Consider the following 49,524-nt stretch of genomic DNA (forward strand, 5'->3'; position numbering starts at 1 on the left):
CGCGCGCCCGCGCCCCCCCCCCCCCCCCCCCCCCCCCCCCCCCCGGGGAAGCAGGTCTGTCGAGCCGGCGGATAGGCAAGCTCAGTTGCCCGGTGCAGGCGCTGCCGGAGCGGGTGCATCGGCGGGCGGGGGCGGCGGCGGGCCCATGCGGTGGTGACCGGGGCCGCCCGGCCCCTCACGGCCGGGACCGAAGCCGGGGCCGCCATGCGGACCGCGCTCGGGGCCGCCGCGACCGCCGCGGTGGAAGCCATGGCCGCGGCCGTGCATGCGGTGCTGTTCGAAGCGGCCGAAGCGGATTTCCTCGCGGGAGAGCTTGCCGTCCTTGCTGACGTCGAACTTCTCGAAGCGGGCGGCGGCGGCCTTCATCCACTCGTCCTTGCTGACGAAGCCGTCCTTGTTGAGGTCCATCGGGTTGTGACGCGGGGCGCGCTGTTCCGCCTTGGGCGGGGTGCGGTCCTGCGGAGCCGCCATCGCGGCGCCGGTGCCGAAGGTGAGGGCGCTGGCTGCGAGCAGCGCGGCGAATTTCAGTTTCATCATGCCTTTTCTCCGCTCCAGTGATGTCTGGATGAGGAAGGATTAGGCCCAGGCTGTCGCGCGGGTTTCTCGGAACGGGGGCGAAATTGTCGCAACTTGTCGGGCGTGGCGCTGCGTTGCCAATAGCGATGATAGCGGTATCATCTGTGCAAAATCGAGCAGGAGAGGGCAATGCGGGACTGGGCGTTCGACAGGCGCGGGGCGATGGGGCTGTTCGCGGTCGCGGGGGCCGCGCTGGCCGCTCCGAGGGCCCGGGCGAAGCGTGCGGCCGCTGCTGCGAACCTGCTCTGGTACGAACAGCCGGCCAGGGAATGGACCGAGGCGCTGCCGATCGGCAATGGCCGGATCGGCGCAATGGTGTTCGGCGGGATCGGCGAGGAACGGCTGCAGCTCAACGAGGATACGCTCTGGGCTGGCGGCCCCTATGATCCGGTCAATCCGGCGGCGAAGGCGGCGCTGCCCGAGGTGCGACGGCTGATCTTCGAGGGCAGGTTCGCCGAGGCGGAGAAGCTTGCGAACGAGAAGCTGATGGCGACGCCGCTTCGGCAGGCGGCGTACCAGACGATCGGCAGCCTGGGGATAGCGATGCCCGGGCTCGATGCGGTACGGGCGACCGGGTATCGGCGCAGCCTCGACCTCGACGCGGCGCTGGCCGAGACGGAGTTCGCGATCGACGGCGTGGCCTATCGCCGCCGGGTGATCGCCTCGCCGGTCGACCAGGTGATCGCGGTGGAACTGGGTGCCAGCCGGCCGGGCGCGGTTTCCTGCCGGCTCTCCTTCACCTCGCCCGAGAAGAAATGGACGATGCGGGCCGACGGGAACGCGCTGGTATTGAGCGGGCAGAATGATCCGCATGGCGCGATCGCGGGCGCGCTGCGCTTCGAGGCGCGGGTGGAAGTCGAAGCCAGAGGCGGGCGGGTGCGTGCCGAGGGCGATGCGCTGGTGGTCGAGGGTGCCGATGGCGTGACGCTGCGGATCGCGATGGCGACCAGCTACAAGCGCTATGACGATGTCAGCGGCGATCCGACCGCGATCACCACGCGCCAGATCGCGGCGGCGCGGGGCAAGGGTTTTGCCGCGCTCGCCGCGGCGACGGCGGCCGAGCATCGCCGGCTGTTCCAGCGGGTGACGCTCGACCTGGGCAGTACCCCGGCAGCGGCGCTGCCGACCGACCGGCGCATCCGCGAGTCCGAGAGCAGCGACGATCCGGCGCTGGCGGCGCTCTACTTCCAGTATGCGCGCTATTTGCTGATCTGCTCGTCACGGCCGGGAACGCAGGCGGCGAACCTCCAGGGCATCTGGAACGACAAGCCGAGCCCGCCCTGGGGCAGCAAGTACACCATCAACATCAATACCGAGATGAACTACTGGCCGGCGCACACCACCAATCTGGCCGAGTGCGCGGAGCCGCTGGTCCAGCTGGTCCGCGAGATCGCCGAGACGGGGGCGAAGACGGCACGCGACATGTACGGCGCGCGGGGCTGGGTATGCCATCACAATACCGATCTATGGCGGGCGACCGCGCCGATCGACGGGGCAAAATACGGGCTGTGGCCGATGGGCGGGGCGTGGCTCTGCACGCACCTATGGGAGCGGTACGAGTACGCGCCGGACCGCGCGTATCTGGAGTCGATCTGGCCGATCCTGGCGGGGGCCTGCCGGTTCTTCCTCGATACGCTGCAGGTCGATGCCGAGACCGGGCACCTGGTCACCAACCCCTCGCTCTCGCCCGAGAACGGGCATGGCCATGGCTCGTCGCTGATCTTCGCGCCGACGATGGACAGCCAGATATTGCGGGACCTGTTCGACCAGACGGTTGCGGCTGCCGGCGTGCTCGGGCGCGATGCGGCGCTGGTGCGCGAGATCGGGGCGGCCCGGGCCAAGCTGCCGCCGATGCGGGTGGGCAGGCAGGGCCAGCTGCAGGAATGGCCGTTCGACTGGGACGACGATGCCGAGGATGTCCACCACCGGCATGTCTCGCACCTCTACGGGCTCTATCCGAGCCACCAGATCGATCCGGAGCGCACGACCGAACTCGCGGCGGCGGCGAAACGCAGCCTCGAGATCCGCGGCGACAAGGCGACCGGATGGGCGACGGCGTGGCGGATCAACCTGTGGGCGAGGCTGCGCGACGGCGACCACGCGCACGGGATCCTGAAGTTCCTGCTCGGGCCCGAGCGCACCTATCCCAACATGTTCGACGCGCATCCGCCCTTCCAGATCGACGGCAATTTCGGCGGCGCGGCGGGGATCGTCGAGATGCTGGTGCAGAACCGCGGTGCGCGGATCGACCTGCTGCCGGCGCTGCCGGGGGCATGGCGCGAGGGCAGGGCGAACGGCCTGCGTACGCGGGGTGGCTGCACGATCGACCTTTCCTGGCGGAATGGGAAGCTGGAGCAGGCGCGGCTGCGCGGCACCATTGCCGGAACGCGGGAGGTCCATCTGGGCGGCAAGGCGCGGACGGTGCGGATCGTGCCCGGGCGGGAAGTCCGCCTGTCGGCACGCGACTTCGCCTAGCCTTCGGGCGTGTCGCCGCCCTCGAGCGTCGGCAGGGTGAAGGTGAACACCGCGCCGCCCGCCGGATCATTGGCGGCGGCGAACACGCCGCCATGCAGCTCGACGATGCGCTTCGAGATCGACAGGCCGATGCCCATGCCCTCGCTCGCGCTGTTGGCCGAGAAGCGCTGGAAGAGCTGGTTCAGCGTCTCCGGCGGCAGCCCGGGGCCATTGTCGCGGCACTCGATCTCGATCATCTGGTCGTCCGCGGCATGGGCGGTGATCCGGATCTGCGGGTCCTCGGTGCCCGCCTTGCGCAACGCCTCCAGCGCATTGCGCAGCAGGTTGACCAGGACCTGCTGGACCTGGACGCGATCGACAAATGCGCTGAGATTGTCCGGGTCGACCTGATAGTCGATCTGGGCGGCGAGGCGGCCGGAGCCGACCAGCACCAGTCGCACCGCGTCCTCGATCAGCGGGCGCATCGGCTCGACGCTGCGCTCGGTATCGTTGCGCTCGGTGAAGCTGCGCAAGCGGCGGATGATCTCGCCGGCCTGCATCACCTGCTCGCGGGCGTTGCCGACCAGCTCGGTGCCCGGCCCCTCGGTACCGCTGACCTTGGCGACCATCGCGGCGGCGGAGAGATAGTTGGCGGCGGCGGTGAGCGGCTGGTTGAGCTCGTGCGCGAGATCGGCGGCGGCCTCGCCCATGGCGCTCTGGCGGGCGAGATGGGCGAGCTCGGCGTTGAGCTGGGCGACCTGGTCGTCGATGCCGAACTGGGTGGACATGTCGCGGATGAAGACCGTCAGGCACTCCTCGTCCCCGGTCTCGACGCGGCCGGCGCGGACTTCGACCGGAAAGGTCGATCCGTCGCGGCGCAGCCCGACCGCGCTGAGCGGCTCGGCATCGGCCGGGCGCAGCTCGCGCCCGCGCAGGCCGGCGAGCTCGCCTTCGTAGCGGATGCTGTTGGCGGCGGGGGCGAGCATGGTGACCGGCTGGCCGACGACTTCGTCCGCCGAATAGCCCCACAGCTTCTCGGCTGCCTTGCTGAAATCGAGGATCGTGCCGCTTTCGTTGATCAGCACCACCGCGTCGGGCACCATCGCCAGCACCGCGCTAAGCTTCGCCTCGCGGATCGCGAGCGCGCGGCTCTGCGCCTCGGAATGGCGGACCGCGCGGGCCAGCACCCAGGCGAGGATCACCACGTCGAGAGTGAGAACCAGGAACTGCGCCGCATTGAAGCCGAGCAGCCCGGACTGGACGGTGACGAACCCGAGCAGGGACGGGATGACCGGAAGGATGATGATCGCGGGCGCCAGCTGCGAAAGCAGCGACCAGCTTCGCTCGCCGGGCTGGCGGCGCATCGCGTAGAGGATCAGCGCGGTGGCGGGGGCGAGCGCCAGCATGGTCGAGATCGCCGAGCGCCCGAGAAACCCGGGCGTGGCGCCGCCCGCGGCGAGCAACGCGGCGGTCGCCAGCAGGGTAAGCGCGATCGTCGCACTGGCGAGGATGACGCCGATGATCTGGTGGATGCGCCGGTTCGAAGTGACGCCCAGTGCAGCCAGCGCACCAGCGGTCTGCATCGCGGCGGTTCCACCGGGAAGAACGCCGTGGTTGCGCACGCCCATCCGCAAGACGGTGTCGTAGAAGAACAGCCGCTCCAGGGCGAACGCGCCGGTCAGATACTGCACCACCGCAAGGCCGAGCAGCAGACCCGCGGGGATCAGGGCGATCCGCGCCAGCCTGGGTTGGCCGATCACCACCAGGAAGGTGGCAAGCGTCACGCTGCAGCCGATGAACGCAACGAGCGGCGCGACCGCATAGTTCGGATCGCCGAACCCGCGCAGCACCGGAATGCCGAGCAGCCAGCCGATCGTGGGCAGCGACAGGATCAGGCAGCTGATCCCGGCGAGCCAGGCGGGCAGGCGTGACGCGCCGAGAGCCGCCCAGCGGCCCCCGGATAACGTCTCAGCCTGTCTTTGTGCGGCCCTGCCTACCATGATCCTTCCGGATGCCGGGCCCATGCCCGTCCGGGCCCGTCATAGCAGGAAGCAGCCAAACTGGCGTAATCCGGAAAAACCGCAGGTCGCTGGAACGTTTCGCTCGCGCAACCCGTTGATGGGAAAACTCTAAATGGAGAGCGTGCCGATGCTTTGGACCGTCGTTGTCATCCTGCTGGTCTTGTGGCTGCTGGGCTTCACCTTCCACGTCGCCGGTGGGATCATCCATCTGCTGCTGGTGATCGCCATCGTGGTCGGCCTGATCCAGCTCTTCACGGGCCGCAGGGTCGTCTAGCCTTAGTCCCCGGGCGGCCCGAGATACGCTTCACCGTAGACTGCCTTGCGGAAGTCGCGGTGGAGCGAGACCTGGAAGGGCTTGGTCTGGACGAAGAACACGGCCGCCAGCTTGTTGGCGGGATCGACCCAGAACAGGGTGGAGGCCGCGCCGTCCCAGAAGAACTCGCCGACCGCACCGCGCTGTTCGTCAGGCGTCAGCGGCTGGCCCACGCGCACCGCGAAATCGAAGCCGAAGCCGACATTGCCCTTTCCGGGTAGCCAGCTCCGCTCCTTTATCCGGGGATCGAGCTGGTTGGTGGCCATCAGACGCACGGTGGCGGGCTTTAGGATGCGCACGCCGTCAAGGCTGCCCTGGCCGAGCAACATGCGGGCGAAGCGCATGTAATCGTCGATCGGCGCGACGATTCCGGCACCGCCCATGGTCATCGCCGGCTTGGGGAAATTGCGCTGGCGGGTGATGGCGTCGGGCTCGCGGCTGAGCTTCTTGTCGGCGCCGAGGATATAGGTCGCGGCAAAGCGATCGAGCCGCTCCATCGGCTGGGTCCAGGCCGCTTCCTTGATGCCGAGCGGCTGGAGAATGTGCTCGCGGACATAGTCCTCGAACTTCTGGCCGGAGAGCTTCTCGACGAGCAGCGCCTGCACATCGACCGCCGAGCTGTATCGCCATTCGCTGCCGGGTTCGAAGATCAGCGGCGTGTGCGCGAGGCGGTGCCCGAACTCGGCCAGATCATGATCGAGACCAAGCGGATCGGCGGCGGCAAAGGCCTTTTCCGCGTTGCTCGGGCCGTCGCCATAGGCGAAGCCAGCCGTATGGCGCAGCACGTCGCGGACGGTTACCGGACGCTTCGAGGGGCGCCAGACCGGCTGGCCCTGCGCATCGGTGCCGTCCTGCACGAGCATCGTCGCGAATTCGGGGAGATAGCGGGAAAGGGGATCGTCGAGCCCGAACCTGCCCTGTTCCCAGAGCTGCATCAGAGCGACGCCGGTGACCGGCTTGGTCATCGAATAGATCTGAACCAGCGTGTCGCGGCTGAACGGCCGGTTCGCCTCGCGATCGGCCAGACCGGTGGCGCCGAAATAGACTTCGCGCCCATCCTTCCAGACCAGCGCCTCGACGCCGGTGGCGCGGCCGCTGGCCACCATATCGGCGAGCGCGCGATCGATGCGCGCCTTGTCGATCCGGAACGTCGCCGTGGCGGCCGGTTTCTCCTGCGCCAGGGCGGGCAGGGGCTGCACGACCAGCAGCGCGGCGAGGATGGGCAGGACCTGTCGCATATGCTCTCCCACATTCTATTTTCCGTTGGTGGTAGCGTTACCCGGGTGGTGCGTACAGCTACGACCTTGGTCGCGTGTCAGGCACGCGCTTGCAGCATGGCGCGCCCTGCGCCAAAGAGGTTCGACCTTGCGGGGAGCCTTCATCTTGAACATCAGCCCGACCGACTTCGCCAGCCTGCTCTGCTCGCGGCTCTGCCACGATTTGCTGAGCCCGGTGGGGGCGCTCAACAATGGGCTGGAGCTGCTCGCCGACGAGCATGATCCCGAGATGCGCGCGCGCTGCCTGGAACTACTCAACGAGAGCGCCAAGGCGAGTGCCAACAAGCTGAAGTTCTTCCGCCTGGCCTTCGGCGCGGCCGGTGGTTTCGGCGAGACGGTGGATACGCGCGAGGCGCAGGCGGCGATCGAAGGGCTGTTCGGCGAGAACCACCGCGTCAATGTCGGCTGGATGGTCGAGGATCCTGTCCTCCCCAAGCAGGCGATCAAGGTGCTGATGAACCTGTCGCTGATCGGCGGCGACGCACTGATCCGCGGCGGTCAGCTCGATATCGGCGCCGAGATCGTCGATGGGAATATCGAGATCGTGGTGCGCGCCGACGGCCCGCGCATCGTGCTCGATCCCGAGCTGCGCAGCGCGCTGGCCGGCGGCAAGGACGATGTGCCGATCACCCCGCGCGCGGCGGCGGCCTATCTTGTCCATGCGCTGGTGACCCAGGGCGGCGGCGTGCTTCAGGTCAGCCCGCCGGATGCAGAGGTGCTGCTGTTCGGGGCGAGCTTCCGCGTCGCCTGAGATATTCGACTACAGTTGTAGTTGAACGATCAGCATCGCCATGACATGCTTGCGAGGTTCGCGGGCATGGGAGTGGCGTATGCGGGGCTTGAAGATCGCGGGGACGGTGCTGGCGCTTGGCGTGGCGACGCCCTGTACCGCGCAATCCTATCATGACCTGGTCGATGCCAGCGATGGCTTCAACGGCGTCGCGCTGGTCGGCACCGGCAAGCAGGTCCGCTTCGTCGAAGGGATCGGCCGGGCGGATGCCGCGAATGGTGTGCCGATGCTGGCGAATACGCGGTTCGAGACCGGATCGGTTTCCAAATGGGTCGCTTCGATCGTGATCCTCAAGCTGGTCGACCAGGGCAGGCTCGACCTCGATGCGCCGATAACCCGCTACCTGCCCGACTATCGCGCCGATACCGGTGCCCGGCTGACGCTCCGGCGGCTGATGAGCCATTCGAGCGGCGTGCCCAACGATATCCAGGCGGCGCGCAAGGATCCCGCCACGCGCGGCATCGAGATGGAGCAGATGGCGGCCGTACGGCGCTACGCAAGCGGCGACCTGGCCTTCGCGCCCGGCACCGAATGGGACTATTCGCACTCCAACTGGCTGATCGCAAAGGCCGTTGCCGAGCGCATCAGCGGCAAGCCCTATGCCGCCCTGGTCGAGCAGCTGCTGGTCCGGCCGCTGGGGCTGAAGGACAGTGGCGTCTATCGCGGCGACTCCGGCGCGGTGCGGGGCATGGCGCAGGGTTATGCGGCGCTTGTCCCCGAGCCGGTGCGCAAGCCCAACCCGGTGCCTGATTTCATGGCGATGGCTGGCGGTTTCTATACCAGCGCGCCGGATCTGCTGGTGCTGATGAACGCGGTGCTGGACGGCAGATTTCTCAGCCCGGCTTCGCGCAAGGCGCTGACGACCACGCTGATGCCCGACCAGCATTATGCGCTGGGTGGCCGGGTGCGGATCGAGAAGATCGGGGGGAGGGACCGCGAGGCGGCGTGGGAGGATGGCTCGAACGGCGGCTTCCGGATGCTCGCGCGCCGCGTGCTTGCCGACGGGCACACGGTAATCGTCCTCACCAACGCGAGCTATGACTATCAGAAGCTCGGCGACCTCGGCACGGCGCTGCTCGATGCCAGCTATGCGGGTGGCGAAGCCCGTTAGGCCTCGTCGAAGTCAGTTGCCCTCGACCGACCAGATCGTGCAGCGCGCGAGCCAGGTTTCGAGCTGTTCGATTAACTCGGTATAGGACCGCGTTTCGATGCTGTGCATCAGCTTTGCATTGGCGTCGAAAGCGAAAGGGGCATCGTTCTGGCGCCTGCCGCGTGCGTCGCGTGGCCAGGGTTGATATTGCACCGTTAGCTCGAAATGGCCGTCGGGGTTGTGCTCAGGCCGGAATTCCACGTCGATCACGAAGCGCCTGCCGGGGTTCGTGGCGTAGAACACACTGGAGCCGCCAAAATCGCCGTCCTCCACGCGCTTGTCGCGGTGGAGCTGGTTCCATCCGATGCTCCAGCCTGCCGGTATCCGCAGCGGAGTCAGCTCGGCATAGTCGGGTGCTTTCTCGCAATTGGCGAATGTTCCGGCTGATTTCCTGAAGGCGCGCGTACCGTCCATGCAGGACAGGGTTCCATGGACGATCGCGGTGCGCAAGCCGGCGTCTTTCGTCGGAGCAGCTAACGCCCTTTTAACCACCCATCCCGCACAAGACCCCCGCAAATTTGCTTTCCGGGGCCCCATGGACGACCTGCTGCAGGAATTCATCGCCGAGACGCGAGAAACGCTCGAAGCGCTTTCGGGCGAGATCGTCGCGTGGGAAGCGCATCCCGCCGATCGCGCACGCCTCGACGCCATTTTCCGCTTCGTGCACACCGTGAAGGGGAGCTGCGGCTTCCTCGACCTGCCGCGTCTCGGTCGCCTCAGCCATGCCGCCGAGGACGTGCTGGCACAGGTCCGCGACGGCAAGCGCGCGCCGGATCGCGCGCTGGTCAATGCCGTGCTCGCGGTGGTCGACCGGATCGGCGAGCTGGTCGAAGCCATCGAATCGGGCACCGGGCTGGATGACAGCGGCGACGAACTGCTGATCGCCGCGCTTGCCGAGGGCGCCGAGGAAATCGCCCATGCCGGCCCGATCGTCAGCCGTGCTCCGGCACGCAGCGTGCGCCTGAACGTCGACCTGCTCGACCGGATGATGTCCGGCATGTCGGATATGGTGCTCGCTCGCAACGAGCTGGCCCGGCGGCTGCGCCAGGGCGAAGTCGATCCCGCGATCGAGGCGGCGCTCGAGCGCCTGTCGCTCACCGTCGGCGAGATGCGCGACACGGTGACCCGCACGCGCATGCAGAAGATCGACGCGCTGTTCTCCGCGCTGCCGCGCATGGTGCGCGACACGGCGGCGGGGCTGGGCAAGTCGGTGATGCTCCAGGTCGAGGGCTCGGACGTCGAGCTCGACCGCGAGATGATCGAAGTGATGCGCGACCCGCTGGTCCACATCATCCGCAATTCGATCGACCATGGCATCGAGGCGCCGGCCGAGCGCCGCGCCGGCGGCAAGCGCGAGAATGGCCGCCTGTCGGTCTCGGCGCGCCAGTCAGGCAACCAGATCATCATCGAGATCGCGGACGATGGCCGCGGCATCGATACCGAGCGGCTGATCCAGAAGCTGGTCGCGCAGGGGCGCGACGAAGCCAAGCTGCGCAGCCTGTCGAACCGCGCCAAGCTGGAGTTGGTGTTCGAGCCGGGCCTTTCCTCCAAGGACGTGGTCAGCGAGATTTCGGGCCGCGGCGTCGGCATGGACGTGGTGCGCGCCGCGATCGAGCAGATCGGCGGGCGCGTCGAGCTCGACAGCACGCTCGGCAAGGGGTTGCGTCTTGCCATCCATGTGCCGCTGACCCTGTCGATCATCTCGACGATCGTGGTCGGCGTCGACGGCCAGCGCTTCGCGATCCCGCGCCAGTCGATCGAGGAGATCGTCACCGAGCGCGGCGATGCGATCCGCGTCGACACGATCGGTGGTTCTCCGGTCGCCACGGTGCGCGAGCGCCGCATGCCGCTGATCCATCTCGCCGACATGCTCGGCCTGCCGGCAACCACCGCGCGCGACGAGGGTGGGCAGATGCTCGCGATCGTCAGCGTGAGCGAGGGGAGCTATGCGCTCGCTGTCGATACGGTGCTCGACAATGAGGAGCTGGTCATCAAGCCGGCTTCGCCTGCCGTCATGTCCACCGGCCTCTATGCCGGCCAGACGCTGCCCGATTCGGGCCTGCCGATGCTGCTGCTCGATTGCGCCGGCATGGCCAAGGCGGCGAGCCTGGATTTCAGCCGCGACAGCCAGCAGCTGTTCGAGGAAGAGGAAGAAGTGGAAGTCGCGCAGGGCCTGCCGGCGCTGCTGTTCCGCGATCTCGACGGCGTGCGCCGCGCGGTGCCGCTCGCGGCGGTCGATCGCGTCGAGCAGGTCGATGCCGGCAACGTCCGCTTCGCCGCCGGCCGCTTCCGCGTGACCATCGACGAGCGCATCCTGCCGCTCGCCGCGCATGGCGATCTGGACGGGCTCGGGCGGATCAATGTGCTGCGCCTCAAGGACGGCACCAACGAAGTCAGCTATGCGATCGAGGAAGCCGCCGACATCGTGCTGCTGCCCGAAGAGATCGCGCCGGCCCGCGAACCGGGGCCGATCGCCGGCGTCGTGCTGGTCGATGGCGAGCAGATCGAACTGGTCGACATGCTGTGGATCTTCGACGAGCATGCCGAGCGCGAAGTCGAGGATGCGCCGCCGCTTTGCCTGATCTCGGGCGACAATGACGGCTGGATGGCATCGTTCGTGAAGCCGCTGCTGGAAGCCTCGGGATACCGCGTCGCGCTGCGCCTGGCGCCGGGCGAGACGCCGGCCGTGGTGCTCTCCACCGAGGAGAACCAGGGCGCCATGGGCAGCCCCGCGCCGGTTGTCCGGCTGAGAAAGAAGCGCGCTTCGGGCGGCCTGGGCGACGATAGCGTCTATAGATATGACAGGGCGGGACTGCTTTCCGCGCTCGAAGCCCGGGTTTCCGGCAAGGCAGGTCGCTGATGTCGCATCTCTATCTCATCGCCCAGATTGCCGGGCGTGCCGTGGCGATCGACTCCGAACAGGTCGAGTCGGTGGTGGATATCGGCGAGGTGACGGCGGTGCCGCGCGCCTCGCAGCATGTCCGCGGGCTTGCCGCGCTGCGCAGCCGCGTGGTGACGGTGGTCGATACCCAGTCGGCGCTCGGCATGGCGGGCGGCAGCCCGGCGCGCCGTGCGGTGATCACCCATGTCGAGGGGCATCATTACGCGATGCTGGTCGATGCGCTCGACGATGTCGCGCCGTTCGACCTGCTGCCGCTCGCGCATGGCGTCACGCTCGATCCCGCCTGGCGCGGGGCGGGGCGGGGGATCGTCGAGCGCGACGGCGAACCGATCCTCGCGATCGATCTCGCCAGCCTCGTCCCCGGTCATGCCGGGATCAATTAGTTCGCAAGATTAACGTCGCACTCACATCTTTCGTGCACTGTCCACTCCCAACCTAGACACCTGAAAGCGGGGAACAGGGGAAAATGAAGACTTGTCTGGTAGTCGATGACTCCAAGGTGATCCGGAAGGTCGCCCGGCACATCCTGGAAACGCTCGACTTCGAAGTGCGCGAGGCTGGTGACGGCCGCGAGGCGCTGGACTCCTGCCTCCAGACCCCGCCGGACGTGATCCTGCTCGACTGGAACATGCCCGTGATGAGCGGCATGGACTTCCTGCGCGCGCTCAAGGATTCCGGGCTTCCGCAGCGCCCCAAGGTGGTGTTCTGCACTACCGAGAACGGCATGGCCTATATCCGCGCCGCCATCGAGGCCGGCGCCGACGAATATGTCATGAAGCCGTTCGACCGCGAGACGCTGGAAAGCAAGCTGCAGATCGTCGGCGTCGCGTAAGCGGCGCAGCCAAGGAGCCCAAGGTGGCGCACGCAACTCTTGCGGAAACCGGGTTCAGCGGCACCACCGCCGGGCCGGCGCAGGTGCTGATCGTCGATGACTCGGTCGTCGCACGCTCGGTGCTGGGGCGCATGGTGGAAGGCACGCGCCGCTTTCGCGTTGCCGCCGCCTATAGCGATGTGCGGGCCGCGCTCGACTATCTGAAGACCAACAGCGTCGACATCATCCTGCTCGACATCGAGATGCCGGGCATCGACGGCATCACCGCGCTGCCCGACGTGATCGCGGCGGGCAAGGGCGCCAAGGTGCTGATCGTTTCCTCGGCGGCCGAGCAGGGCGCGGCGGTGACCGTGCAGGCGCTGGCGCTGGGCGCGGCGGACACGCTGGTGAAGCCCGGAATCGGCGCATTCGGCGGCCGCTTCGCCGAAGTGCTGGAGGAGCGGCTTTCGCGCCTGCTCGAGGCGCATGTGCAGTCGCTTCCCGAACCGGCCCATCTTCCGCTTGCCGGCACCGCGCACCACAGCCATGCCGAGCCGGCCGCAGTGGCGCATCACCCGCATTACCAGTTTCCGGTCCAGGCCCCGGAGAATTTCGACCTGGTCGCGATCGGCGCCTCCACCGGCGGCATCCACGCGCTCAGCCAGCTGCTCCGCGCGATCCCGGCCAGTTTCCGCGTGCCGGTCCTGGTGACCCAGCATCTGCCCGTCTCGTTCATGAGCTATTTCGCGACGCAGCTCGCCGTGCTCGGCGGCCGCCCCTGTGAGGTCGCGACCGATCGCATGCGCATCCGGCCCGGCCGGATCATCGTGGCGCCGGGCGATGCCCATATGCGCGTGGTCCGCATGTCCGATGGCGCGGCGATCCGCCTGACCCATGAAAAGGCCTCGAGCGGCTGCATGCCCTCGGTCGACCCGATGTTCGAGAGCGTCGCGGAAGTGTTCGGCGCCCGCGCGCTCGGCGTGGTGCTGAGCGGCATGGGCCGCGATGGCTGCGAAGGCGCCAAGGACCTGATCGACGCCGGTGCCAAGGTGCTGGCGCAGGACAGGGCGAGCTCGGTGGTGTGGGGCATGCCCGGCGCCGTCGCCAATGCCGGCCGGGTCAGCGCGATCCTGCCGCCGGACGAGATCGGCCGGCTGATCGCGCGCGGCGGAGGCGGCGCATGATCCCGGGCAGCACGCCGATCGCCTCGGCAGGCGCAATGAACATGATCGCGGCGCTGCTCGAGCAGCGCGCCGGCCAGCAGATCGCAGCGAACCGCACCTGGCGGATCGAGACCGCGCTCAAGCCGATCCTGCGGGAACGCGGTCTGGGCAGCCTCGACGAGCTCGTCGCCCAGCTCATTGCGGCGCGGACCGGGGAGCTGGCCGACCAGGTGGTCGATGCGCTGCTCAACCAGGAAACCAGCTTCTTCCGCGACGTGGCGGTGCTCGACATGATCGCCGATGCCGCGCAGGCGATGCAGGCCGAGGCCGGTCACCGCCGGCTGCGCATCTGGTCCGCCGGCTGCTCGACCGGGCAGGAGCCGCTGAGCCTCGCCATGCTCTTTTCCGAGCGGGAAATGCCCGATCCGGAGATCGTGGCGACCGACGTTTCGCCGGCGGCGCTGGCGCGTGCCCGCAGCGGCCGCTTCTCGCAGTTCGAGATCCAGCGCGGCCTGCCGGTGCGCCGGATGATGACCTGGTTCGATTCGGTGAACGCCGATTGGGTCGCCAAGCCCGAGCTGGTCCGCAAGCTGCAGTTCCGCCAGCACAATCTTACGCTCGATGCGGCGCCGGCGGGATGCTTCGACATCATCCTGTGCCGCAACGTGATGCTCTATTTCTCGGTCGCGGTGCGGCGCAAGGTGTTCGACACACTGGCTTCGGCGATCCGTCCGGGCGGCCTGCTCGCGCTTGGTGCGGGCGAGACGGTGATCGGCCAGACCGACCATTTCACCCCGTGCGAGAAGTATCGCGGCTTCTATCGCCGGGTCGAGGCACCTGGGACGTTGCTCGCAACGGCTTGATCGCCATGGCCAAGCAGGGGTAGCGTCGGCGACGATGCATACCGGCCTGGTCTTCCTCGATGCGCCTTCGCCGAATTTCGACGAGCGTGCGCTCCCGGTCACGATGATCGTGCTGCACTATACCGGCATGGAAAGCGCCGAGGCCGCATTGGAGCGGATGCGCGACCCTGCCGCCAAGGTCTCGGCCCACTACATGGTCGACGAGGACGGCAACATCACCCGGCTGGTTCCCGAGGACAAGCGCGCCTGGCATGCCGGCCGCTCGCACTGGCGCGGGATCACCGACGTCAATTCGGCCTCGGTCGGCATCGAGATCGTCAATCCCGGCCATGAACATGGCTATCGTCCCTTTTCGGCCGAGCAGATGGGCTCGGTGATCCCGCTCGTCGCCGAGATCAAGGAGCGCTACGCGATCACCCGCGGGAACGTCGTCGGCCATTCCGACGTCGCGCCGGCGCGCAAGCAGGATCCGGGCGAGCTGTTCAACTGGCACGCGCTGGCCCGGCTGCGCCTGGCGCTGCCGCGGCCGACCAGGAACCTGCTCGATCCGGGCTGGCCCGATGCCGGCTTCATCATGGCGCTCGAGCGCTTCGGCTATGACGTGAGCGACGAGACCGCAGCGGTCACCGCCTTCCAGCGCCGCTTCCGTCCCGAGCTGGTCGATGGCGAGATCGACATGGAGTGCCGCTGCCTCCTGCTCGCCTTGCTCCTGCCCAAGCCGCAGGGCGATGACTGAGCCGGATTTGGTTACGCAGCCGTGCACTAAATTCATGCGGAACTCCGCAAGTATAGGATGATCTATAGGAAGGCGGAGGTTTTCGCCTTGAGCAATATCGGTTCGACATCCCTGGGCCCGGTCCAGGCCTATCTTTCCGGCGTGGCACGCGCCGATGCCAAGGGCGAAGTGCCCTCGTCCGTGAACATTCCGACCGTCAGCGAGGCGACCGACGCGGTCCGGCGGATCGCGGAGGTGCGCGGTGCCGACGATGTGGTGGGCATGGGATCGGACTATCGCAAGATCGCATTGGCGTCCGGGCTGAATGTCACCTGGAAGGTGGAAGTGATGGCCTGGGGCACCGCGATGCGCACCGTCGACCCGGAATAAGGCGCCTGAACACTTGCAGTTGCGTGCGGCGGCGCTAGACGGGGCACCGCCAGAGGATCGGGCGGCCGCGGGTGCGCAAGCACGCGAGGAAAGTCCGGGCTCCACGGAAACACGGTGCCGGGTAATGCCCGGCGGGGGCGACCCCAGGGAAAGTGCCACAGAGAGCAGACCGCTAAGTCCTTCGGGGCCAGCAAGGGTGAAAGGGTGCGGCAAGAGCGCACCGCGCGACCGGTAACGGAAGCGGCATGGTAAACCCCACCGGGAGCAAGACCGAATAGGGGCGGCATATGGGCCTGGTTCCGGCCCGTCGCCCGGGTTGGTTGCTGGAGCGGCGGAGCAATCCGTCGCCTAGAGGAATGGTCGCACATCGCCGAAAGGCGAGGACAGAACCCGGCTTATAGATCCTCTGGCATCATTTTACGGGACGGCGCCAGGCGCGCACCCGCTTGCGCCTGCGGGCCGAGTGTCTATCTGGGCGGGATGGCACGATCGACACGTTCTTCCGACTGGGGCTTTCCGCGCTGGCGCGCCTATGGCGCCGAGCGTGAGGCCGTGCAGGTGCGGATGTGCGATCGCCATGGCTGCGACCAGCCGGGCGACCGGCCCGCGCCCAAATCGCCGAACAGCCGCGAGCGCTGGTATTTCTGCGAGACGCACGCCGCCGAGTATAATCGTAACTGGGACTATTTCGCGGGCCTGACCGCCGAGGAAGCCGCCAAGCGCGAAGCCGATGAGCGCCGCGATGCCTCGGGCTTTGCCGAGGCGAAGTACAATGGCTGGGCCGGACCCGGCGACGGCAGCCGTTCGCGCGACGAAATCCGCGCCCTGGAAGTGCTCGAGCTCGAAGTCGATAGCGATTTCGAGGCGGTGCGCCTCGCATGGCGCCGGCTCGCCAAGGTCAATCATCCCGATGTGAAGCCCGGGGATGCCGAGGCCGCCAAGCGCTTCCAGGCGATCCAGGCGGCGTACGACGTGCTCAAGGCCGCCGAGGAGCGGCGCACCTGGAAGGGCGATTGAGCAAGCTTCGCGTCCATTCCAACTGGGAACATACCGTCCTGGTCTGCGCCAAATGCTCGAAGAAGCTGGACGGCGGCTTCGGGCCGAAAGGCAGGCAATCGCTCGCCAAGGCATTGCGCAAGCATCTCGGCCTGAAGAAGGGCCGCAAGGCCGAGGCGGGGATCGTCGAGGTGAAGTGCATGGGCGTCTGCCCGCGCGGCGCGGTGACGGTGATCGACGCCGGCGGGCCGGGCGAATGGCTGCTGGTGCCAAAGGGTGCCGATCTCGACGGCGTGGCCGGGGAACTGGGCCTCAAGCGCGGCTGAGCCTTCCAACATCGAAGGGGCGACGACTCGCCAAAGTACACGAAGTACAGGCCAAGAACGGGTTCCAGCCGGGCTTATTCTCCCTAATTTCTCGGGAATGCCGCGCATCTCGCAACCTGTTGCGCGTGCGTGATCCTATTCTTCCGACAGGGTCAAAGAGCGGCTGGCCATGGGGCCGGCTGCGCCAGCCCAGCAGGCGAAATCCTACATTGCAAGAGTGGGGTAGGGCAGGGTTGGTGTCCGGCTCGTCTTTCCCCGGCGAAGGCCGGGGTCCAGGACGGCCTTGGCCTTCGCCGGGGAAGAATAGGATTGCTCAGCCTGCCGCGTAGCGCCGCGCGGTTTCGCGCACCAGGGCGATCATGTTGGGGATGCCCTGGGTGCGATTCGAGCTGAGCTGGTTCTTCAGGTCGAACGGGGCGAGGGCGCTTTCGATATCGGTTGCCAGGATCTCGGCCGGGGCCTTGTCCTGCACCGTAAGCAGCACCAGTGCGATGATGCCCTTGGTGATCGCCGCGTTGGAATCGGCGAGGAAGTGGAGCGTGCCGTCGTCGCGCCTTGTGGGATAGACCCAGACGGAGGCCGAACAACCGCGGACCAGGGTCGCATCGGTCTTGAGCGCTTCGGGCATCTCCTCGAGTCCGCGGCCCAGATCGATCAACAGGCGGTAGCGGTCATCGGCTTCGAGGAACGCATATTCGTCCTGCAGGTCGGCGAGGCTGGTCATGCAGGGCGCTATAGCGTGGCCTCGCCTTTATTCCACCGTCACCCTGAACTTGTTTCAGGGTCCGACTCTCCATGGGCGATGTGCGGGGGGAGAGTTGGATGCTGAAACAAGTTCAGCATGACGGGACTTCGTTGGGGCAGCTCACAAATCCACGCCCGCCGCGATCGCTTCGAGCTTGCGGATGCGCTCCTTGAGATCGGCGATCTCGATCCGCGAGGCCGCGGTCGGCATTGCCGTCGCCACTTCGGGGCCGTGATGGGCATCGAGCTCCTGGCGCTTCAGGGCCAGCCAGCCGCGCCAGCCCGAGAGCCCGGCGGTGGTGATCATGGCGATCCCGGCGAGACCGGAGACGGCGAGGGTAAGGTAGAGAGTCGGATCCTGGGTCACGTCATGCCTCCCTTGGTCTGACGTCAGTTCTTGTCGCGCAGCGATTCGATCTCGCGGTCGAGACGGACGCTGCCTTCGGTGTCGGTAACCACGCGCTCGAGGACCTGGACGCGCTCCTTGAGCGCACGGACCTCGTCGCGGAGCCGGGCATTCTCGGCGACCGAGGCTGCGTCGGCATTGTTGCCGCGATAGACCTCGTTGCCGTCCTTGTCCTTGTGGATGCCGTAGCGCGCCTTGAGCACGCTGCCGATCGTGACGATCACGATAATCGCGACAACCATCTCGAACGGGTTCATTCCACTACTCCTTCAAACGCGCTTTGATCGATCAGTTCTGCTGGTTGGCCTTGGCCAGCCGCGCGGCGCGGCGAACAGGGCGGTCCCGCATTTCGGCGAGGACAATACCGCCCCCGCACAGTGCCGTCAGCACTGCGAGCATCACGATGGCAATCATTTCGGACTTTCCTCTTACTGGCGGCCCTTGTCGGCGCCGCGTGGGAACTTTCAATTCAGCGGGGGGGCATCCCGCAGCTGCTCGATCTCGTTGGCGAGATCGACGCCCTTGTCGGTGACGATGCGTTCCAGCACCCGGACCCGCTGCTCGAGCCTCTCGGTCTGGGCGGCGTACTGGGCTGCCTTCTCGGCGACCATCTGCGCCTCGAGCTCCATCTTGCGCTGCTGCAGCGCGAACCAGGGCTTGAGGAAGACGCCGCCGAAGATGGCGACCATGCCGCACAGGATACCCAGGATGGGGATGAGAATGGGGCTGATTTCCATCGTCTATCTCCTCAGTTGCTCGGCCCGCGCAGGCTCTCGATCTCGCGATCGAGCATGTGCGAGCTGTCGGTCACGATCCGCTCGACATTGGCGAGCCGGTCCTTGATCGAGCCCAGTTCGGCACGGAGCTGGGCGTTCTCCTGGCTCAGGAGCTTGATCCGCTCCATCGCCGCGTCGTCATTCTTCGGATAGACCGCCTGGCCCCAGGCCCCGTCGAGCGGATAGCCATGCTTGATGCGGAGCCAGGTGGTGAACACCCATCCTGCGACCACCAGAGCACCGACGATCAGGGCTACCGGGGCGAAGGCTGCGAAGGGAAAGCTCATCTCGTCACTCCTCAGCGCAGGCTGTCGATCTCGCGGGCGACCCGCTCGGCGGGATCGGTAGCGATCCGCTCGAGCACTGCGATCCGCTCTTCGAGGCGGCTGATCTGGCCGGTCAGACGCTCATTCTCGGTCGAGAGGAGTGCGATCTTGCGATCGGCCTCCAGGTCCTCGCGGCTCTGGCCCCGGAAGCTCCGGCGGCCGCGGCGGCCTTCCTCGTCCTCGAGCGGGTAGCCATGCTTGGCACGGACCCAGGTCTTGAAGGCTCCCGATGCCATCACCGCAGCGACGATCAGCACCGGTACCAGCCAACTCAACTCCCTCATGTCTTCCTCCCTGTGGACTTACCTGGCGATTGGCTCAGCGCAGGCTGTCGATCTCATCGGCGAGCCGGGTGTTGCGGCTCGTATAGTACATCTCGATATCGGCCAGGCGGCGATCGATGTCGCGGAACTTCGAGCGGACCTCGGCGGTCGAGCGCGTCGGGTTCGAGCGGACACCCTGCCAGAACTTGGCTTCCTCAGGGCCCTGGTAGAGCCCGTAGGGCTTTGCCGGGGCCAGCCAGGCGATCAGCATGTAGGCGATCAGGCCCATCGGGAAGGTGCTGAAGGTGACCAGCACCATGCCGAGGCGAAGCCAGATGACGTCGATCCCGGTGTAGTCGGCCAGCCCCGAGCAGACGCCCAGCCACTTGCCATTTGCCTTGTCGAGGTAGAATTTCGTGCGGCTCGACATGATCAGTTCCTCCGCGAGATGTCGTAGGGGCTCTGTTCCGGACGGGCGTCGCGGACAGGGCGGAAATCGGGGTTGTCGGCGGCGATGATCCGCTCGACAGTGAGCAGGCGCTCCTCAAGCAGGCGTGCAGTGTAGTGCAGCTCGTCGAGCAGCTTCTCGTCCTCGTTGGTGATCGTCCCGGACTGCTTCCACTTGGTGATATAGTGCATGATCACCCAGGGGAGCCCGATGAAGAGCATTCCGACGATGACGATCGGAAGGAAGACTTCCTCCATCGCTTAGGCTCCCTTGTTGAGGCGGGCCTTCAGGGCCTCGAGCTCGGCATCCACCTTCTCCGACGAGCGGAGTTCGGCGATTTCCTCGTCGAGCGTCTTGGGCGCGGCGCCCAGGCCGGCTGCTTCCGCGCGGCCCTCGGCGAAGTCTACCCGGCGCTCAAGGACATCGAAGCGCGAGAAGGCATCCTGCACCCGCGAGCCGTTGGTGATCTCGCGCAGGCGCACCCGGTTGCTGGCGCTTTCCAGCCGCGTGACGATCGAGTTCTGGCGGGCGCGGGCCTCGCGCAGCTTGGTCTGGAGCTTGTTGATGTCCTCTTCCGAAGCCTTGAGCGCTTCGTCGAGCACTGCAATCTCCTCGTTCAGCTGGTCGCACATGTCGGCGGCCTTCTGCTTTTCGACGAGCGCGGCCTTGGCCAGGTCCTCGCGGCCCTTGGAGAGCGCCAGCTCCGCCTTCTCGGTCCAGCTCTCCTGGAGCTTTTCCAGCTTGGCGATGTGGCGGCGCATTTCCTTCTGGTCCGCGATGGTGCGGGCCGCGGAAGCGCGGACCTCGACCAGCGTTTCCTCCATCTCGAGGATGATCATGCGGATCATCTTCGCGGGATCTTCCGCCTTGTCGAGCAGGTCGGTGACGTTGGCGGCAATGATGTCGCGGGTTCGAGAGAAGATACCCATTTCGTCGTTACTCCTTCGTGTTCTGTTTCCCGGCGGGAGGGGTCTAGGGGGTGACCCCTCCCGTCAGGTTTCCGCTCGCGAGGGGAAGCGAGCGGGAGACCCTGTTCTTAGGCCGTCACCAGGCCGGCCGTGCCGACCATGATGATCAGGCTGGCGGCTACCGAAAGTGCCACCGAGAAGAAGGCGTTGCGGTAGTAGGCGGCGTTGGCGTTCATGTTCCTGTTTCCCTGAACCTTGGTGTTTATCCAGGCCCGTCAGCGGGCTTGCCATATGCTTTGCAGGGGGCGTGCCAATTTCCGAAAACCGCAGAAATCTGCCGTTTTTGCCGTTCATAAGGCATTCAGGTGGCGGATTTAACTTGCCAAGTGTTGGGAAAATACACCAAGGATTTGGCATGGAGCGCATAACCCAGGTCATCGGCCAATCCTCGGCATTCCTTGATGCGCTGGAGCGTGCCAGTCGCGCCGCCGCGCTCGATCGCCCGGTGCTGGTGATCGGCGAGCGCGGTACCGGCAAGGAACTGGTCGCCGAGCGTCTCCACCGCCTGTCCCCGCGCTGGGACCAGCCGCTGGTGACGATGAACTGCGCGGCGCTGCCCGAGACGCTGATCGAGGCCGAGCTGTTCGGCCATGAGGCCGGCGCCTTTACCGGTGCGACCAAGGCGCGGATCGGCCGCTTCGAGGAAGCGCATCGCGGTACCTTGTTCCTGGACGAATTGGGCACGCTGTCGATGGGCGCGCAGGAGCGGCTGCTGCGCGCGGTTGAATATGGCGAAATCACCCGGATCGGATCGTCGCGGCCGGTGACGGTCGATGTCCGCATCGTGGCGGCGACCAACGAGCATCTGCCCGAGCGGGTCAACAAGGGTAGTTTCCGCGCCGATCTGCTCGACCGGCTGAGCTTCGAGGTGGTCACCCTGCCGCCGCTTCGGCACCGGGGCGGGGACGTGGAGGTGCTGGCGGATTTCTACGGCCGGCGCATGGCGAGCGAGATCGGCTGGGTCGACTGGCCGGGCTGGGGACCGCACGCGCTCGACATCCTCACCAATTACGACTGGCCCGGCAATGTCCGCGAGCTGCGCAACGTCGTCGAGCGTGCGGTCTATCGCTGGGAACAGGACGGGCCGATCGACGCGATCGAGATCGACCCCTTCCAGTCGCCCTATCGCCTGCGCACGATGCAGGGGAGCGCTTCGAGCGCGACAACGCCTGTCGCGGCGGCGGCGGCGCCGGTGGTGCTCGAGGAGCAGCCGGCGGCACTTTCGGGCGCGACCGATTTCAAGGGTCGGGTGGCGCGGTTCGAGAAGGAGCTGCTCCAGCGCGCGCTCGCCGATCACCGCTTCAACCAGCGGGCGACGGCGGAGGCGCTGGGGCTTACCTATGACCAGCTGCGCCACGCGCTGAAGCGGCATGAACTGCTGCAGGTGGGCGGGTAATTTCCCCTTCGTCAACCCCGCGAAGGCGGGGATTCAGGATAACAAAGCGACGTCCTGTGTGACTCTGGATCCCGCTTTCGCGGGGATGACGGAGTAAATATTACGTACGAAAATCAAGCTATTGATTAGCGTTTGCAATAGTAATTCTGCCAATCGCGCCCGATCGAAATTTTCATTTGCGCGACGCAACGATTTTTCCGCGACAGCGATGAATTTTGCGGGTTAGGGGAGGGACCGCATCGCCCGGCGGTTCGTTGCCCGGGTGAACCCCCTGGTGAACCTGGAGAGACCAAATGGCCTTCGAACTTCCCCCGCTTCCCTTCGACAAGGACGTGCTGGCGCCGCACATGTCGGCCGAGACGCTCGAGTTTCACCACGGCAAGCATCACAAGGCCTATGTCGACAAGACCAACGGCTTCATCGCCGAGAAGGGCCTAGAGGGCCGCAAGCTCAGCGAAGTGATCGCGCACGCCAAGGAAACCGGCGACAAGGGCCTGTTCAACAACTCGGCCCAGATCTGGAACCACAGCTTCTTCTGGCAGGGCCTGACCGGCGAGAAGACCGCGCCGAGCGGCAAGCTCGCCGAGCTGATCGCTTCGCAGTACGGTTCGACCGACGAGCTCGTGAAGAAGCTGGTAGCTGAATCGACCGCGCACTTCTCGAACGGCTGGGGCTGGCTGGTGCTCGACGGCGACCAGCTCAAGGTCACCTCGCTGCACGACGCCGATACGCCGGTGGTCTATGAGGGCATGAAGCCGCTGCTCACGATCGACGTGTGGGAGCATGCCTACTACATCGACTATCGCAACCTGCGTCCGAAGTATCTCGAGACGATCACCGCGAACATCATCAACTGGGACTTCGTGTCGCAGAATCTCGACGGCGCCGGCGTGGGCCGGGCTGACCAGGACAGCTGATCTTCGCGACAAGCGTTCAGAAAGGGGCGTCCGAGCGATCGGGCGCCCCTTTTCATTTGCCGGCCTATTTGCGCTCGAAGAAGTCGACCGCCTCCTGCGCTGCCTTGTCGTACGCGGCCAGCGCCCGCATCGCATGGGCGCGATCGCCGCCGTTGCGGGTGGTGAGGAAATAGTCCTCATAGTTCGAGAAGGCCTTGCGGCAGAGCAGGTCGCGCTGGGCGTCTCGATCACCGGACTGGAGACGGAAGGTCCGCCAGTTCTCCCACATATAACCAACGCAGGCGGGCTCTCCCATCAGCCAGTCGAGCTTGCCCTGGTGCGCGGCGGCGATGCGGGCGGTGAGGTCGGGAGCGGCCGGGGCGGCGGCGGCATAGGCGCCGTCCTTGATACCCTTTTCGATCTCGTCGGCCGAGCGCAGCATCTCGGCGATGTCCTCGGGCGGAAGCTGCCCTTTCATCTGTGCCGCGGTGGCGCGCATCTGGGCGACCATGTCGCGCATCTGCTGCGAATTGTCCTGGGCATGGGCGACGGCCGGCGTCGACATCGCCAGCAGCACGCCAAGTGCGAGTAACCGCATGGTGTTCATTTCCCGATCCGTGGAAGATGGCGGCGCGCATAGGGATATATGCATATGTATGCATAGAACTTTACTGGCGAGAGCTATGCCGTATCGGCAACGCAACGGATAAGGACATGGTTTATCACGGTTTCCCGGGCATTCACCCGGCATTCAACTTGCGCCGTCGATCGTGTCGGGAACGGGAGAAGCCTCATGCGTCGCGATCTGATCCTTGCCCCTGTGCTGCTGCTTGCCGCTCCTGCCTCCGCGCAGATCTGGGGAGGGCCGAGCCTGAAGGGGCCTTCGGGTGGTTCGATGAGCCAGGACCGGAGTGCGGCTGAGACTGCCAAGATTCGTAGCGATATTCGGGATGGGCGGAGCGGCGGGCAGCTTACGCGGCGCGAGGCGAAGCAGTTGCGGCGTGAGGCCTATCAGATTGATACGCTGGAGGAGCGGTTTGCCGCTGGCGGGTTGAGCCCATCCGAGGAGGCGGAGTTGTTCGCGCGGCGTGAGGCCCTGCGGAATGATGTCGTGGCCAAACGGTCCGGCCAACGGAAATAGCCTCCCTGCTTCGTCATCCCCGCCTGCGCGGGGATGACGAAGCAGGGAGGCCTCAAGCCTCGCCGTACAATTCCCGCTGGGAGCGCTCCAGTTCCTCGGCATAGCGGCGGCGGGCGTGGCGCTCGGTGATCAGGCCGATGACATTGCCTTCGCGATCGACCACGGCGAGATCGTCCGCCGCGACGCGGTCGAACATCTCCAGTACCTCACCGATCCCCATTTCCGGTGACAGCTTCGCCTGGGGCAGGCGGGCGAGGGTGCCGATTTCGGCGACCGGTTCGACTTCGGGCGACCAGGCGGCGGCGGTCTCGACGATGCCGGCATAGCGGCCCTTCACGTCGAGCAGCACGACCCGCGTTGTCGAGCCGAGCGGGAAGCGCTCGCGAAAGGCGGAGACGCTCGAATAGGCGGGTATCTGCGGCACGTCGCGGCGCATCATCTGGACGGCGGTGAGCGCGCGCATCCAGCCCACGTCGCGGCCGCTGCGCAGCGTCTCGCCGCGCAGGTGGAGGCGCCAGGTGGAGAAATTATAGCCGAAGGTCGAGCGCGCCACGGTCGAGGCAATCAGCGTGGCGGCGAGCGCGACGCCGGTGATGCTGAAATCATGGGTCACTTCGAGGACCAGCAGCGACATGGTCATCGGCCCACCGACCACGGCGACGGCAAGCGCCGCCATGCCGACCACGGTGGCATCGTCGGGCGCCAGCACGTGCAGGCCGGGCACCTGTGCGAGCATCACCTGGTAGAGCCGCCCGACCAGTGAGCCGAGGAACAGCGAGGCGAAGAACAGGCCGCCGCGAAAGCCGAAACCGAGCGATATCGCCGAGGCGAGCATCTTGAGCAGGATCGTCAGGGCGAGGCCGGCGATCGTCACTTCGGCCATCAGGTTGAGGTTGAGTGCGCCGTGACCGCCGGACAGCGCCTGGGGCGAGATCATCGCCAGCGGCACCAGCAGCAGCCCGCCGACCAGCGGCGCCCAGTGCATCGGCAGCTTCGAGCGATGCACCGCGTGCTCGACCAGCGAGACCAGTCGCATCAGGACGATGCCGAGCCCGGCGCAGAGTACGCCCAGCACCCCGTAGAGGATATAGTCGGCGGTCCCGATCGGATGCATGCCGCCCGCCGCGATCACATAGGGCGTCATGCCAAGCCCTCGTGCCAGCACTGCGGCGGACAGTGCGGCGAGCATCACCGGGGCAACCGTGGCCGGGCTATAGGCGCCGAGCACGACTTCGAAAGCGTAGAAGGCGCCGGTTAGCGGTGCGCCGAACGCCGCGCTCACCGCCGCGCCCGCGCCGGCGGCCATCAACGTGCGCAGGTCGCCACGGCGCAGCTTCACCTTCTGGCCGAGCAGCGAGGCGAGGCCACCGCCTGCCTGGGCATAGGCGGCCTCAAGCCCCACCGAGGCGCCGAAGCTGTTGGAGAGCAGGGTCGTGCCGACCACGGTGGCGGTGTCGCGCGCCGGGATGCGGCCGCCGTGCAGCGCATTGGCTTCGACGATGTCGACCGCCTTGCGTCGGCGCAGGAACCACAGGACCAGCCCGAGCAGTGCGCCGCCGACGGGCAGGGAGACCAGGCGCCAGGGCTCGATCTGACTGGCGGCGCTCAGATGCTCGCCCTGTGCCAGGCCGAACAACAGCCGCTGGGTGCCGCGGGCGAGCTGGCCGAGCGCGATCGCGCTGGCGCCCGCACCAATCCCGACGAGCATCGAGAGCGCAAGGAACCACAGCGAATTGGTGCGCACCTGGCGCCGCAGCCAGTTGGTGGCGCGCACTGCGCGATAGAGGTTGCTCGACACCGCCGCTTACTCCTGTGGCGGGATCGGCGCCTCCTCGGGCTTCTCGAGCTGCAGGCCGTGCTTGAGCAGCAGCGGGATGTTGAGCATCGCGAATAAGAGCGTGACCGGAATCATGATCCAGGTCTTGAAGAATACCCACTGGTCCCAGCTGACGAAGTGGCGAACGACTTCGTTGACCACCGCGGCGGCGAGGAAGAACAGCGCCCAGTTGATCGTCAGCAGCCGCCAGCCGCGCGCCGAAAGCCCGGGATAGGCCTGTTCGAGCAGCATCTGGAGCAGCGGCTTGTCGGCGATCACGCCGTAGCCGAGTACCACGGCGAACATCGCATAGATGATCGTCGGCTTGATCTGGATGAAGGTCTGGTCATGGAAATAGAGGGTGAGCCCGCCGAACAGCAGTACGAACGCGGCGGTGATCCACAGCATCGGCGAGACGTGACGGGTCTTCCACCAGCTCAGCACGATCGCCGCCGCCATCGCGACCATAAATGCCACGGTCGCCGCGAACACGCGGGCGAGCACCGGGCCCTGGGCGATCGCATTGACGCCGAAGAACACCGCGAGCGGGCCGTAATCGATCAGCATCCGAACGCCGGGCGAGGCGGCCTGTTTCTCAGCCATTGGTAAGCTCCTCCACGCCCGCGATGATGCGCGCCACTTCCTGCGCATTGAACGGACGCAGATCGTCCACCTTCTCGCCTACGCCGATCGCATGGATCGGCAGACCGTATTTCTCCGCTGCCGCGACCAGCACGCCGCCGCGTGCGGTGCCGTCGAGCTTGGTCATCACCAGCCCGGTGACCCCGGCGACTTCCTTGAACACTTCGATCTGGTTGAGCGCGTTCTGGCCGGTGGTGGCATCGAGCACCAGTACCACGTCGTGCGGCGCCGCCGGATTGAGGCGGCCGAGCACGCGGCGGATCTTGGCCAGTTCGTCCATCAGCTCGGTCTTGTTCTGCAGGCGGCCGGCGGTATCGACGATCAGCACATCGGTGCCGATCTCGGTCGCCTTCTTCACTGCCTCGAACACGATGCCGGCGGCATCGCCGCCCTCGGCGCCCGAGACGATCGGCACGCCGATCCGCTCCGCCCAGGTGCGAAGCTGGCCGATCGCAGCGGCGCGGAACGTGTCACCTGCGGCGAGCATCACCGAATAATCCTGCTCCATCAGCAGGTTGGCAAGCTTGGCGATCGTCGTGGTCTTGCCCGATCCGTTGACGCCGATGACCAGGATCACCTGCGGACGCGGGAAAGCCTCGATCTCCAGCTTCTTCGCGACCGGCTCCAATGCCTTGGCGACTTCGTCGGCCACGATGAGGCGGATGCCCAGCTCCTCCATGTTGCGCTCGAACTGGCCGTCGGCGAGCCGCTGACGCACGCGCGCGGCAGTGGCGGGGCCGAGGTCCGAGGCGATCAGCGCTTCCTCGATCTCGTCCAGCGTCGCGTCGTCGAGCCGGGCCAGACCGAGGCCGGCGAGGTTGCCGATCAGCCGGTCGGAAGTCTTGCGGAAGCCGCCGAGAAGGCGCTCGTGCCAGCTGGGGCCGCTCATGCGATCAGCTTCCCGTCCCGGACATCCACGATCTTGACGCTCACAATCTCTCCGACTTCATGGGGGGCGAGGCGAACCTCGGCGAAATTGCCGGCATGGCCCCGCTCTCCGGGGCGCTCTACCAGCACTTGTTGGGTGCTGCCTACCAGGCTTTGCAGCCAATTGTCCCTGACGCGTGCGGCTTCGGCGCGCAGGCGGGCGGCGCGGGCCTTCACCACTTCGGGCTCGACCAGTGGCATCCTGGCCGCGGGGGTGCCGGCGCGGGGCGAATAGGGGAAGATGTGCGCGTGGACGATGTCGCACTCCGCGACCAGCGCCAGGGTGTTCTCGAACATTTCCTCGGTTTCGGTCGGGAAGCCGGCGATCAGGTCGGCGCCGATCGCGATGTCCGGTCGGGCAGCGCGCAGCTGCTCGGCCAGCGCGACCGACTGGGCGCGGCTGTGGCGGCGCTTCATGCGCTTCAGGATCATGTCGTCGCCCGCCTGCAGCGAGAGATGGACGTGCGGCATCAGGCGTGGCTCCCCGGTGAGCAGGGCAAACAACCGGTCGTCGACTTCGATCCCGTCGAGCGAGGAAAGCCGCAGGCGCTGTAGCCCGGGAACGTGCGTCAGGATGCGCTCGACGAGCTGGCCCAGGCTCGGGGTGCCGGGCAGGTCGGGGCCGTAGCTGGTCAGGTCCACGCCGGTCAGCACGACCTCGGCATGGCTTTCGGCAAGCTGGGCGACGCGGTCGATCACGGCGCCGGCGGGCACCGAGCGGCTGTTGCCGCGGCCATAGGGGATCGCGCAGAAGGTGCAGCGATGGTCGCAGCCATTCTGCACCTCGACGAACGCGCGGGCATGGGTGGAGAAGCTCGCGGCGAGATGCGGCGCGGTCTCCCGCACCGCCATGATGTCCTGCACCAGCACCGGCTCGGGGGCGGCCCAGGCTTTGCCATCCAGCTTCTCGGCATTGCCGATCACCCGGTCGACCTCGGGCATCGCGGCAAAGGCCTGGGGATCGATCTGCGCCGCGCAGCCCGTCACCACCAGCTCGGCGCCCGGCCGCTCGCGGCGCGCGCGCCGGATCGCCTGGCGCGTCTGCTTGACGGCCTCGTTGGTCACCGCGCAACTGTTGATCACGACAGTGTCACGATCCGTCAGCAGCGCGCGGATCGTTTCGCTCTCGGCGAGGTTGAGTCGGCAGCCCAGGCTGATGACGTGAGGGGATGACATTTGACCGGTGATCTAGGCGCAGCGACCCTGGATGTCCACGCGAAGGCCCGCGAAGTGACGGGCTTCTGGTTCGCGCTAACGCCCGAGCAGCATTTCGCCCGCTCGGAAAAGCTCGATGCGGAGATCAAGGCGCGCTTCGGCCCGTTGCGCGATCTCGTGCTGGGATCGGGTGCGGCGGGCTGGCGCGACGATCCCGAAACCGTGCTCGCGGCGATCATCCTGCTCGACCAGTTCAGCCGCAACCTCCACCGCGACAGCGCCGAGGCCTATGCCGCCGATCCGCTGGCCCTGCAGCTGGCGCTGGAGGCGATCAACCGAGGCTGGGAGGTGGCGATGACGGCGGAGGAGCGCCAGTTTCTTTACCTGCCGCTCGAGCATGCCGAGGACCCGGCGATGCAGGCGCTGAGCGTCGAGAAGTTCGGCTCGCTGGGCGACGCGTACATTCTCGATTTCGCGCAGAAGCATGCGGAGGTGATCGCCAGGTTCGGGCGCTTTCCCAGCCGGAATGCCGTGCTGGGGCGGGAATCGACCGCGGAAGAGCGGGCGTTTCTCAGCGAGGAGGGTTCGGGCTGGTAGGGCGCCGCAAAATATCAACCGTCACCCTGAACGTGCTTCAGGGTCCAGCGCTCCACGGTCACTATCCCATGCGGCTCCCTAGATGCTGAAACAAGTTCAGCATGACTAACCGGGCTCAGCCCGCCAGCCTCTGCCCCGAATCCGGCGCTTCCGGCGTGCCCGAGCCGCTGCCCGGGTGGATCAGGCGGCGCTCGGCGAGCAATCGCCGCACGCCGCTCACCGAGAGCGGCTTGCCATAATACCAGCCCTGCGCCTTGGCGCAGCCGGCGGCCCGCAGCCGCTCCTCGATCGCGGCGTCTTCCACGCCCTCGGCGGTGATTGGCAGGTTCAGGCTCTCGCCCAGGCTGATGATCGCGTTGACGATCGCTGCCGAATCCGCGCTCGAGTTGAGCGAGATGATGAAGCTCTTGTCGATCTTGATCCGGTCGAAGGGCAGGGCGCGCAGGTGGGCCAGCGACGAATAGCCGGTGCCGAAATCGTCGAGCGCCAGCCGGGCGCCCTGGTTCTTGAGGCTGCCGACGATCGACTGCGCCAGTGCGAGATTGTCGAACAGCGCGCTCTCGGTGATCTCCACTTCCAGCCGGCTCGCCGGGAAGCCGGTCTCGGCCAGCACCTTGATGATCTTCTGCGCCAGCCAGGCGTCGCGCAGCTGCCAGGGTGAGATGTTGATCGACAGGGTGAGCGAGGGATCCCAGTCGCGCGCGGCGAGGAAGGCCTGGCGCATGATCGACAGCGAGAGGTCGGCGATCATGCCGGTCTCCTCCGCGATCGGGATGAAAAGCTCGGGGCTGATCAGCCCGCGCTGCGGATGCTCCCAGCGCGCCAGCACCTCGAAGCCGTGCAGGCGGTTGGTGCTGAGGTCGATCTGCTGCTCGAAATAGGGGACGATCTCGCCGCGCGGGATCGCGGTGCGCAGGCCATTTTCCAGCTCGTTGCGGATCTGGAGCTCGCGTTCCATCGAATGATCGAACCAGGCATAGCGGTTGCGGCCCGATTTCTTGGCCGCATACATCGCGATGTCGGCCGAGCGCATCAGCGCGTCGATGCTCGCGCAGTCGAAGTCGGAGCGGGCGATGCCGAGCGAGCAGGAGATGTGCAGGCGCAGTCCCTCGGCTTCGAAGGGCTGGGCCATGCGGCTGACCAGCCGCTCGGCAATGCGCTCGACGACGGTGGGCTCGGCGGGATCGAACAGGAAGCCGCAGGCGAACTCGTCGCCGCCCAGCCGCGCGGTGAGCGCGATCGGCGGCATGACGTGCGCGATTTCGGCGGCGACGGCGCGGAGCAGCGCGTCGCCCACGGCATGGCCGTGCATGTCGTTGATCGTCTTGAAGTGATCGAGGTCGAGCATCAGCATCGCCATCGCCTTGCGGCGGCGCTGGGCCCGGACGAACATCGCCGCGCCTTCCTCGGCGAGGCTGCGGCGGTTGAGGAAGCCGGTCAGCGGGTCGCGATTGGCGAGCTGCTGGGCGCGTTCCTCGGCGGCGGTGCGGATCAGCACTTCCTGGCTGAGCTCGTTGTGGCGACGCCAGCCGAACAGGATCAGCGCGACGTTGAGCAGCAGCGCGATGACCAGCGTGCGGTCCGCCGGCTCGCCGCCCTCGAAATAGAATTGCAGCGTCTTGGACAGCACCGCGCTGCCGATGCCGACGAACAAAAGGATCGCGGCAACGCTGATCGCGCCCGAAAGCAGGTTCGGGCGCTGGGCGCTTTGCGATACGGCTTGTTCTTCGAAGTCCAGCGGCATGCCGGCGACGATCCCCAACTGTGATCGGGGCGTTTTCTCATGGCCAGGGTATAGAACGGGTTAAGCCCGTGACACCTTCGTGCAATATTTTGCGCCCGTGCCCCGGGCTTGCCTCGCGCGGGCGGATCGGGTAGGGGCCGCCGCGACCGTTCTCTTTGAACGCGAGACATTTGCCACCCCAAGGGGTGACGCCGGCCGACGAGGTTTCGTCCGCCGGCGTGTTTTGCGTTTGGTGATTCGCGGTCGGGAATTGGAGTGTCTGGGTTCATGTTCGAAAGTCTGAGCGAACGGCTGGGTGGCGTATTCGATCGCCTGCGTGGTCGTGGCGCGCTGACCGAAGCCGATGTCCGCACCGCCATGCGCGAAGTGCGGATCGCCCTGCTGGAGGCCGATGTCGCGCTTCCGGTGGCGCGCGACTTCGTCGAGAAGGCGACCGAACAGGCGATCGGCCACGAAGTGCTCCGCTCGGTCACGCCGGGCCAGCAGGTGGTCAAGATCGTCCACGACACGCTCGTGGACATGCTCGGTCCGGACACGGCCGAGCTCAACATCGCCGTCACTCCGCCCGCCGTCATCATGCTCGTGGGTCTCCAGGGCTCGGGCAAGACGACGACCACCGCCAAGCTGTCCAGGCTGCTCAAGAGCCAGGGCAAGAAGGTGATGATGGCGTCGCTGGACGTGAACCGTCCGGCCGCGCAGGAGCAGCTCGCGGTGCTGGGTACCCAGACCGAGGTCTCGACGCTGCCGATCGTCGCCGGCCAGCAGCCGGTCGAGATCGCCAGGCGCGCGCTCAATGCCGCCAAGCTCCAGGGCTATGACGTCCTGATGCTCGATACCGCCGGCCGACTGCACGTCGACCAGGCGCTGATGGACGAGATGAAGGCGGTGGCGGACATCGCCACGCCGAACGAGATCCTGCTCGTCGTCGACTCGCTCACCGGTCAGGACGCCGTGAACGTCGCATCGAGCTTCTCCGAGCAGGTGCCGCTCACCGGCGTGATCCTCACCCGCATGGACGGCGATGCCCGTGGCGGCGCGGCGCTGTCGATGCGCGCGGTCACCGGCAAGCCGATCAAGTTCGCCGGCATGGGCGAGAAGCTCGACGCGCTCGAGCCCTTCCATCCCAAGCGCGTTGCCGGCCGCATCCTCGGCATGGGCGACGTCGTCAGCCTCGTCGAGAAGGCGGCGGCTGCGATCCAGGAGGAAGACGCCGAGAAGATGGCGGCGCGGCTGGCCAAGGGCCAGTTCGACATGAACGACCTGCGCAACCAGCTTGCCCAGATGCGCCGCATGGGCGGCCTGGGTGCGCTCGCCGGCATGATGCCGGGCATGAAGAAGGCGCAGGCAGCGGTCGACCAGGTCGGCGGCGACAAGGTGCTGATCCGCATGGACGCGATGATCACCTCGATGACGCCGAAGGAGCGCGCCAAGCCGGACCTGATCAACGCCAAGCGCAAGATCCGCATCGCCAAGGGTTCGGGGACGACCGTGCAGGACGTCAACAAACTCCTGAAGATGCATATGGAAATGCAGACCGCGATGAAGCGGCTGAAGAAGATGGGCGGCCTGAAGGGCATGCTGGGCATGCTCGGCAAGGGTGGCCCCGGCGGCGGCATGGGCGGCATCGGCAACGCGCTGGGTGGCGCCGGGCTGGGCGACATGATGGGCAAGCTGGATGGCCCCGGCGGCGGGCTTCCGGGCCTTGGTGGCCCCGGCGCACCGCAGCTCCCGCCCGGTTTCGAGAATTTGCTCAAGAAGAAGTGATTACCCCGCCCAGCCGTCAGGCGGCGGGGCAGCAACCAAAGCAGATCCGGTCGTGGCCGGGCTGACGAATACGAAGAAGGAAGATTGTAATGGCTATTTCCCTGCGTCTGTCGCGCGGCGGCTCGAAGAAGCGTCCGTACTACCGCATCGTCGTTGCGGACGCCCGTTCGCCCCGCGACGGCAAGTTCATCGAGAAGATCGGCACCTACAACCCGCTCCTCGCCAAGGACGATGCCAAGCGCGTCGTGCTCGACGGTGAGCGCGCCAAGTACTGGCTGGGCGTCGGCGCGCAGCCGACCGATCGTGTCGCTCGCTTCCTCGACGCCGCCGGCCTGAAGGAGCGCGCTGCGCGCAGCAACCCGAACAAGGGCAAGCCGGGCGAGAAGGCCGTCGAGCGCGCTGAGGAGCGTGCCGAGAAGATCAAGGCCGCTGAGGAAGCCGCTGCCGAGGCGAAGGCTGCCGAGGCCGCTGCCGCCGCTGCTCCGGCCGAGGACACGCAGGCTGAGGCCGAAGCCGTGATCGCGGCCGAGGTCGAGGCTGCCACCGAGGAGCCGACCGCGGAAGCCGAGCAGGTCGCCGAGGCGACCGCCGAAGAGACCCCGCCGGCAGAGGCATAAGCCTTGTCGAGCGATCAGCCCGTCACGCTTGCCGTCGTCATTGGTGCGCACGGCGTGACGGGCGAGGTCCGCCTGAAGGTCTTCGCCGAGGACCTGTCTACGCACCGCCAGTTCAATGGCGGTGCGCTGACACTCAAATCGGTACGCGGCGGGCCCAACGGCACGATCGCGCGCTTCGCGGAGGTTGCTGACCGCAATGCGGCCGAGGCCCTGCGTGGCACCGAGCTGCGCGTGCCGCGCTCGGCACTGCCCCCGCTGGGCGAGGGCGAATATTATCATGTCGACCTGCTGGGCCTCCCTGCCGTCTCCGATGCAGGAGAAGTGCTGGGCAAGGTCGTTGCGATCGACGATTTCGGCGCGGGCGACGTGATCGAGATCGAACGGCCAGCCGACAAGAATGGCAAGGCCAAGCGCTTCATGGTGCCGATGAACGTTGCGGCGGTGCCCGAATGGGATGCCGAGCGGCTGGTGGTGAGCACCGCCTTCGTCGAATGACGAAGATCGCCGTCCTTTCCGACATTCACGGCAACTTGCCGGCCCTGATCGCGACCGTCACCGGTGCCGAGGCCCGCGGCTGCACACGCTTCCTCAACCTGGGTGACATATTGTCAGGCCCGCTCTGGCCGGCGGAGACCGCTGCCTGGCTGATGGCGCGCGACTGGCCGACCATCGCCGGCAATCACGAGCGCCAGGTCCTCACCGATCCGCCCGAGCGAATGAACGCGTCCGATGCCTTTACCAGGGCGGCGCTGGGTCCCGAGGCGCTGGCCTGGATGGCGGACCTGCCCGAGACTTTGGCGCTGGATGGCATGTTCCTCTGCCACGGCACGCCGACAAGTGACGTGTCTCCGCTCACCGATACGCTTGAAGGTGAGACGCTGCGTGTCGCCAGCGAGGCCGAACTCACCGCGCGGCTGGGCGGGCAGGGGGCCTTGCTCACCCTGTGCGGCCATACCCATGTCCCGCGCCTGCTCGCGCTTTCCGATGGGCGCCGCGTGCTGAACCCCGGCAGCGTCGGGCTGCAGGCCTATGACGACGATCATCCGCGGCCCTACCGCGTCGAGAATGGCGATCCGCTGGCGCGTTATGCGGTGATCGATGGCGAGGCGATCAGCCTTCACACGGTCGCCTATGACCACCTTGCCGCTGCGCGAAAGGCGGAGGTGGAAGGGCGCTCAGACTGGGCGATCGCACTGGCGACGGGACGGATGTGCTGAATCCCTGGCAGCTCCCCGGCTTTCGCCAGGGAAGCATGTAGCTCAAGCGCACGAGTGACGCGTCCCGGTTGGCCAGCTATCGTCCCGGCAAATATCGGGGGAAGCACATGAACTGGTTCGGCACCGCACTCACCGCAGCCGCATTCTGTAGCTTGGCGGCACCCGCGGCGGCGCAGACGAAAGCCACTGCGTTGCAGCCGCAGTTCGAAGCGATCGACCGCCAGGTCGAGAACTTCCAGCGCGACACGCCGACGCCCGGCCTGGTCTATGGCATCGTTGCCGAGGGCAAGCTCGTCCATGTCCGCGGCTTCGGCGTGCAGGACGTCGTCACCAGGCGCCCGGTCACGCCCGATACGCTGTTCCGCATCGCGTCGATGACCAAAGCCTTCACCGCGCTCTCGATCCTGGCGCTGCGCGATGCAGGCAAGCTTTCGCTCGACGACTATGCCGAGAAATATGTGCCCGAGATGCGTGCCTGGAAATACCCGACCAGCGACAGTCCGCGCATCCGGATCCGTGACCTGCTCTCGCACGTCGCCGGCTTCGTCACCGACGATCCCTGGGGCGATCGCCAGACGCCGATGCCCGAAGCGGAGTTCACCAGACTCCTCCAGACCGGTGTGCCTTTCAGCCGGGTGCCCGATACGGCACATGAATATTCGAACTTCGGCTATGCGCTGCTCGGCCACATCGTCGCGAACGTCTGGGGCATGCCCTATCGCAGCTATGTCGAGCGCATGATCCTCAAGCCGCTCGGCATGACTTCCAGTGGCTTCGAAGTGAGCGAATGGCCGATCGAGCGGCGTGCGATCGGCTATCGCTTCGAGAAGGGGGCGTGGACGGAAGAGCCGACCATGCGCAACGGCGCCTTCGGTCCGATGGGTGGGCTGCAGGTTAGTGCGAACGACTATGCCAAGTGGATCGCCTTCCTGCTCTCCGCCTGGCCGCCGCGCGACGGGCCGGACGCAGGACCGGTAAAGCGTGCCACGGTGCGCGAACTGGCGCAGGGGCTGAACTTCGTGCGGATGACGCCGCGCTACGGCGCCACCGCCAAGACCGGCTGCATGCAGGGCACCGCCTATGGCAAGGGCCTGCGGGTCTCGCAGGATTGCGAGCTCGGCATGATGCTGCACCATGGCGGCGGCTATCCCGGCTATGGATCGCACATGCTGCTGGTGCCGGAGGCGGGGGTGGGGATCTTCGTCTTCACCAACCGCACCTATACCGGCGCGGCGGGCATCGCCTGGGACGCGATGTTCGGGCTCGACAAGGCCGGTGCTCTGGCCTTCTCCGAGACCCCGCTTAGCCCCGACCTCGCTGCTGCGCTCGATACCGCACGCGCGATCTATGCCGCCGGAGACGTGGCGGTTGCCCGATCATCGCTGGCGATGAACTTCCTCATGGACCGCTCCGCTGCCGACTGGAGGAGTGACCTCGCCGCACTTCGTACGCAGCTCGGTGCCTGCACCGGCAAGGGCGAGCCGCCACATCCCACCGGCCGGCTCTCCGGCGCGTTCCGCTGGCAGTGCGACAAGGGCATGCTCGACGGCACGATCCTGCTCGCGCCGACCACGCCGAGCACGATCCAGTCGCTGAAGCTCACACCCGTGCCGAAGCCTTGACAAATTAAACCTACCATGTTAGTAGGAATTTAGATGAGCAAGGCCCCTGGTCTGTCTCGAGCCCCTACCGACCACCCGGTCTGGACGGCGCTTTCCCATTACAGCATCGGCCCCGAGGACGCGGCGCTCAGCTTCGCCGGGCGGCTGGCGCGCGAGAATGGCTGGAGCCCTGCCGAGGCGGAACGGGTGATCGAGGAGTATAAGCGCTTCTGCTTCCTCGCGGTGACGGCGGAGCATCCGGTCACCCCGTCGGACCAGGTCGACCAGGCCTGGCACCTGCACCTCACCTATACCCGGGATTACTGGGAGCGCTTCTGCCCCCAGGTGCTCGGCCGCCCACTCCATCACGGCCCTACGGCCGGCGGGCGCGAGGAGGGGCATCGCTACTTCACCCAATATGCCGAGACGCTGCGCAGCTACGAGCACGTCTTCGGCACGCCGCCCGCGGATCTGTGGCCCGACGCGGGGCGGCGCCTGTTGCTGGACCACAAAGCGCGCCGCGTGCATCCGCGCGACGCATTTATCGTGCCCCGGAGGCCATTCCGGATCGCGCTGCCGGTAGCGTTTGCGGCGCTCTTCCTGCTGGTCCTATGGGCCTTTCTGAGGAGCTAGGACTTTATGTCGCTCGGACCCTTCGACCTTACCGGCGGGCCGTTTCTCATCCTCTATGGCGCCCTGCTGGTAGTCACCATCATCGCCGGTTTCACCATAGCGCGCTGGCTCCGGCCCGAGGGCCGCACCCCGCGCAACATCGATGCCGACCATCTCGCCTTTCTGGCCGGCGGCAGCACCCGCCTTGCCGAGACCGTCGCCGCCCGGCTGCTCGCCAGCCGTCAGCTCGTGATGGACGGCAAGGATCGCTACACGCCCGGCCATCTCGGTGGCTCGACGCCGATGGAACGCAGCGTGCTGGCGCTGCCCGACAGCTCGAGCTGGGGCCGGGTCGCCGGAGCGATCGGCAAGCATGCCGACGCCATTCGCCAGCGGCTGATTTCCGACCAGCTGCTGATCGGCACCGGCGAGGCGCTCCAGCTGCGCTTCTTCCAGACCTTGCCCTACTTACTGCTGCTCGGCTTCGGCTACACCAAGCTGCTGATCGGCGAGGCGCGGGGCAGGCCGGTCGGCTATCTCACGCTCTTCCTGGTCCTCACGGCGATCCTGGCCTTCATCCGCTTCGCCGCGCTCGACCGGCGCACCCGCGCCGGGCAGGAAGTCCTGGCCGAGGCGCGCGAACGCCATGAACGTCTCCGCCGGGCACCGGCCGGCGGGGAGGCCGATCTGGGCGTGGCGCTGTTCGGCACGGTGGTGCTGGTCGGCTCGGACTGGGGCGGCTTCCACCAGGCTCGGGCGGCAAGCTCGGGCGGCGATGGCGGGAGTGGCAGCAGTGGCGGCGACGGCGGTGGCAGCAGCGGCTGCGGCGGTGGCGGCTGCGGCGGGTGCGGCAGCTAGCGCCGGATCGGCTTCTGCTCGGCCAGCAGGTTGCGGATGGTGGTGGCGGCGACGCCGGCCTCACCCATCGCATGGCTGATCTGGTCGAGTCCCCGTGCCACGTCCCCGGCCGCGAACAGTCCGGGGACGCTGGTGCGTTGATGATCGTCCACCTCCAGGCAGCCATTCTCATCCGCCCGCGCGCCGACCTGGATCGCAAGGCCTGAGCGGATCACCGATCCCAGCGCGGGGTAGAGGGTGTCGAAGTCCTTGCGTCCCTCGGCCGTATCGAGCGCGATCTGCTCGCCTTCGATCGCATAGCCGCCGCATGGCCCCTCGATCCGGGCGATCCCCGCCTCGTCGAGCAGCGTCACTTCCTCGTCCGACAGCGCATGTGCTTCCGGAGCGATCAGCGTCACGTCCGCGCTGTAGCCGCGCAGGAACAGCGCTTCGGCCATGCCGTGGCTGCCGGTGCCGATCACGCCGACCCGCTTGTCGGTCACTTCATAGCCGTCGCAGATCGGGCAATAGCGCAGCAGTCCGCGGGCCAGCGCCGTGTCGTGCAGCTCGTTCGGCATGTCCGGCCGGTTGTTCACCACGCCGGTCGCGAGCAGCACGGTGCGCGCGGCATGCTCCCGCTCGCCGACGCGCACGCCGAATCCGCCCTCGATCAGCCTTAGTCCTTCGACTTCGGCAAGTTCGCGCACTGCGCCATATTTCTCCGCCTGCGCCAGCATGCGGGCGAGCAACTCCTTGCCCGAGATGCCTTCGGGATACCCGGCATGGTTGCGCGTGCAGGGGATCTGCGCCGCCCGGCTCGATCCGCAATCGAACAGCCGGATGCCGAGATGGAACCGCGCCAGATAGATCGCCGCGGTGAGGCCGGCAGGGCCACCGCCGATGATGATGCAATCGTCCACTTGCCAATCGCGCTCCCGGAGGGGAAAGGCTCCCATGCCTTTCGCTGCAACCGTTCTAACGCTTTACCCCGAGATGTTTCCCGGGCCGCTCGGCATATCGCTCGCCGGGCGCGGCCTGCGCGAAGGGCTGTGGAGCATGGAAGCCGTCCAGATCCGCGACTTCGCGACCGACAAGCATCGCTCGGTCGACGACACGCCGGCCGGGGGCGGAGCCGGGATGGTGATGCGGGTGGACGTGCTCGCCGCCGCGCTCGACAGCGTGGCGCCTGGTCGGCCGATCCTCGCCATGACGCCGCGCGGCAAGCCACTCACTCAGGACCGGGTTCGCCAGATCGCAGAGGGCCCTGGCGCAGTGGTAATCTGCGGCCGGTTCGAAGGGATGGACGAGCGGCTGTTCGAAGCGCGCGAGATCGAGCAGGTCTCGATCGGCGACTATATCCTGTCCGGCGGCGAGATGGCGGCGCTCACCATGCTTGACGCTTGCATTCGCCTCATTCCCGGAGTAATGGGCGCGCCTTCCAGCGGCATGGACGAGAGCTTCGAAACGGGGCTGCTCGAATATCCGCAATATACCCGACCTGTTGAATGGGAAGGGCGCACGATCCCCGAAGTGCTGCGATCGGGGGATCATGCGAAGATCGAGGCCTGGCGTAGAAGCCGTGCCGAGACCGACACACGGCTACGGAGGCCGGACCTTTGGGAGCGCCATGAGGGCGCTCGGGTCCAACCTCCCTCTGGCGCGCGGCGACGAAAACAGGACGACAAGAAATGAACCTGATCCAGAAGCTCGAAGCCGAGCAGATCGCCAAGTTCAACGAGGCGAAGAAGATTCCGGAGTTCCGCCCGGGCGACACCCTCAAGGTCGGCGTGAAGGTCGTCGAAGGCGAGCGCACCCGCGTGCAGAACTATGAGGGCGTGTGCATCGCCCGTGCCAACAAGGGCATGGGTTCGAGCTTCACCGTCCGCAAGATCTCGTTCGGTGAGGGCGTCGAGCGCGTCTTCCCGCTCTATTCGCCGAACATCGACAGCATCGAGGTGGTTCGCCGCGGTGTCGTGCGTCGCGCGAAGCTCTATTACCTGCGTGGCCGCACCGGCAAGTCGGCGCGTATCGCCGAGCGTCGCGATCCGCGTCCGACCGAGGTCGCAGCCGCCGAGTAAGCTTCGGCTTCCACGGATACGAAAAGGGCGCGGTGGCGATGGCTACCGCGCCCTTTTTCATTTCCGGCGTCGTGATAGCCAGCGGACAAGCGCACCGATCGCGTCGAACAGCGCGCGTCGATGCTCCACCCATTCGCGGCCGTAGAAATCATCCATCGCCGCCGCCTTCCCGGACGCGCCGCCAGATGGAATAGGCGGTCGTCCCGTTGCCCGAAGCGCTGGCCGGCACGGCATAGCGCAGCAGCCCGTCCTGCAGCGCATAGTCGCGCACCTGGCGCCGGCCCTCCCAGTTCGGGAAGGAAGCGCCCTCGACATCGAAGACGAGCTGCTTCGCGGCGGCATCGATGCGGACGCGGCCGAAATGGGTGCTCGATCCCAGCGCTGCGGCGCGGAACTCCTCGGGTGTCCCGCGCGCCTTATCGCCGGTGGCGAAGGCCGGGCGGTCGCGCCGGAAGATCTGCAGGCTGTAGCGTCCTGCGGAGTCGACGATCAGCAGCCCCAGCGGATGCTCGCCATAATTGGTCACCCGCCGCCCGTCGGCGAGGATTTCATAGGCAGAATCCATCACCCAGGTGCCGGCCAGGCTCGACGCCTCGTCTGTCACGCGCGCGTCTCCGCTGCCCGCCGCGGCGACCATGCCGGCGGCGAGGATGAGTTGTTTCACCATCTCTCGTTTCTCCATGTAACCTGTCGAATAGGTTACAAGGGTGTATTGCGGTGACGCTTGTAACCTGTCAATGGGGTTTCATGGACATGCGGGAATTCGATGACGGCGAGTTGCGCGAAGGTTTTCACTTCCGGGGCGGGCATCCCGCACTCGATCTGGTGGCGACGGTAACGGGGCGTCTGAAGCCGGCGCAGCGCGAGCTGCTGGCCGAGGCCGATGATCTGGCACGCTGGCTGGTCGCGGCGGGTTTCGCCGGATCGCCGCTCGCTGCAACGCCCGGGGATCTGGAGCGGGCGCGAGCACTCCGCGAGGCGATCCACGCAATCGTCGACGCGCGGCTGGCTGGTGGAGAGGGCACTCCGGCCGACATCGCCGAGGTCAATGTCGCGGCCGCCGGGGTGCCCGCTATTCCGCAGATCGGAGAGGGCGGCCGCGTGCGGTTGCAGGGCGGCGCATCCGCGCTGCTCGCCACGCTGGCGGGGGAGGCAGCCCTGCTGCTCGGCGGCGATCAGGCCTCGCGCATCCGTCGCTGCGAGGCGGACGGATGCGCGATGCTGTTCCTCGATACTTCGCGCGGCGGCGAGCGCCGCTGGTGCTCGATGAAGCGCTGCGGCAACAAGGCCAAGGTCGCCGAGTTCCGGCGGCGGAAGCAGGGCGGGGAGGCTTAGTCCACCGCCTGCAGCAGGTCGCGAAGCTTCTTCGTCGTGTCGTGGCCGCGCAGCACCGAGGTGTAGCATTCGCGGACCACGCCCATCGCGCCCGGCGACATGCGCTCGTCCTTGATTACGCGGTCGAATTCTTCCTTCAGATAATCCTCGCCACGCTCGATCTCGCTCAGGATCGCGGCATCGCCGCCTCCGAGCACGCGGCGGAAATCCTCCACCCTCCGGTGGATCGTCGCCGCCGTCGAGCCATATTCGGCCGGCGTGCCGCCCAGTTCGCGGCTTTTGGCGGACAGCGCGTCGATCACCCGGCGGCGCTCGTCGGCCATGTCCTCGAAGAACTGGACGAAGCGGCCGGCATCGGCGTGCTTGGCCGAATGTTCATAGCCGCGCACACTGTCGATGGTGGTGACGATCAGGTCGTCGAGCTTGGACACGTCATGGTTGGTGGTCACGCGGGCTCTCCTTGTAAACTGGTAGCGAAGAGAACCCCGCGCACCGCCCGCGGGTTGCCGAAAATGAAGGTTAGCCAGACATTTACGCGTAGCTGACGATCTCGAATTCGGTGCCGTCATGGTCGAGGAAGTAGAAGCGCCGCCCAGGATCATAGTCGGCATGGGCGAACGGGATCAGCCCGGCCTTCACCACCCGCCGTTCGATTTCGTCGAGATCATCGACCAGGATGCCGACATGGTTGAGCGGCCGGCCCTTCTCGAAGGTCGCCTGGTCGGGCGTCTCGGGCGGGGTGTAGACCGCGAGATAGGTGCGCTCGTCGCCGACATGGATGGTGCGCCCGCCGTCGCGTGCCGGGCCTTCCCAGCGGACATGCCAGTCGAACAGGTCGCCAAGCAATTTCGCGGCGCGCTCGGGACTGCGCACGGTGACATTCACATGCTCGATATAGGGCTGGGACATGGATTTCCTTTCCTCATTGGATGCCATGCCGCGAGCAGCTACAACCTCAACCTAAGTTGAGGTCAAGCGGGAAATTGCGGTGCGCGGGAACGAACTGCTGACGATCGGTGAACTGGCGGCACGGACCGGAATCGCGGTGTCGGCGGTGCGCTTCTACGAGGGGAAGGGGATCGTCCACCCGATCCGCACCAGCGGCAACCAGCGGCGGTTCCTGCGATCGGACATCCGCCGCATCTCCTTCGCGCTGATCGCCCAGCAGCTCGGCCTCACCTTGCCGCAGATCGCCGAGGAGCTGGGCAAGCTGCCCGAGGGGCGCACGCCCACCAGTGCGGATTGGGCGCGGATCAGCCGCGGCATTCGCAAGCGGATCGAAGTGCAGATCGCCCAGCTCCAGCGTACGCTCGACGATCTCGACGGCTGCATCGGTTGCGGCTGCCTGAGCCTGAAGAAATGTGCGCTCTACAATCCCGACGACCGCGCCGCGCGCAACGGCGCAGGCCCGCGCTTCATCCTGGTCTCGCGCAAGGTAGCGCTCGGCCTGGATTGAGCGCGTGATTTTGTTGCGGGGCAGCGCAAGATTCCTTCGGGCTGCGGCTTTACCCCGCGCCCGTACCCCGCAATAACGCGGCCCCAAGGAGATCGGGGTTTATGCGGAAATACTTGGTTGGGCTTGCAATGATGGGAGCGCCGCTGATGGCGAATGAAGCGCTGGCGCAGAACAAGGACCTCACGCTCGAACGCGTGTTCGCCAGCCCCGATCTGAACGGTCCGCAGCCGCGCGCCGCCAAGCTCTCGCCCGACGGCAAGTTCCTCACGCTGCTGCGCAACCGCGCCGACGAGAAGGAACGCTTCGACCTGTGGGCGATGGACACCCGCACCGGCGAATGGCGGATGCTCGTCGATTCGAAGAAGTTCGGCAGCGGCGCCGAGATGTCCGAGGCCGAGAAGATGCAGCGCGAGCGGGCCCGCATCGCCGGCACCAAGGGTATCGTCGCTTATGACTGGGCGCCCGACGGGAAGTCGGTGCTCGTGCCGCTGGACGGCGAACTTTACCGCGCCGGACTCGATGGCAGCGTCGCCAAGCTGCCTGCCAAGGCAGGTCCCAAGCTCAATGCCGAGATCAGCCCCGCGGGCGGTTATGTCTCGTACGTGCAGGACCAGAACCTGGTGGTGATGGGCCTGGCGAGCGGCAATCCCAAGCCGATCACCGAGGATGGCGCCGGTACCGTCCATTGGGGCGAGGCCGAGTTCGTCGCGCAGGAAGAAATGGCTCGGTTCAAGGGCTATTGGTGGGCACCGAACGATCGCTATGTCGCCGTCGAGCGTTTCGACGAGGCGCCAGTGGGCGTGGTTACCCGCGCCGCGATCGGTGCCGAGGGCACGCAGCTGTTCCAGCAGCGCTATCCCAAGGCCGGCACGCCCAATGCCAATGTCGAGCTCTACGTCATGGATCCGAACGGCGACCACAAGGTCGGCGTCGATCTGGGGACCGACAAGGACATCTACCTTGCCCGCGTCGACTGGTCGAAGGACGGCAAGACGCTCTACGTCCAGCGCGAGAATCGCGAGCAGACCGTGCTCGACCTGCTCCAGGTCGATCCCGCCACCGGCAAATCGACCGTGCTGTTCAGCGAGAAGGCGCGTGCGAAGAGCTGGGTGAACCTGTCCACCGCGCTGACCCCGCTCGACGACGGCAGCCTGCTCTGGTGGTCGGAGCGCGACGGTCATGGCCATCTCTACCGCTTCGCCAAGGGCAAGTTCGCCCAGATCACCAAGGGTGATTGGGAAGTCACCCCCGATGTCGTCGGCGTGGACGAGGCCAAAAGCCGCGTCTTCTTCCTCGGCAACAAGGACGGCGTGCTCGAACGGCACCTCTATTCGGTCGACTACAAGAAGGGCGGGGCGATCACCCGCCTGACCGAAGCCGGCTGGTGGAACGAGGCGACGATGGATCCCTCGGGCACCCGCGCGATCGTCAAGCGCTCGAACACCGGACAGCCCGCCCAGACCTATCTGGCCGACGCCACCGGCAAGCGCATCGCCTGGGTCAACGAGAACGCGGTAACCGCCGCCGATCACCCCTATAGTGCCTATCTCGCCCAGCATCGCGAGCGGACCTTCGGCACGATCAAGGCGGCCGACGGCTCGACGCTCAACTGGGAGATGATCACGCCCAAGCTCGAGCCGGGCAAGAAATACCCGGTGTTCTTCCAGCATTATGGCGGCCCGCATTCGCAGACGGTGAGCAAGGCCTGGGGCGGCGCGCTCCAGCAGTATCTCGTGTCGCGCGGCTATATCTGGTTCCAGCTCGACAATCGCGGCTCGGCCAATCGCGGCGTCGATTTCGAGAGCCAGATCTGGCACGCGATGGGCACCGTCGAGGTCGAGGACCAGGTCGCCGGCGCGAAGTACCTGAAGACGCTTCCCTATGTGGATGCGAGCAAGGTGGTCACCTATGGCTGGTCCTATGGCGGCTACATGACGCTCAAGATGCTGGAAAAGGCGCCGGGCGTGTTCGCCGCGGGGGTCGCCGGCGCGCCGGTGACCAAGTGGGAGCTGTACGACACCCATTATACCGAGCGCTATATGGGCGACCCGAACAAGGTGCCCGAGGCGTACAAGGCGTCGGACAATATCGGCGAGGCGGCGAAGATCGCCGATCCGATGCTGCTGATCCACGGCATGGCCGACGACAATGTCGTGTTCGAGAACAGCACCGCGATGGCCGCGACGCTGCAAAAGGCCGAAGTGCCGTTCGAGATGATGTTCTACCCCGGCCACACCCACCGCGTCGGCGGCCCGGGCATCAGCGTCCATCTCTGGAACACGATCCTCGACTTCCTCGATCGCAAGACCGGGGCGAAGTAAGCCTCTGGTGAACGGCCGTCGGTAAGGAGTTGGATCCGGTCCAGCCAACTCCTCCGTCACCCTGAACTTGTTTCAGGGTCCAACTTTCCGCGAGCGGTATCGCCTCGGGCACGTTGGATGCTGAAACAAGTTCAGCATGACGGCATGGGACGGAGGGCCGAATATCGATTTGCTCAATATCTGCGACTCGACGCAGATATCTTGCTGACCTATCCTTCCCCTCGCTTCGGCGGGGGGAAGAGTGATGACGGATGCGACAGGGGCGGCGTTCGCGCCGGTGAGCGGCAGGGCACGGATCGACGTGCTCGACATGCTGCGCGGACTGGCGATCCTCGGCATCTTCTTCATGAACATCCCCTTCATGGGGGCGCAGCTTTCCAGGCTGTTTCGCGATCCGCGCCTGATCGGCTGGGATCCGCTCGACCAGGCGAGCTGGTGGGGAATCCAGGTGGTGCTGGAGGGCACGCAGCGCGGCCTGCTCGAAATGCTGTTCGGCGCCGGGCTGATGGTCTTCGCCCGGGTGGCGATGACGCCCGATGGACCAGTCGCGGTCGCCGACCTCTATCTGCGGCGCAACCTCTGGCTGCTCGGCTTCGGCATCTTCGATCTGTTCATCCTGCTCTGGGCGGGAGACATCCTCCACATCTATGCGCTGGCCGCGCTGCTGCTCTTCCCGTTCCGCCGGCTGAGCGCGAAATGGCTGGTGGTGCTCGGCCTGGGCTTTGCGCTCTACACGGCAGGCACCGGCGCGCTGCGCTATGTCGAGCGTGCGGCGCTGGTCGAGCGGGTGCAGGTCGCCGAGCGGAAGCTTGCCGCGCATCAGCCGGTGACGCCCGCGGAGAAGAAGGCGCTCGAGGAGTGGCGCAAGAAGGTCGAGCGGCTGCGCACCGGTGGCGACGAGATCAAGGGCATCGCCGAGATGGAGGCCAAGGGGCACGGCGGCAGCTTCCTGGCCTATGCCGGGATGCAGATCGGCTTCTACCAGATGTTCCTCTGGCCCGAGATATTGAAGAGCGTGGCCGAGGCGTTCTGCATGATGCTGATCGGCATCGCGCTATGGAAATGGGGCGTGATCCAGGGCGAGCGCAGCGCGCGCTTCTACCTGCTGCTGATGCTCGCCTGCTACATCCCCGGCATGGCCATGCGGGTGGTTGCGGGCCACGAATTCCTGTCCAATGTGCCCGGCCCCAAGCTGTTGTGGATGACGCAGGAATTCGCCCGGATGGCGGTGTCGATCGGCCATGTCGCGCTGGTCAACCTGGCGGTGAAGAGCGGGGTAGGGCGGGTGATCTTCGGGCCGTTCAAGGCAGCGGGACGAACCGCCTTCTCGCTCTATTTCCTGCAGCAGATCATTGGGATCTACATCCTCTACGCCCCCTGGGGCCTTGGGTTGTGGGGGCGGCAGAGCTGGTCGGACCTGGCGGGCACGGTGCTGCTGGTGATCGGCGGCCAGCTGCTGCTCGCCAATCTCTGGCTGCGTTTTTTCAGCACCGGCCCGCTCGAATGGCTGTGGCGCAGTCTGGCCTATCTGCGCTGGCAGCCCTTCCTCCGGCGCGCGAGTCCGGTGGAAGCCTAGCGCCGCCCCACCGCGCCCGGCATCGTCCCGTCCGGACGCCGGCACACCGCCCGCGTCTCGGTGCCGTCATAGTGGCACAGGTCGATCCAGGGCTCGCCGCCGGTGGCGCGGTTGCGGCCATAGTCCATCATGCAGCGCATGAATTCGGGGATGAACATCGCCCCACGCTTGGCTTCCTTGAGCGGGCCGCAGGTGATGCTGCCGTCATAGGTCGGCCGGTAGTTGCGATAACCGTCCGCGCTGACGAACCAGATCGCGCCGCCCGGCCGGCTGAGCCGCAGCGCGGCGATCGAGCCGACCTCGAGCTGGTTGACCATGATCGCCTGCCCGCGCTGGGCGGCGCGCAGTGCGTCGGCCTTCTTGTCGATCTCGGCGGGATAGCCCGGCATCACATCCTGATCGGGCGGCAGCCAGGTGGAGCCGTTGCGGATGACATAGATCTCGCCCGGCTTGGCGGGCGCGGCTTCAGGCTGGCGTCCGGTCAAGCGCGCGCGCTCCCGGCGGACGATCTCGCTCGCGACCCGCTGCGCATCCGCCACCGAGGCGAGGAACACCGACTGGCGCACGCCGCCGTCATAATAGGTTTTCCCGTCCACCCGCACCTGCTGGTAGAAGACCGGCACTGCCGCCGATGCCAGCGCCGCGCCCGCCAGGCACTGGGTCGCCCTGGCCAGGTCCGCATCGCTGTTGCCATAGGGCGCGAGCAGCTCCTGCACATCGACATAGCCGAACTCGCCCGAATTGGCTTCGATCAGCCCGAGCAATACCTTGCGCGTCTTGCTGTCGCGCAGCGTCCTGACGATGCACACCCCGGCGCGCCCCTGGGGCGATTTGGGATCGTAGATCGCCGGGCAGATGCGCTGCTCGAAGCGGCGGCGCAGCGGCTTGAGATTGGCCAGCGCGCCGTTGATCGCCGCCATCGCCTGCAGCCCCTCGCGATCGACGATGTCGCTTTCCTTCGCCGGCGAATAGGCCGCGGTCAGCGCAGCGCGGATCGCCACACCCTCGTCATCCTGCCGATCCAGCCCGGCGCCGACGAACAGCGATTGCAATGCGCCGGTACTCACCCCGGTCACCACCCCGAAATCGGGGAACTGCCGGTTCTCGACCAGCTGGTTCATCAGCCCCACGCCGAACGCGCCCCATTGCCCGCCGCCGGAGAGCAGCAGCACCGGCCGTTCGGGGGCAGGGGGGGCAGCAGGATCGGCGGCGAGCCGCGCCAGCTCGGCGGAAGCGAGCCGGTTGGCCAGCTCGCGCTCCGCCGGCGGCAGCGTCTCCAGGTCGAGCGCGCGGATCTGGCGCTCCAGCGGGGTCAGCTCGATCGGATGGATGAAGCTGGCGAAATTGGCGCAATCGAGCTTGAGCGCGCCCTTGAAGGCGCAGCTGCCCAGGCTCAGCCCCATCAGCACGATCAGCAGGATCCGCCGCATCATCCCCTCCACTCTTTTCGGGTCGGTAACAAAGTTGCGTGAAACGCGTCTTGCGTGAAATCGACAAAAAGCCCAGCCATCGCGTGAAACAAGCAGCGCTTGCTTGCGCATATGCTGGGATGCGCGTAGCGCGGCCCCAGTTTCCACCCTGGAGTAAGTGATGGGCTACCGTGTCGTCGTCGCAGGCGCCACCGGCAATGTCGGGCGCGAAATGTTGAACATCCTGGCCGAGCGGGAATTCCCGATCGACGACCTGGCCGTGCTGGCCTCGTCGCGCTCGACCGGCGATATTATCGACTTCGGCGAGACCGGGAAAACCTACAAAGTCCAGAACATCGAGCATTTCGATCCGACCGGCTGGGATATCGCGCTGTTCGCGATTGGCTCGGATGGCTCGAAGCTCTATGCCCCGAAGTTCGCTGCCGCCGGCTGCACGGTGATCGACAATGCGTCGCTCTACCGCATGGACCCGGACGTGCCGCTGATCGTGCCGGAAGTGAATCCGGAAGCGATCGACGGCTACAAGGCGCGCAACATCATCGCCAACCCGAACTGCTCGACCGCGCAGATGGTCGTGGCGTTGAAGCCGCTCCACGATGCCGCCAAGATCAAGCGCGTCGTCGTCGCGACCTACCAGTCGGTCTCCGGCGCGGGCAAGGCGGGCATGGACGAACTGTTCGAGCAGTCGCGCAACATCTTCGTCGGCGACAGCGCCGAGCCGAAGAAGTTCACCAAGCAGATCGCCTTCAACGTGATCCCGCACATCGACAGCTTCCTGGACGACGGCTCGACCAAGGAAGAGTGGAAGATGGTCGTGGAGACCAAGAAGATCCTCGATCCGAAGATCAAGGTCACCGCCACCTGCGTGCGCGTGCCGGTGTTCGTCGGCCATTCGGAAGCGATCAACATCGAGTTCGAGGACGAGATCTCGGCCGAGCAGGCCAAGAACATCCTGCGCGAGGCGCCGGGCATCATGCTCGTCGACAAGCATGAGGACGGCGGATACGTCACGCCGATCGAATGCGTCGGCGAATATGCCACCTTCATCAGCCGAGTCCGCGAGGATTCGACGGTGGAGAACGGCCTGTCGATCTGGTGCGTTTCGGACAATCTCCGCAAGGGTGCCGCGCTCAACGCGGTGCAGATCGCCGAGCTGCTGGGCCGCCGCCACCTCAAGAAGGCCTGACCGGATGATAGCGGGCGGCTGCCGCTGCGGCGCCGTCCGCTACACCCTGGCAATGGACGACCTGCCGGCCGTCTATTGCTGCCATTGCCGCGACTGCCAGACGGGTTCGGGCAGCGCCTTTGCCGAGCAGGCGCCGGTGCGCGAGGCCGCGCTGGCGATCGTGGAAGGCGAGGTGGTGGACTTCACGCTGCCCACCTCGAACGGCGCCATCTCGCGCCACTTCGCCTGCGGCATCTGCCACACGCGTCTCTACAATGTGAACAGCGGCCGGCCGGGCCTGGCGATCGTACGTGCAGGCACGCTCGACCGCAGCGACGAGCCCAGCCCGCGCCTGCATATCTGGACCAGCCGCAAGCAGCCCTGGATCGTCATCGCCGACGACGTCCCGCAATGGCCGGAAAGCGCGCCGATGGCGGAATTCGCGGCGCTGCTGTTTCCCCGGGAAGCGGCGGAGTAGCGGATCCCCCGGGGGGGGGGGGGGGGGGGGGGGGGGGGGGGGGGG

At 66.7% G+C, this 49,524-nt stretch carries 57 protein-coding genes and 1 other RNA gene; 33 read left to right on the plus strand and 25 right to left on the minus strand.

What is annotated here, in order from left to right:
- Positions 1-81: 81 nt before the first annotated feature.
- Positions 82-537 carry a hypothetical protein gene (locus AAHM44_RS15490; RefSeq protein ID WP_184167446.1) on the minus strand — a complete coding sequence of 152 codons (456 nt, stop codon included), beginning with the start codon at positions 535-537 and terminating at the stop codon, positions 82-84.
- 168 nt (positions 538-705) lie between these two features.
- Here AAHM44_RS15490 and AAHM44_RS15495 point away from each other — a divergent pair, with 168 nt between their 5' ends.
- Entirely contained in the window at positions 706-3,051 is a 2,346-nt protein-coding gene (locus AAHM44_RS15495; RefSeq protein WP_342250553.1) for a glycoside hydrolase family 95 protein, read from the plus strand.
- On the opposite strand, the gene AAHM44_RS15500 is transcribed toward AAHM44_RS15495, so the two are convergent.
- Positions 3,048-5,030 carry a PAS domain-containing sensor histidine kinase gene (locus AAHM44_RS15500; protein ID WP_342250554.1) on the minus strand — a complete coding sequence of 661 codons (1,983 nt, stop codon included), beginning with the start codon at positions 5,028-5,030 and terminating at the stop codon, positions 3,048-3,050. The genes AAHM44_RS15495 and AAHM44_RS15500 overlap by 4 nt on opposite strands.
- Positions 5,031-5,178: 148 nt before the next feature.
- Between AAHM44_RS15500 and AAHM44_RS15505 the strand changes: the two genes are divergently transcribed.
- The gene (locus AAHM44_RS15505; protein WP_269574889.1) at positions 5,179-5,325 is read left to right on the plus strand and encodes a lmo0937 family membrane protein; all 147 of its coding nucleotides are present in this window, start codon (positions 5,179-5,181) and stop codon (positions 5,323-5,325) included.
- Between the two features lie 2 nt (positions 5,326-5,327).
- Here the strand turns inward: AAHM44_RS15505 and AAHM44_RS15510 are convergent, their stop codons facing one another.
- Positions 5,328-6,602, minus strand: coding sequence for a serine hydrolase domain-containing protein (locus AAHM44_RS15510; protein WP_342250555.1), 1,275 nt, complete (start codon positions 6,600-6,602; stop codon positions 5,328-5,330).
- 145 nt (positions 6,603-6,747) lie between these two features.
- Between AAHM44_RS15510 and AAHM44_RS15515 the strand changes: the two genes are divergently transcribed.
- Positions 6,748-7,392, plus strand: coding sequence for a histidine phosphotransferase family protein (locus tag AAHM44_RS15515; RefSeq protein ID WP_184167433.1), 645 nt, complete (start codon positions 6,748-6,750; stop codon positions 7,390-7,392).
- A 79-nt stretch (positions 7,393-7,471) separates the two neighbouring features.
- A complete protein-coding gene (locus tag AAHM44_RS15520; protein ID WP_342250556.1) occupies positions 7,472-8,542 on the plus strand; it encodes a serine hydrolase domain-containing protein in 1,071 nt (356 codons plus the stop codon).
- 12 nt (positions 8,543-8,554) lie between these two features.
- Here the strand turns inward: AAHM44_RS15520 and AAHM44_RS15525 are convergent, their stop codons facing one another.
- A complete protein-coding gene (locus tag AAHM44_RS15525) occupies positions 8,555-8,995 on the minus strand; it encodes a hypothetical protein (RefSeq protein ID WP_342250557.1) in 441 nt (146 codons plus the stop codon).
- 121 nt (positions 8,996-9,116) lie between these two features.
- On the opposite strand from AAHM44_RS15525, the gene AAHM44_RS15530 reads away from it, so the two are divergent.
- The 10 genes from AAHM44_RS15530 to AAHM44_RS15575 all read left to right on the plus strand — a co-directional run bounded on the left by AAHM44_RS15530 (position 9,117) and on the right by AAHM44_RS15575 (position 16,747).
- Complete coding sequence (locus AAHM44_RS15530; RefSeq protein ID WP_342250558.1) at positions 9,117-11,441, plus strand: chemotaxis protein CheA; 2,325 nt, start codon at positions 9,117-9,119, stop codon at positions 11,439-11,441.
- A complete protein-coding gene (locus tag AAHM44_RS15535) occupies positions 11,441-11,866 on the plus strand; it encodes a chemotaxis protein CheW (protein ID WP_184167421.1) in 426 nt (141 codons plus the stop codon). Before AAHM44_RS15530 ends, AAHM44_RS15535 begins: the two co-directional genes overlap by 1 nt.
- 83 nt (positions 11,867-11,949) lie before the next feature.
- On the plus strand, positions 11,950-12,315 hold the full coding sequence (locus AAHM44_RS15540) for a response regulator (RefSeq protein WP_086129096.1): 366 nt from the start codon (positions 11,950-11,952) through the stop codon (positions 12,313-12,315).
- A gap of 131 nt (positions 12,316-12,446) precedes the next feature.
- Positions 12,447-13,478, plus strand: coding sequence for a chemotaxis-specific protein-glutamate methyltransferase CheB (gene cheB / locus AAHM44_RS15545; protein WP_446745998.1), 1,032 nt, complete (start codon positions 12,447-12,449; stop codon positions 13,476-13,478).
- Positions 13,475-14,320: a CheR family methyltransferase gene (locus tag AAHM44_RS15550; RefSeq protein WP_184167418.1), complete on the plus strand. Its 846-nt coding sequence runs from the start codon at positions 13,475-13,477 to the stop codon at positions 14,318-14,320. Before cheB ends, AAHM44_RS15550 begins: the two co-directional genes overlap by 4 nt.
- Positions 14,321-14,354: 34 nt before the next feature.
- Positions 14,355-15,056, plus strand: coding sequence for an N-acetylmuramoyl-L-alanine amidase (locus AAHM44_RS15555; RefSeq protein WP_184167415.1), 702 nt, complete (start codon positions 14,355-14,357; stop codon positions 15,054-15,056).
- Positions 15,057-15,143: 87 nt separating this feature from the next.
- On the plus strand, positions 15,144-15,425 hold the full coding sequence (locus tag AAHM44_RS15560; protein ID WP_342250560.1) for a hypothetical protein: 282 nt from the start codon (positions 15,144-15,146) through the stop codon (positions 15,423-15,425).
- Between the two features lie 49 nt (positions 15,426-15,474).
- Positions 15,475-15,839: RNase P RNA component class A (gene rnpB / locus AAHM44_RS15565), an RNA gene on the plus strand.
- A gap of 66 nt (positions 15,840-15,905) precedes the next feature.
- Entirely contained in the window at positions 15,906-16,442 is a 537-nt protein-coding gene (locus tag AAHM44_RS15570; protein WP_184167410.1) for a J domain-containing protein, read from the plus strand.
- Positions 16,439-16,747 carry a (2Fe-2S) ferredoxin domain-containing protein gene (locus AAHM44_RS15575; RefSeq protein WP_269574896.1) on the plus strand — a complete coding sequence of 103 codons (309 nt, stop codon included), beginning with the start codon at positions 16,439-16,441 and terminating at the stop codon, positions 16,745-16,747. Before AAHM44_RS15570 ends, AAHM44_RS15575 begins: the two co-directional genes overlap by 4 nt.
- Before the next feature lie 313 nt (positions 16,748-17,060).
- Here AAHM44_RS15575 and AAHM44_RS15580 read toward each other — a convergent pair whose 3' ends face one another.
- The 10 genes from AAHM44_RS15580 to pspA all read right to left on the minus strand — a co-directional run bounded on the left by AAHM44_RS15580 (position 17,061) and on the right by pspA (position 20,639).
- Positions 17,061-17,471: a SufE family protein gene (locus tag AAHM44_RS15580; protein ID WP_269574897.1), complete on the minus strand. Its 411-nt coding sequence runs from the start codon at positions 17,469-17,471 to the stop codon at positions 17,061-17,063.
- Between the two features lie 141 nt (positions 17,472-17,612).
- Positions 17,613-17,858 (minus strand): hypothetical protein, encoded by a 246-nt coding sequence (locus AAHM44_RS15585; RefSeq protein ID WP_269574898.1) that lies wholly within the window; start codon positions 17,856-17,858, stop codon positions 17,613-17,615.
- A gap of 23 nt (positions 17,859-17,881) precedes the next feature.
- On the minus strand, positions 17,882-18,154 hold the full coding sequence (locus AAHM44_RS15590; RefSeq protein ID WP_269574899.1) for a hypothetical protein: 273 nt from the start codon (positions 18,152-18,154) through the stop codon (positions 17,882-17,884).
- Between the two features lie 31 nt (positions 18,155-18,185).
- Positions 18,186-18,311 carry a hypothetical protein gene (locus tag AAHM44_RS15595; RefSeq protein ID WP_260396066.1) on the minus strand — a complete coding sequence of 42 codons (126 nt, stop codon included), beginning with the start codon at positions 18,309-18,311 and terminating at the stop codon, positions 18,186-18,188.
- A 50-nt stretch (positions 18,312-18,361) separates the two neighbouring features.
- Entirely contained in the window at positions 18,362-18,634 is a 273-nt protein-coding gene (locus AAHM44_RS15600; RefSeq protein WP_269574900.1) for a hypothetical protein, read from the minus strand.
- Positions 18,635-18,645: 11 nt separating this feature from the next.
- Complete coding sequence (locus AAHM44_RS15605) at positions 18,646-18,960, minus strand: hypothetical protein (RefSeq protein WP_269574901.1); 315 nt, start codon at positions 18,958-18,960, stop codon at positions 18,646-18,648.
- An 11-nt stretch (positions 18,961-18,971) separates the two neighbouring features.
- Entirely contained in the window at positions 18,972-19,283 is a 312-nt protein-coding gene (locus AAHM44_RS15610) for a hypothetical protein (RefSeq protein WP_446745996.1), read from the minus strand.
- Positions 19,284-19,317: 34 nt separating this feature from the next.
- Entirely contained in the window at positions 19,318-19,695 is a 378-nt protein-coding gene (gene pspC / locus AAHM44_RS15615) for an envelope stress response membrane protein PspC (RefSeq protein ID WP_184168326.1), read from the minus strand.
- Positions 19,695-19,967 (minus strand): envelope stress response membrane protein PspB, encoded by a 273-nt coding sequence (pspB, locus tag AAHM44_RS15620; protein ID WP_183994719.1) that lies wholly within the window; start codon positions 19,965-19,967, stop codon positions 19,695-19,697. The genes pspC and pspB overlap by 1 nt, the downstream gene beginning before the upstream one ends.
- A gap of 3 nt (positions 19,968-19,970) precedes the next feature.
- The gene (gene pspA / locus AAHM44_RS15625; RefSeq protein WP_184167390.1) at positions 19,971-20,639 is read right to left on the minus strand and encodes a phage shock protein PspA; all 669 of its coding nucleotides are present in this window, start codon (positions 20,637-20,639) and stop codon (positions 19,971-19,973) included.
- A 394-nt stretch (positions 20,640-21,033) separates the two neighbouring features.
- Between pspA and pspF the strand changes: the two genes are divergently transcribed.
- Together pspF and AAHM44_RS15635 are read left to right on the plus strand one after the other, a co-directional pair.
- Complete coding sequence (gene pspF / locus AAHM44_RS15630) at positions 21,034-22,074, plus strand: phage shock protein operon transcriptional activator (protein ID WP_342250561.1); 1,041 nt, start codon at positions 21,034-21,036, stop codon at positions 22,072-22,074.
- Between the two features lie 293 nt (positions 22,075-22,367).
- Complete coding sequence (locus AAHM44_RS15635) at positions 22,368-22,991, plus strand: superoxide dismutase (RefSeq protein ID WP_342250562.1); 624 nt, start codon at positions 22,368-22,370, stop codon at positions 22,989-22,991.
- 64 nt (positions 22,992-23,055) lie between these two features.
- On the opposite strand, the gene AAHM44_RS15640 is transcribed toward AAHM44_RS15635, so the two are convergent.
- Complete coding sequence (locus AAHM44_RS15640) at positions 23,056-23,577, minus strand: hypothetical protein (RefSeq protein WP_342250563.1); 522 nt, start codon at positions 23,575-23,577, stop codon at positions 23,056-23,058.
- A gap of 186 nt (positions 23,578-23,763) precedes the next feature.
- Between AAHM44_RS15640 and AAHM44_RS15645 the strand changes: the two genes are divergently transcribed.
- Complete coding sequence (locus tag AAHM44_RS15645; protein WP_342250564.1) at positions 23,764-24,111, plus strand: hypothetical protein; 348 nt, start codon at positions 23,764-23,766, stop codon at positions 24,109-24,111.
- A gap of 52 nt (positions 24,112-24,163) precedes the next feature.
- Here the strand turns inward: AAHM44_RS15645 and AAHM44_RS15650 are convergent, their stop codons facing one another.
- Genes AAHM44_RS15650 through mtaB form a run of 4 tightly spaced genes read right to left on the minus strand, consistent with a single transcriptional unit; the run spans position 24,164 to position 28,672 of the window.
- Positions 24,164-25,909 (minus strand): chloride channel protein, encoded by a 1,746-nt coding sequence (locus AAHM44_RS15650; protein ID WP_269574905.1) that lies wholly within the window; start codon positions 25,907-25,909, stop codon positions 24,164-24,166.
- 6 nt (positions 25,910-25,915) lie between these two features.
- A complete protein-coding gene (locus AAHM44_RS15655; protein ID WP_342250565.1) occupies positions 25,916-26,530 on the minus strand; it encodes an inner membrane-spanning protein YciB in 615 nt (204 codons plus the stop codon).
- Positions 26,523-27,458, minus strand: coding sequence for a signal recognition particle-docking protein FtsY (ftsY, locus tag AAHM44_RS15660; RefSeq protein ID WP_184167379.1), 936 nt, complete (start codon positions 27,456-27,458; stop codon positions 26,523-26,525). The genes AAHM44_RS15655 and ftsY overlap by 8 nt, the downstream gene beginning before the upstream one ends.
- A complete protein-coding gene (gene mtaB, locus AAHM44_RS15665; protein WP_342250566.1) occupies positions 27,455-28,672 on the minus strand; it encodes a tRNA (N(6)-L-threonylcarbamoyladenosine(37)-C(2))-methylthiotransferase MtaB in 1,218 nt (405 codons plus the stop codon). The genes ftsY and mtaB overlap by 4 nt, the downstream gene beginning before the upstream one ends.
- Here mtaB and AAHM44_RS15670 point away from each other — a divergent pair, their 5' ends adjacent.
- Positions 28,673-29,248 carry a DUF924 family protein gene (locus AAHM44_RS15670; protein WP_269574908.1) on the plus strand — a complete coding sequence of 192 codons (576 nt, stop codon included), beginning with the start codon at positions 28,673-28,675 and terminating at the stop codon, positions 29,246-29,248. It abuts the gene before it with no gap.
- Between the two features lie 115 nt (positions 29,249-29,363).
- On the opposite strand, the gene AAHM44_RS15675 is transcribed toward AAHM44_RS15670, so the two are convergent.
- Positions 29,364-30,992 (minus strand): putative bifunctional diguanylate cyclase/phosphodiesterase, encoded by a 1,629-nt coding sequence (locus tag AAHM44_RS15675; RefSeq protein ID WP_342250583.1) that lies wholly within the window; start codon positions 30,990-30,992, stop codon positions 29,364-29,366.
- A 267-nt stretch (positions 30,993-31,259) separates the two neighbouring features.
- On the opposite strand from AAHM44_RS15675, the gene ffh reads away from it, so the two are divergent.
- The 7 genes from ffh to AAHM44_RS15710 all read left to right on the plus strand — a co-directional run bounded on the left by ffh (position 31,260) and on the right by AAHM44_RS15710 (position 37,661).
- Positions 31,260-32,756 (plus strand): signal recognition particle protein, encoded by a 1,497-nt coding sequence (gene ffh, locus AAHM44_RS15680; RefSeq protein WP_184167370.1) that lies wholly within the window; start codon positions 31,260-31,262, stop codon positions 32,754-32,756.
- Positions 32,757-32,845: 89 nt separating this feature from the next.
- Positions 32,846-33,373, plus strand: coding sequence for a 30S ribosomal protein S16 (gene rpsP / locus AAHM44_RS15685; RefSeq protein ID WP_269574910.1), 528 nt, complete (start codon positions 32,846-32,848; stop codon positions 33,371-33,373).
- Positions 33,374-33,376: 3 nt separating this feature from the next.
- A complete protein-coding gene (gene rimM, locus AAHM44_RS15690; RefSeq protein ID WP_342250567.1) occupies positions 33,377-33,868 on the plus strand; it encodes a ribosome maturation factor RimM in 492 nt (163 codons plus the stop codon).
- Positions 33,865-34,590 (plus strand): metallophosphoesterase family protein, encoded by a 726-nt coding sequence (locus tag AAHM44_RS15695; protein WP_342250568.1) that lies wholly within the window; start codon positions 33,865-33,867, stop codon positions 34,588-34,590. Before rimM ends, AAHM44_RS15695 begins: the two co-directional genes overlap by 4 nt.
- A 107-nt stretch (positions 34,591-34,697) precedes the next feature.
- Positions 34,698-36,212, plus strand: a complete 1,515-nt coding sequence (locus AAHM44_RS15700; protein ID WP_342250569.1) for a serine hydrolase domain-containing protein — start codon at positions 34,698-34,700, stop codon at positions 36,210-36,212.
- A gap of 33 nt (positions 36,213-36,245) precedes the next feature.
- On the plus strand, positions 36,246-36,824 hold the full coding sequence (locus tag AAHM44_RS15705; protein ID WP_342250570.1) for a glycine-rich domain-containing protein: 579 nt from the start codon (positions 36,246-36,248) through the stop codon (positions 36,822-36,824).
- A gap of 6 nt (positions 36,825-36,830) precedes the next feature.
- The gene (locus tag AAHM44_RS15710; protein WP_342250571.1) at positions 36,831-37,661 is read left to right on the plus strand and encodes a TIGR04222 domain-containing membrane protein; all 831 of its coding nucleotides are present in this window, start codon (positions 36,831-36,833) and stop codon (positions 37,659-37,661) included.
- Here AAHM44_RS15710 and AAHM44_RS15715 read toward each other — a convergent pair.
- Positions 37,658-38,560 carry an NAD(P)/FAD-dependent oxidoreductase gene (locus AAHM44_RS15715; RefSeq protein WP_342250572.1) on the minus strand — a complete coding sequence of 301 codons (903 nt, stop codon included), beginning with the start codon at positions 38,558-38,560 and terminating at the stop codon, positions 37,658-37,660. The two genes, AAHM44_RS15710 and AAHM44_RS15715, sit on opposite strands and share 4 nt — an antisense overlap.
- Before the next feature lie 34 nt (positions 38,561-38,594).
- On the opposite strand from AAHM44_RS15715, the gene trmD reads away from it, so the two are divergent.
- Together trmD and rplS are read left to right on the plus strand one after the other, a co-directional pair.
- Entirely contained in the window at positions 38,595-39,332 is a 738-nt protein-coding gene (gene trmD / locus AAHM44_RS15720; RefSeq protein ID WP_342250573.1) for a tRNA (guanosine(37)-N1)-methyltransferase TrmD, read from the plus strand.
- Complete coding sequence (gene rplS, locus AAHM44_RS15725) at positions 39,329-39,718, plus strand: 50S ribosomal protein L19 (protein ID WP_184167341.1); 390 nt, start codon at positions 39,329-39,331, stop codon at positions 39,716-39,718. Before trmD ends, rplS begins: the two co-directional genes overlap by 4 nt.
- A 148-nt stretch (positions 39,719-39,866) precedes the next feature.
- Here rplS and AAHM44_RS15730 read toward each other — a convergent pair whose 3' ends face one another.
- Entirely contained in the window at positions 39,867-40,385 is a 519-nt protein-coding gene (locus tag AAHM44_RS15730; RefSeq protein ID WP_342250574.1) for a lipocalin-like domain-containing protein, read from the minus strand.
- 80 nt (positions 40,386-40,465) lie between these two features.
- Here AAHM44_RS15730 and AAHM44_RS15735 point away from each other — a divergent pair, with 80 nt between their 5' ends.
- Complete coding sequence (locus AAHM44_RS15735; protein ID WP_342250575.1) at positions 40,466-41,053, plus strand: CGNR zinc finger domain-containing protein; 588 nt, start codon at positions 40,466-40,468, stop codon at positions 41,051-41,053.
- Here the strand turns inward: AAHM44_RS15735 and AAHM44_RS15740 are convergent.
- Entirely contained in the window at positions 41,050-41,502 is a 453-nt protein-coding gene (locus AAHM44_RS15740) for a ferritin-like domain-containing protein (RefSeq protein WP_342250576.1), read from the minus strand. The genes AAHM44_RS15735 and AAHM44_RS15740 overlap by 4 nt on opposite strands.
- A gap of 82 nt (positions 41,503-41,584) precedes the next feature.
- On the minus strand, positions 41,585-41,962 hold the full coding sequence (locus AAHM44_RS15745) for a VOC family protein (RefSeq protein WP_342250577.1): 378 nt from the start codon (positions 41,960-41,962) through the stop codon (positions 41,585-41,587).
- A gap of 79 nt (positions 41,963-42,041) precedes the next feature.
- Here AAHM44_RS15745 and soxR point away from each other — a divergent pair, with 79 nt between their 5' ends.
- From soxR to AAHM44_RS15760, 3 genes are all read left to right on the plus strand, one after another.
- Positions 42,042-42,509 (plus strand): redox-sensitive transcriptional activator SoxR, encoded by a 468-nt coding sequence (soxR, locus tag AAHM44_RS15750; protein WP_184167326.1) that lies wholly within the window; start codon positions 42,042-42,044, stop codon positions 42,507-42,509.
- Positions 42,510-42,610: 101 nt separating this feature from the next.
- On the plus strand, positions 42,611-44,830 hold the full coding sequence (locus AAHM44_RS15755) for a DPP IV N-terminal domain-containing protein (protein ID WP_446745997.1): 2,220 nt from the start codon (positions 42,611-42,613) through the stop codon (positions 44,828-44,830).
- 244 nt (positions 44,831-45,074) lie between these two features.
- Positions 45,075-46,406, plus strand: coding sequence for a DUF418 domain-containing protein (locus tag AAHM44_RS15760; protein ID WP_342250579.1), 1,332 nt, complete (start codon positions 45,075-45,077; stop codon positions 46,404-46,406).
- On the opposite strand, the gene AAHM44_RS15765 is transcribed toward AAHM44_RS15760, so the two are convergent.
- Positions 46,403-47,836 carry a patatin-like phospholipase family protein gene (locus AAHM44_RS15765; protein WP_342250580.1) on the minus strand — a complete coding sequence of 478 codons (1,434 nt, stop codon included), beginning with the start codon at positions 47,834-47,836 and terminating at the stop codon, positions 46,403-46,405. The genes AAHM44_RS15760 and AAHM44_RS15765 overlap by 4 nt on opposite strands.
- A gap of 160 nt (positions 47,837-47,996) precedes the next feature.
- Here AAHM44_RS15765 and AAHM44_RS15770 point away from each other — a divergent pair, with 160 nt between their 5' ends.
- Positions 47,997-49,022, plus strand: a complete 1,026-nt coding sequence (locus AAHM44_RS15770; RefSeq protein ID WP_342250581.1) for an aspartate-semialdehyde dehydrogenase — start codon at positions 47,997-47,999, stop codon at positions 49,020-49,022.
- 4 nt (positions 49,023-49,026) lie between these two features.
- Positions 49,027-49,479, plus strand: a complete 453-nt coding sequence (locus AAHM44_RS15775) for a GFA family protein (protein ID WP_342250582.1) — start codon at positions 49,027-49,029, stop codon at positions 49,477-49,479.
- Positions 49,480-49,524: the final 45 nt, after the last annotated feature.

This window comes from Sphingomonas sp. OTU376, from assembly GCF_038440415.1.
GTDB classification, from domain to species: domain Bacteria; phylum Pseudomonadota; class Alphaproteobacteria; order Sphingomonadales; family Sphingomonadaceae; genus Sphingomonas; species Sphingomonas kyeonggiensis_A.

Bases quoted from the DNA above. Each gene is read 5' to 3' on its own strand.
- AAHM44_RS15490 (WP_184167446.1), bottom strand. From the start codon at position 537: ATGATGAAACTGAAATTCGCCGCGCTGCTCGCAGCCAGCGCCCTCACC.
- AAHM44_RS15495 (WP_342250553.1), top strand. From the start codon at position 706: ATGCGGGACTGGGCGTTCGACAGGCGCGGGGCGATGGGGCTGTTCGCG.
- AAHM44_RS15500 (WP_342250554.1), bottom strand. From the start codon at position 5,030: ATGGTAGGCAGGGCCGCACAAAGACAGGCTGAGACGTTATCCGGGGGC.
- AAHM44_RS15505 (WP_269574889.1), top strand. From the start codon at position 5,179: ATGCTTTGGACCGTCGTTGTCATCCTGCTGGTCTTGTGGCTGCTGGGC.
- AAHM44_RS15510 (WP_342250555.1), bottom strand. From the start codon at position 6,602: ATGCGACAGGTCCTGCCCATCCTCGCCGCGCTGCTGGTCGTGCAGCCC.
- AAHM44_RS15520 (WP_342250556.1), top strand. From the start codon at position 7,472: ATGCGGGGCTTGAAGATCGCGGGGACGGTGCTGGCGCTTGGCGTGGCG.
- AAHM44_RS15525 (WP_342250557.1), bottom strand. From the start codon at position 8,995: ATGGACGGTACGCGCGCCTTCAGGAAATCAGCCGGAACATTCGCCAAT.
- AAHM44_RS15530 (WP_342250558.1), top strand. From the start codon at position 9,117: ATGGACGACCTGCTGCAGGAATTCATCGCCGAGACGCGAGAAACGCTC.
- AAHM44_RS15535 (WP_184167421.1), top strand. From the start codon at position 11,441: ATGTCGCATCTCTATCTCATCGCCCAGATTGCCGGGCGTGCCGTGGCG.
- AAHM44_RS15540 (WP_086129096.1), top strand. From the start codon at position 11,950: ATGAAGACTTGTCTGGTAGTCGATGACTCCAAGGTGATCCGGAAGGTC.
- cheB (WP_446745998.1), top strand. From the start codon at position 12,447: ATGGTGGAAGGCACGCGCCGCTTTCGCGTTGCCGCCGCCTATAGCGAT.
- AAHM44_RS15550 (WP_184167418.1), top strand. From the start codon at position 13,475: ATGATCCCGGGCAGCACGCCGATCGCCTCGGCAGGCGCAATGAACATG.
- AAHM44_RS15555 (WP_184167415.1), top strand. From the start codon at position 14,355: ATGCATACCGGCCTGGTCTTCCTCGATGCGCCTTCGCCGAATTTCGAC.
- AAHM44_RS15570 (WP_184167410.1), top strand. From the start codon at position 15,906: ATGGCACGATCGACACGTTCTTCCGACTGGGGCTTTCCGCGCTGGCGC.
- AAHM44_RS15580 (WP_269574897.1), bottom strand. From the start codon at position 17,471: ATGACCAGCCTCGCCGACCTGCAGGACGAATATGCGTTCCTCGAAGCC.
- AAHM44_RS15590 (WP_269574899.1), bottom strand. From the start codon at position 18,154: ATGAACCCGTTCGAGATGGTTGTCGCGATTATCGTGATCGTCACGATC.
- AAHM44_RS15595 (WP_260396066.1), bottom strand. From the start codon at position 18,311: ATGATTGCCATCGTGATGCTCGCAGTGCTGACGGCACTGTGCGGGGGC.
- AAHM44_RS15600 (WP_269574900.1), bottom strand. From the start codon at position 18,634: ATGGAAATCAGCCCCATTCTCATCCCCATCCTGGGTATCCTGTGCGGC.
- AAHM44_RS15605 (WP_269574901.1), bottom strand. From the start codon at position 18,960: ATGAGCTTTCCCTTCGCAGCCTTCGCCCCGGTAGCCCTGATCGTCGGT.
- AAHM44_RS15610 (WP_446745996.1), bottom strand. From the start codon at position 19,283: ATGAGGGAGTTGAGTTGGCTGGTACCGGTGCTGATCGTCGCTGCGGTG.
- pspB (WP_183994719.1), bottom strand. From the start codon at position 19,967: ATGGAGGAAGTCTTCCTTCCGATCGTCATCGTCGGAATGCTCTTCATC.
- pspA (WP_184167390.1), bottom strand. From the start codon at position 20,639: ATGGGTATCTTCTCTCGAACCCGCGACATCATTGCCGCCAACGTCACC.
- pspF (WP_342250561.1), top strand. From the start codon at position 21,034: ATGGAGCGCATAACCCAGGTCATCGGCCAATCCTCGGCATTCCTTGAT.
- AAHM44_RS15635 (WP_342250562.1), top strand. From the start codon at position 22,368: ATGGCCTTCGAACTTCCCCCGCTTCCCTTCGACAAGGACGTGCTGGCG.
- AAHM44_RS15640 (WP_342250563.1), bottom strand. From the start codon at position 23,577: ATGAACACCATGCGGTTACTCGCACTTGGCGTGCTGCTGGCGATGTCG.
- AAHM44_RS15645 (WP_342250564.1), top strand. From the start codon at position 23,764: ATGCGTCGCGATCTGATCCTTGCCCCTGTGCTGCTGCTTGCCGCTCCT.
- AAHM44_RS15655 (WP_342250565.1), bottom strand. From the start codon at position 26,530: ATGGCTGAGAAACAGGCCGCCTCGCCCGGCGTTCGGATGCTGATCGAT.
- ftsY (WP_184167379.1), bottom strand. From the start codon at position 27,458: ATGAGCGGCCCCAGCTGGCACGAGCGCCTTCTCGGCGGCTTCCGCAAG.
- mtaB (WP_342250566.1), bottom strand. From the start codon at position 28,672: ATGTCATCCCCTCACGTCATCAGCCTGGGCTGCCGACTCAACCTCGCC.
- AAHM44_RS15675 (WP_342250583.1), bottom strand. From the start codon at position 30,992: ATGCCGCTGGACTTCGAAGAACAAGCCGTATCGCAAAGCGCCCAGCGC.
- ffh (WP_184167370.1), top strand. From the start codon at position 31,260: ATGTTCGAAAGTCTGAGCGAACGGCTGGGTGGCGTATTCGATCGCCTG.
- rpsP (WP_269574910.1), top strand. From the start codon at position 32,846: ATGGCTATTTCCCTGCGTCTGTCGCGCGGCGGCTCGAAGAAGCGTCCG.
- AAHM44_RS15695 (WP_342250568.1), top strand. From the start codon at position 33,865: ATGACGAAGATCGCCGTCCTTTCCGACATTCACGGCAACTTGCCGGCC.
- AAHM44_RS15700 (WP_342250569.1), top strand. From the start codon at position 34,698: ATGAACTGGTTCGGCACCGCACTCACCGCAGCCGCATTCTGTAGCTTG.
- AAHM44_RS15705 (WP_342250570.1), top strand. From the start codon at position 36,246: ATGAGCAAGGCCCCTGGTCTGTCTCGAGCCCCTACCGACCACCCGGTC.
- AAHM44_RS15710 (WP_342250571.1), top strand. From the start codon at position 36,831: ATGTCGCTCGGACCCTTCGACCTTACCGGCGGGCCGTTTCTCATCCTC.
- trmD (WP_342250573.1), top strand. From the start codon at position 38,595: ATGCCTTTCGCTGCAACCGTTCTAACGCTTTACCCCGAGATGTTTCCC.
- rplS (WP_184167341.1), top strand. From the start codon at position 39,329: ATGAACCTGATCCAGAAGCTCGAAGCCGAGCAGATCGCCAAGTTCAAC.
- AAHM44_RS15730 (WP_342250574.1), bottom strand. From the start codon at position 40,385: ATGGTGAAACAACTCATCCTCGCCGCCGGCATGGTCGCCGCGGCGGGC.
- AAHM44_RS15735 (WP_342250575.1), top strand. From the start codon at position 40,466: ATGGACATGCGGGAATTCGATGACGGCGAGTTGCGCGAAGGTTTTCAC.
- AAHM44_RS15745 (WP_342250577.1), bottom strand. From the start codon at position 41,962: ATGTCCCAGCCCTATATCGAGCATGTGAATGTCACCGTGCGCAGTCCC.
- AAHM44_RS15755 (WP_446745997.1), top strand. From the start codon at position 42,611: ATGCGGAAATACTTGGTTGGGCTTGCAATGATGGGAGCGCCGCTGATG.
- AAHM44_RS15760 (WP_342250579.1), top strand. From the start codon at position 45,075: ATGACGGATGCGACAGGGGCGGCGTTCGCGCCGGTGAGCGGCAGGGCA.
- AAHM44_RS15765 (WP_342250580.1), bottom strand. From the start codon at position 47,836: ATGCGGCGGATCCTGCTGATCGTGCTGATGGGGCTGAGCCTGGGCAGC.
- AAHM44_RS15770 (WP_342250581.1), top strand. From the start codon at position 47,997: ATGGGCTACCGTGTCGTCGTCGCAGGCGCCACCGGCAATGTCGGGCGC.
- AAHM44_RS15775 (WP_342250582.1), top strand. From the start codon at position 49,027: ATGATAGCGGGCGGCTGCCGCTGCGGCGCCGTCCGCTACACCCTGGCA.